Annotated in this window: 38 protein-coding genes (1 of these 38 running past the window's edge); 11 read left to right on the forward strand and 27 right to left on the reverse strand. The window is 51.7% G+C overall.

Annotation, left to right across the window (positions count from 1 at the left end):
• From ACTHPM_RS24195 to ACTHPM_RS24225, 7 genes are all read right to left on the reverse strand, one after another.
• Positions 1 to 436, reverse strand: partial view of a hypothetical protein gene (locus tag ACTHPM_RS24195; RefSeq protein ID WP_440397384.1) — the beginning only. It extends 1,655 nt beyond the left edge of the window; only the first 436 of its 2,091 coding nucleotides appear in the window; it begins with the start codon at positions 434 to 436; the stop codon falls past the left edge of the window.
• A 128-nt stretch (positions 437 to 564) separates the two neighbouring features.
• A complete protein-coding gene (locus ACTHPM_RS24200) occupies positions 565 to 1,668 on the reverse strand; it encodes a peptidylprolyl isomerase (RefSeq protein WP_440397383.1) in 1,104 nt (367 codons plus the stop codon).
• 201 nt (positions 1,669 to 1,869) lie between these two features.
• Positions 1,870 to 3,303, reverse strand: a complete 1,434-nt coding sequence (locus ACTHPM_RS24205; RefSeq protein ID WP_440397382.1) for a hypothetical protein — start codon at positions 3,301 to 3,303, stop codon at positions 1,870 to 1,872.
• A gap of 183 nt (positions 3,304 to 3,486) precedes the next feature.
• Positions 3,487 to 4,677 carry a DUF4317 domain-containing protein gene (locus ACTHPM_RS24210; protein WP_440397381.1) on the reverse strand — a complete coding sequence of 397 codons (1,191 nt, stop codon included), beginning with the start codon at positions 4,675 to 4,677 and terminating at the stop codon, positions 3,487 to 3,489.
• A 178-nt stretch (positions 4,678 to 4,855) separates the two neighbouring features.
• Complete coding sequence (locus tag ACTHPM_RS24215) at positions 4,856 to 5,425, reverse strand: SF0329 family protein (protein ID WP_440397380.1); 570 nt, start codon at positions 5,423 to 5,425, stop codon at positions 4,856 to 4,858.
• Between the two features lie 178 nt (positions 5,426 to 5,603).
• The gene (locus tag ACTHPM_RS24220) at positions 5,604 to 9,251 is read right to left on the reverse strand and encodes an invasin domain 3-containing protein (RefSeq protein ID WP_440397379.1); all 3,648 of its coding nucleotides are present in this window, start codon (positions 9,249 to 9,251) and stop codon (positions 5,604 to 5,606) included.
• Positions 9,252 to 9,339: 88 nt separating this feature from the next.
• The gene (locus tag ACTHPM_RS24225) at positions 9,340 to 9,510 is read right to left on the reverse strand and encodes a hypothetical protein (protein ID WP_440397378.1); all 171 of its coding nucleotides are present in this window, start codon (positions 9,508 to 9,510) and stop codon (positions 9,340 to 9,342) included.
• Between the two features lie 280 nt (positions 9,511 to 9,790).
• On the opposite strand from ACTHPM_RS24225, the gene ACTHPM_RS24230 reads away from it, so the two are divergent.
• Complete coding sequence (locus tag ACTHPM_RS24230) at positions 9,791 to 14,245, forward strand: AAA family ATPase (protein ID WP_440397377.1); 4,455 nt, start codon at positions 9,791 to 9,793, stop codon at positions 14,243 to 14,245.
• 150 nt (positions 14,246 to 14,395) lie between these two features.
• Positions 14,396 to 14,938, forward strand: coding sequence for a GNAT family N-acetyltransferase (locus tag ACTHPM_RS24235; protein ID WP_440397376.1), 543 nt, complete (start codon positions 14,396 to 14,398; stop codon positions 14,936 to 14,938).
• A 128-nt stretch (positions 14,939 to 15,066) separates the two neighbouring features.
• Here ACTHPM_RS24235 and ACTHPM_RS24240 read toward each other — a convergent pair whose 3' ends face one another.
• Both ACTHPM_RS24240 and ACTHPM_RS24245 read right to left on the reverse strand, forming a co-directional pair.
• Positions 15,067 to 17,364 (reverse strand): thiamine pyrophosphate-dependent enzyme, encoded by a 2,298-nt coding sequence (locus ACTHPM_RS24240; RefSeq protein WP_440397375.1) that lies wholly within the window; start codon positions 17,362 to 17,364, stop codon positions 15,067 to 15,069.
• Positions 17,361 to 18,383, reverse strand: coding sequence for a 2-oxoacid:acceptor oxidoreductase family protein (locus ACTHPM_RS24245; RefSeq protein ID WP_440397374.1), 1,023 nt, complete (start codon positions 18,381 to 18,383; stop codon positions 17,361 to 17,363). Before ACTHPM_RS24245 ends, ACTHPM_RS24240 begins: the two co-directional genes overlap by 4 nt.
• 446 nt (positions 18,384 to 18,829) lie before the next feature.
• Between ACTHPM_RS24245 and hcp the strand changes: the two genes are divergently transcribed.
• Complete coding sequence (gene hcp / locus ACTHPM_RS24250; protein WP_440397373.1) at positions 18,830 to 20,518, forward strand: hydroxylamine reductase; 1,689 nt, start codon at positions 18,830 to 18,832, stop codon at positions 20,516 to 20,518.
• Between the two features lie 180 nt (positions 20,519 to 20,698).
• Here hcp and ACTHPM_RS24255 read toward each other — a convergent pair whose 3' ends face one another.
• The 4 genes from ACTHPM_RS24255 to ACTHPM_RS24270 all read right to left on the reverse strand — a co-directional run bounded on the left by ACTHPM_RS24255 (position 20,699) and on the right by ACTHPM_RS24270 (position 25,355).
• Positions 20,699 to 21,721 (reverse strand): SGNH/GDSL hydrolase family protein, encoded by a 1,023-nt coding sequence (locus ACTHPM_RS24255; protein ID WP_440397372.1) that lies wholly within the window; start codon positions 21,719 to 21,721, stop codon positions 20,699 to 20,701.
• A 143-nt stretch (positions 21,722 to 21,864) separates the two neighbouring features.
• Positions 21,865 to 23,403 (reverse strand): extracellular solute-binding protein, encoded by a 1,539-nt coding sequence (locus ACTHPM_RS24260; RefSeq protein WP_440397371.1) that lies wholly within the window; start codon positions 23,401 to 23,403, stop codon positions 21,865 to 21,867.
• Between the two features lie 91 nt (positions 23,404 to 23,494).
• Positions 23,495 to 24,406 carry a carbohydrate ABC transporter permease gene (locus tag ACTHPM_RS24265; RefSeq protein ID WP_440397370.1) on the reverse strand — a complete coding sequence of 304 codons (912 nt, stop codon included), beginning with the start codon at positions 24,404 to 24,406 and terminating at the stop codon, positions 23,495 to 23,497.
• 43 nt (positions 24,407 to 24,449) lie between these two features.
• Positions 24,450 to 25,355 carry an ABC transporter permease gene (locus tag ACTHPM_RS24270; RefSeq protein ID WP_440397590.1) on the reverse strand — a complete coding sequence of 302 codons (906 nt, stop codon included), beginning with the start codon at positions 25,353 to 25,355 and terminating at the stop codon, positions 24,450 to 24,452.
• Between the two features lie 327 nt (positions 25,356 to 25,682).
• Between ACTHPM_RS24270 and ACTHPM_RS24275 the strand changes: the two genes are divergently transcribed.
• Complete coding sequence (locus ACTHPM_RS24275; RefSeq protein ID WP_440397369.1) at positions 25,683 to 27,932, forward strand: AraC family transcriptional regulator; 2,250 nt, start codon at positions 25,683 to 25,685, stop codon at positions 27,930 to 27,932.
• Positions 27,933 to 28,104: 172 nt separating this feature from the next.
• Here ACTHPM_RS24275 and ACTHPM_RS24280 read toward each other — a convergent pair whose 3' ends face one another.
• From ACTHPM_RS24280 to ACTHPM_RS24305, 6 genes are all read right to left on the reverse strand, one after another.
• Positions 28,105 to 29,733 carry a hypothetical protein gene (locus ACTHPM_RS24280; protein WP_440397368.1) on the reverse strand — a complete coding sequence of 543 codons (1,629 nt, stop codon included), beginning with the start codon at positions 29,731 to 29,733 and terminating at the stop codon, positions 28,105 to 28,107.
• Positions 29,734 to 30,156: 423 nt separating this feature from the next.
• Positions 30,157 to 33,198, reverse strand: a complete 3,042-nt coding sequence (locus ACTHPM_RS24285) for a glycoside hydrolase family 38 C-terminal domain-containing protein (RefSeq protein WP_440397367.1) — start codon at positions 33,196 to 33,198, stop codon at positions 30,157 to 30,159.
• A gap of 93 nt (positions 33,199 to 33,291) precedes the next feature.
• Complete coding sequence (locus ACTHPM_RS24290) at positions 33,292 to 34,917, reverse strand: ABC transporter substrate-binding protein (RefSeq protein ID WP_440397366.1); 1,626 nt, start codon at positions 34,915 to 34,917, stop codon at positions 33,292 to 33,294.
• Between the two features lie 100 nt (positions 34,918 to 35,017).
• Positions 35,018 to 35,914, reverse strand: coding sequence for a carbohydrate ABC transporter permease (locus ACTHPM_RS24295; protein ID WP_440397365.1), 897 nt, complete (start codon positions 35,912 to 35,914; stop codon positions 35,018 to 35,020).
• 11 nt (positions 35,915 to 35,925) lie between these two features.
• Complete coding sequence (locus ACTHPM_RS24300; RefSeq protein ID WP_440397364.1) at positions 35,926 to 36,840, reverse strand: ABC transporter permease; 915 nt, start codon at positions 36,838 to 36,840, stop codon at positions 35,926 to 35,928.
• A 257-nt stretch (positions 36,841 to 37,097) separates the two neighbouring features.
• Positions 37,098 to 37,967 carry an AraC family transcriptional regulator gene (locus tag ACTHPM_RS24305; RefSeq protein ID WP_440397363.1) on the reverse strand — a complete coding sequence of 290 codons (870 nt, stop codon included), beginning with the start codon at positions 37,965 to 37,967 and terminating at the stop codon, positions 37,098 to 37,100.
• Positions 37,968 to 38,107: 140 nt separating this feature from the next.
• On the opposite strand from ACTHPM_RS24305, the gene ACTHPM_RS24310 reads away from it, so the two are divergent.
• Together ACTHPM_RS24310 and ACTHPM_RS24315 are read left to right on the forward strand one after the other, a co-directional pair.
• The gene (locus ACTHPM_RS24310) at positions 38,108 to 39,049 is read left to right on the forward strand and encodes an MTP-1 family protein (RefSeq protein WP_440397362.1); all 942 of its coding nucleotides are present in this window, start codon (positions 38,108 to 38,110) and stop codon (positions 39,047 to 39,049) included.
• Between the two features lie 335 nt (positions 39,050 to 39,384).
• Positions 39,385 to 40,458 carry a GntR family transcriptional regulator gene (locus ACTHPM_RS24315; protein WP_440397361.1) on the forward strand — a complete coding sequence of 358 codons (1,074 nt, stop codon included), beginning with the start codon at positions 39,385 to 39,387 and terminating at the stop codon, positions 40,456 to 40,458.
• A 232-nt stretch (positions 40,459 to 40,690) separates the two neighbouring features.
• Here ACTHPM_RS24315 and ACTHPM_RS24320 read toward each other — a convergent pair whose 3' ends face one another.
• Positions 40,691 to 45,880 (reverse strand): fibronectin type III domain-containing protein, encoded by a 5,190-nt coding sequence (locus ACTHPM_RS24320; protein WP_440397360.1) that lies wholly within the window; start codon positions 45,878 to 45,880, stop codon positions 40,691 to 40,693.
• Positions 45,881 to 46,181: 301 nt separating this feature from the next.
• Between ACTHPM_RS24320 and ACTHPM_RS24325 the strand changes: the two genes are divergently transcribed.
• From ACTHPM_RS24325 to ACTHPM_RS24340, 4 genes are read left to right on the forward strand one after another with little or no spacing between them, the layout of a single operon-like run.
• Positions 46,182 to 46,664: a GNAT family N-acetyltransferase gene (locus tag ACTHPM_RS24325; protein ID WP_440397359.1), complete on the forward strand. Its 483-nt coding sequence runs from the start codon at positions 46,182 to 46,184 to the stop codon at positions 46,662 to 46,664.
• A 14-nt stretch (positions 46,665 to 46,678) separates the two neighbouring features.
• Positions 46,679 to 47,185, forward strand: coding sequence for a phage tail protein (locus ACTHPM_RS24330; protein WP_440397358.1), 507 nt, complete (start codon positions 46,679 to 46,681; stop codon positions 47,183 to 47,185).
• A gap of 21 nt (positions 47,186 to 47,206) precedes the next feature.
• Entirely contained in the window at positions 47,207 to 47,704 is a 498-nt protein-coding gene (locus ACTHPM_RS24335) for a phage tail protein (RefSeq protein WP_440397357.1), read from the forward strand.
• A gap of 13 nt (positions 47,705 to 47,717) precedes the next feature.
• Positions 47,718 to 48,254: a phage tail protein gene (locus ACTHPM_RS24340; protein WP_440397356.1), complete on the forward strand. Its 537-nt coding sequence runs from the start codon at positions 47,718 to 47,720 to the stop codon at positions 48,252 to 48,254.
• A gap of 166 nt (positions 48,255 to 48,420) precedes the next feature.
• On the opposite strand, the gene ACTHPM_RS24345 is transcribed toward ACTHPM_RS24340, so the two are convergent.
• The 3 genes from ACTHPM_RS24345 to ACTHPM_RS24355 form a co-directional block, all read right to left on the reverse strand.
• The gene (locus ACTHPM_RS24345) at positions 48,421 to 48,714 is read right to left on the reverse strand and encodes a hypothetical protein (RefSeq protein ID WP_440397355.1); all 294 of its coding nucleotides are present in this window, start codon (positions 48,712 to 48,714) and stop codon (positions 48,421 to 48,423) included.
• Between the two features lie 441 nt (positions 48,715 to 49,155).
• Positions 49,156 to 50,130 (reverse strand): tRNA dihydrouridine synthase, encoded by a 975-nt coding sequence (locus ACTHPM_RS24350; RefSeq protein WP_440397354.1) that lies wholly within the window; start codon positions 50,128 to 50,130, stop codon positions 49,156 to 49,158.
• Between the two features lie 268 nt (positions 50,131 to 50,398).
• Positions 50,399 to 51,280: a LysR family transcriptional regulator gene (locus ACTHPM_RS24355; RefSeq protein ID WP_440397353.1), complete on the reverse strand. Its 882-nt coding sequence runs from the start codon at positions 51,278 to 51,280 to the stop codon at positions 50,399 to 50,401.
• A gap of 123 nt (positions 51,281 to 51,403) precedes the next feature.
• On the opposite strand from ACTHPM_RS24355, the gene ACTHPM_RS24360 reads away from it, so the two are divergent.
• On the forward strand, positions 51,404 to 52,363 hold the full coding sequence (locus tag ACTHPM_RS24360; protein WP_440397352.1) for an NmrA family NAD(P)-binding protein: 960 nt from the start codon (positions 51,404 to 51,406) through the stop codon (positions 52,361 to 52,363).
• A 259-nt stretch (positions 52,364 to 52,622) separates the two neighbouring features.
• Here the strand turns inward: ACTHPM_RS24360 and rlmD are convergent, their stop codons facing one another.
• The 4 genes from rlmD to ACTHPM_RS24380 all read right to left on the reverse strand — a co-directional run bounded on the left by rlmD (position 52,623) and on the right by ACTHPM_RS24380 (position 57,037).
• Positions 52,623 to 54,143, reverse strand: coding sequence for a 23S rRNA (uracil(1939)-C(5))-methyltransferase RlmD (gene rlmD / locus ACTHPM_RS24365; RefSeq protein ID WP_440397589.1), 1,521 nt, complete (start codon positions 54,141 to 54,143; stop codon positions 52,623 to 52,625).
• 710 nt (positions 54,144 to 54,853) lie between these two features.
• Positions 54,854 to 55,735, reverse strand: a complete 882-nt coding sequence (locus tag ACTHPM_RS24370; RefSeq protein ID WP_440397351.1) for a diacylglycerol kinase — start codon at positions 55,733 to 55,735, stop codon at positions 54,854 to 54,856.
• Positions 55,736 to 55,980: 245 nt separating this feature from the next.
• On the reverse strand, positions 55,981 to 56,745 hold the full coding sequence (locus ACTHPM_RS24375; RefSeq protein ID WP_440397588.1) for a sirohydrochlorin chelatase: 765 nt from the start codon (positions 56,743 to 56,745) through the stop codon (positions 55,981 to 55,983).
• Position 56,746: 1 nt separating this feature from the next.
• Complete coding sequence (locus ACTHPM_RS24380) at positions 56,747 to 57,037, reverse strand: YerC/YecD family TrpR-related protein (protein ID WP_127605808.1); 291 nt, start codon at positions 57,035 to 57,037, stop codon at positions 56,747 to 56,749.
• Positions 57,038 to 57,671: the final 634 nt, after the last annotated feature.

A 57,671-nucleotide genomic window follows, 5' to 3' on the forward strand; every position in this document is an offset into this window, starting at 1 on the left:
ACGGCTCGGAAGATGGATTCGTTACCTCCAGGTTGCTGATCTCCCAGTACTGCTGGTTTTTCAGAAAGACCGTCTGCAGCTCGCTCGCCACGCCGGCGATCAGCGGCTTGCCGCCGGTGCCGTACTTGTCGATGACGATCGGACTGCCGTCCGCCCCGGAGCCCTTGGGCCACAGCTGTCCCTGCCAGGAGCCCCCTGCCTTGAACAGAATATGGTCCCCCGGCGCAAAGGTCGTTGCATTGATCTTCTCCAGGCTCTTCCACGCCTTGTCCGGATTTGTGCCTGCGTTGCCGTCATTGCCCCCGACGTTATCCACGTAGTAGGTCGTACCTGACGCCGCTTCGGCTTCGGCTGGTGAGTTGACGCCTGCCAAACCCGTTACCAGCAGCACGGCCGTCAGCATGCTGAATGCTTTTCTGGCTGTCCTTCTTAACATGAGCTCTTGTCCTCCCTCGATTATGATGTGGCGAAGCGAAGAACCTTCTAGGTCCCGCTGTCACCTTATGTAAGTGCCCACGGACAAGCCGTGAAGCGTTTACAACAATGTCGGGCACTGCTTCGTGTCTAGTTTTGGACGTTCCATTTCCCATAAAGCGATTCGTTGACCTTCATCTCGGCTGCATCCAGCTTCTGTTGGACCATTTCCTTATACTGCCAATCAATATAGTCCTGGACTACCTGATCCTTGATGTTCTCGTACTTGCTGAATACCGATCCGGGCTCCGTCTTCTCGGTGCATCGCAGCAGATAGAGGCTCCCGTTCTCTTCTACGATGCCGCTCGTCTCCCCGGCCTTCATCCGGGCAGCCGCCTGCGCCACCGGGCTTCGCGCGTTATGCCGGTCGTTCCCGAGGTTGAAGCTGAGCTCCTGCGCGGTTTGACCGTCCGAATACATGCGGGCAGCATCCGCCAAAGAAACACCCTGCTTCAGCTTCGCTTCCGCTTCCCGCAGCCGGGCAGCCGCCTGTTTCTTCCTGGCAGGGTCCGCTTCATGATCCTCATTTAAAAAAGACACGGAAAGACTGAGCACCCGCGCGGATCCCGGCGTCTGGTATAGCTCCTGCTTATATTGCTCATAAAAAGCCTTCAGCGGCTGATCGTCCTCATGGCTGCGCAGCTTGGCAAGCATGCCGCGCTTCACCGCCGCAGTCGCGTTCGTCATCACATATTCGAAATACGCATCCTCAGTGTATTGGACAGGCCCGTAGATGACCTCGCCGGCGGCAGCGGCCTTCTTCCGCCGCGTGTTCTCCTGCTCCAGCTGCCGCACAAAACCCGCATAGCTGACGTCGCCCAGCACGCCTTCGTCCGCCGCGATCCGCTGCCGGATTTTCGTGCGGACGGCATCGTCCAGCGCCTGCTGCTTCAGCATCCGAAGCGGCACCTCGCCCCCGAAGGAACTCGTCCAGAAGCTGGCTGTTTGCTCCGCGCCGTATTTCTCGCGAAAATAGCTCATCACGCCGGACTTCTGCCGCTGCGCCGCCTTCTCGAATTCCGGCAGGGCGATCGGCATGCCGTCCACCGTCGCGATGGCGTCGCTTCCGCCGGTGACGGCCTCCTTCGGCATCAGCTTCTCCTTGGCGAATGCCGCCGAGGCGCATACCGACAGCACCAGACAGCCGGCAATGGCCCATATGTATTTCATCCGCGAACGTCCCGACTTGATCATGCAGCGCATCGCCTCCTGGAGGGGATTTTCGAACGTACCTGCTTTGTTGTTCAAATTGTAGTTCCGCGCCGGAGGCGGCGCAATTTTGAATTGTTGACATGGGGTTTTGATATTTTTACTTGTTGGGGATCATCGCGGGGGCGATTAAGGCTTCTGCCTGCAAAATAAAAATCCCGCAATGTATGCGGGATTCGCTTCCTATTATTTTACTGCAACCCATATCTCATTCAGCAACCCGCAAAGCTGGCCTTTGGAATCATTCGAACTCAGGAGTGTCGCATCCACTTTGTAGTTGTTGATAAACAGCTCCTTGCTAAATGCGCCCCTCAGCTCGATCGTATGAATGTCTCCCCAGCGAAAGCGTACGCCCTGAGACATCGTGTTGCGGATATACAAAGCCTCCGAGGATGCGAGCAGTCCCTGCTTGGCGCTGCCGAAGGCCGTGTCGTCGTACAGGAACATCGGAATCTCGTCAGGCTGGAGCGCTGCATAAGCCGAAAAGGCATTCTGGAATTTCTTTTCGTTCTTCGCTCCTTTCTCGTACAGGAACAGTTTCCGTGACAAATCCGACCCGAGGATGCTTCGCTCCAACAGGCTTTTGGCTAATCTCGGGTAACTGAAACCGCCTCCTTCCGCAGCGGCTCCTTCTTCCCCGTGCACCTTCTCCTCCGCCAGATCATTTCTCATCCGGTTTAGCATCGCGCAAAACTTGATCTTGGCATCATCCGAGGTAAGCATTGTGACCGCCACTTCAAAGCCGTTGATAAAAAGGTCCTTGCCAATACCTCTCAGTTCAATGACGCTGACCGAATAATAGGAATAGCTTTGGGGCTTGGCAAACGGGTTCTTGATGCAAATCCGTTTATTCGTCAGCAGACAGCCATCCTTCCCGCTGCCGAAGGCCGTATTATCGTATACAATGAGGGGGATTTCCCCGGGCAGCAGCTGCGCATAGCTTTGAACAGCCTGTCCCATTTTCTTTATGACCTTCGGATCCGGGGAGAGCCCGAATACGTGGCGCGACCAGCCGCTGTCTGCAAAAGCAGCAAGTAATCGGCTGCTGTAATCGATGGCCTCTGCCTCAGTCTCGATGATGATTTTGCCTTCGGACATGAATTCCTCATAGCTATCGCTATCCGTGGTTTGCATCGCATACGCCATGAGGGCCATGCAGCAAAACTTCAGCAGCTGCTCGACCATTCGGATATCCTGCACGCTCAGCACCGACCATGTCAGCGGCATACGCTGCTTATTGATGGTGATATGATTGCTCCCGCACTCGATTTGTTGTACGTTTTTCCAGGCGATCGTCGAGCGGCCCTTCATGTAAAGATGCTTATCCGTGACAAGGAAGCCGTCTTTTCCCGAACTGAAAATCGTGTTGTCAAACAATAACAGCGGCCGTTCCTGATCCCTGTCGATGACGGCATAGGTACGAATGGCATTGTCGAATCTGCCAAGCTCATTTTCTTCCAATATGGACGGAAAATGCCTATGCAAATCGGGCCTGAGCAGCAGCTTGCAGTGATACAGCAAGCCTTCTACGCTGAGTTCATCCAGCTCATCCTCTTCCATCGTTTCCTCTAACATCTCATAAAAATAATTCCCGTTCTCCGATACTAGTTCCATAGACATATATTTCACACCCAATTAAAGTTTTTAGGAAAAATAAACTATAAAACTCCTAATCCGTCGAACGCTTCTACCGCCGATTCCGCAAATGAACAGACTCCAATAAAGCAAGCATACAAAATGCTCCCCTCACATTAGACAGTCAAAATCATAGCCCTGTCTTCGTAAGGGGAGCATGTTATCTTTTCATTCTACTTTTTCCAACAATGTCTCTGTGGTGAGGGTGAAGCCCTCAATGATGGCATCCTCGTCAACCTCGATCATAATGCATCGTTTGCCTTGGAAGCTCACCTGCTTAATATACCTTAAATCCTGTGGACTGATCGTAATCGTGGCGACCTTCGTATCGATCTTGATCGATTTGGACGTGAATTTCGGGATTACGCTGCTGGCCTTCATTTCATAATTCTTATCGTCCACGATGGTCTCAAACGCCCGTTCCACAGCTTCCTTGGTCACGTTATCCACGCCGCTTGCGGTCAGCACGCGTTCCACATCGGTGTAATCCAGCCTCGCGGGTTCTTCCTCATCCTGGTGGGATTCAATCACATGGTGAATCTCCTCGTATACATGTGCGATCGTGGCGGAGTCCAGCTGTTCGCCCGCGACTTCCTTCACGATGTCTTCAAAGATTCCTCTCTCTTCGAGTGCCGTCACGGACCGCTGCGCATTCAAGACCTCTTCGATGAAATACGGATTCGGATCATTCGATTTCCCCGTAGCATACAGAACCCGGTTCACGTCGGAATAATTGTCCGTCACGCTGGGATAAAAGAACCCTTGCTCCGGTGTGCTGAGCTTGATAATCGGATCGACGATAAGATTGTACTTATACTCTCTCTCCACATAGTCGAACAAAAGCGCCTTCCGCTGCTTCTCCGTGGAGTTCACGCTGCACAGAATGAACGGATGACCGAACACTTCATCATTCCCTGTCTCCTCGGCTTCATCATTTCTCGCCTTGGTCGGCCGGTAGTATTGTCCGCGGATGAACGTAATGACCGTATCCCGTTCATACCTTGTGCCCGCCATCATTTTCTCCACGAGCAGCAGCATCAGATCCTGCCACTCCTCCGGATCCCCCGTCTGCAGCGCTTGGTGGAGCAGCACCCGCGAAGGGTCTTTTTGATCCTCCGTTTCCTCCAGAAACTTCAGCTCGAACAGCTTATGATCCAAATCACCGGTCAGCAGCTTTTTGAAATTGCCCATGTACAGCTCCTGCTTCTCTCGGTCCACAAGCTCAAAGGGACTCCGCTCCCAGTGATAAATCTCGTTCGTTTCCTTCATAATGTACACGTTAAGAATATCGTAAATTTGCATCAAATGATTATCCAGCTTAAACTGCTTGCGTATGTGCGCGACTTCTTTCTTGTTCATAGTTTCTTAGACAGCTCCTAGAAAGTAAATTGGCTTTATAAGTATAAACGATATAAAAACCCTTCGCTATATAAATTGAACTAGAGAAAGGGAAGGAAATTCGCCTGTATCCCATAGGGAATACAGGCGAAGCGAGGTAAAACTCTAGTTTATTTTATAATAGAAGGGTTTCTTATTCTCAACATGTGCTGCGCCGCAGCTCATAAAAATACTGCACGGCGGGATGCTTCAGCTTCATCTTCCCTGCCATGTTTAATATACGTTTTTTGCCAACCCGTCTGTCCACGAGCGCCAGAATATTCAATATTATATCGCTACTCTCGATGCTGTCTTCTATAGGACTCGCTAAAAATTGATTCGCTGCAACGACGAAATTTGATTTGCTTAATGCAGCCTGTGCCGACAAAATCTCTTTTGCATATTCGGATATTTTCCGGTTTCGTGCAATGACTTTCAGGCGTTCCTCCGGGACGGCCCCCTTGGTATCCTGTCTGACGGCTTCCAATTCTTCCTCGCTGATCGGAATTTGGATACCTGAGTCATTCTTGATTTCCATCTCCGTCTGATACCATCTTATGGAACCCGCCTTGTCATTCATCCGGAGCACGTCCTTGTGATCTACCGAAATATAACAAAGCCCTGCTTTATCCGGTAAATAACGATAACCCGTTGCCCGGTATTCCACCCGTCCATCCAATGCAGGACAGAGAAAGCTCTCCAGCTGTTGCTTCAATTTACTCCAGGACATGGTTCCTCCTATATATCTCGTTTCATTGATGCCTCCAGTCCAGTATGAAGAAACACCTGCCGAAAAACAACCCGTAAACACGGCTTAGGGTAAGCCTACGCTCGTCACCGAAGATAATTCTGGGGTCGTTCATAAGCACGTCCGGTATTCATATGAACGATCATCTCTTGCTGCGTTTTCACTTCCCATCGATCAGCCCGGCCTGCTCCAGCATCCGGTACATCAACACGCTCATCTCAGCTCGCGTTAGCTGTTTCTGTGGATGCAGCTCGCTGCCGTACCCCTTCACGAGGCCTTGCTGGATCGCCATCGCTATTGCAGACTTGGCCCACTCGCCGATCTCGCCACCGTCCGAATAAGCAGATAGATTCACATCCTCCAAGTCATCGTTATCAGACGGAGCGGCTCCGGCCCGCTCAAGCGCCCGAATGACCGTCACGATCGCCTCCTGCCGCGATACCTTCTGGTCCGGAGCAAAGATCCCGTCGACGAGCCCGTCCATGATGTGGTATGCGTGTACCGCTTCAACCGCTCCGCTATACCAGCTCGATGAGCTTACATCCCGGAACTGTGATGGACCTCCGCCACCTTCCGGCAAGCCGAGCGCTCTGGATAACAGAGCGGCAAGCTCCGCACGGGTAATTGCGGCTTCCGGCGCGAACCGCGTTTCGTCGATCCCTTGAATGATCAGCCTGCTGTTCATATCGCGAATTTCCGCTGCGGCCCAATGTCCTTGGAGGTCTGTCAGCCCGGATGGCTTGGATGCCAGAACAAGCGGGTTATTCGTGAGCGTATGAACAACGGCAGCCGGCTTCCCGTCGATTGTGGTGAACTTCGTCGGGACGGGGCGTATGCCCAGCTTATCATCCCACGCCACGGCGGTCGAAGCCGTTCCGGCAGAAGCTTCCGGCAAATACATGATTCGCTCCACATACGGATGGAAGCGGGTTATCTCGTTCATACCGCCTTGATGTGCCTCATAGACTTGATTGAAGATCGGGTCCGACATCAATCGAATCCCGCTTTCACCCGCAGCATCCTGTATTCCGGTTAAGGACTTAAGCTCATCACGCTCCATCGTTAGCTGGAGTTCGGTATCTTTGGCCCAGGCCGAATCCGTCTTAACGATTTCAGCTAACGGCATCCGGTATTGACCCTGATAGGTTGCCAGGATCAAGGCAGCGGACTTTCCGTTCAGGAGTAAGGCAACCTCGCCGGGAACCCGCAGTACGGTCCGATCGGCTTTCGTCTCCACCGAAACCGTGAGAACTGCATTCGGGCCCGTCAGCGGATCCAGCACCTTTTTCAGCGCATCCATCTTCAATTCAATATCGATGTACTTCGCTCCATTCGCATCCTTCGCCATCTTGGCGATTCCCGGAATTTCAGTCCCGTTCACCCGTACCTTCAATGCGTCGCCATTTTCCGGCTTTGCCGGATTGGCAGCGCCCTGAGGACTTGCGGTTCCCGCTCCAGATGAACCTGAAGAACCACCTGAATCCGGAGTCGGGGTTGAATCGGAACGAACGATCTGAAGCTTATATGTCTTCACCGAACCATTTGGTGCTACGACACGGATTTCAAAAATGTTATTGCCCGTAGCCAGAGAATACATATCTGTCATCGTGCCGCTATGGATCTGTGACCCGTTGACGTAAATTTCGGCATCGCTGTCCGCGGGTATCAGCAGCATTCTCAGTCCATTCACGGCAGAGCTGGCGGATATGGAATAGCTCGTTTTCTCGGGATCAAAAGTAAAGCCGAGCGCCCCGCCCACGCCGGTAAGCTGCCATCCGCTTAAGCTGTTATTGCTGCTCTCAGGAACAATATTACGGATTTCGATGACCCGGACATTGGCGTTCCCCGCTGTATCTGCCACATAGACTGAATAGAATCCGTTCTCCCGCACGGTAAACCGGTCTGTAAATACCGTACCTTCCTTATCAAAATACGATACCTGCTGTTGCCCCGGCGCCCACTTCATCACAGCAACCTTGTTCCATTGTCCATAGACCGCGCTGGTTGCGGTGACGCTCACGCCTTCCACAGTTGGCGTATCCGGATCTTGCTTCAATTCAATCGTTGGCGGCTGATCGTAGGTAAACGTAATCTCCGCCGATTGATCCACCGGAATCCCGCTGGCCTCTTCCTTGGCCGTATAGGTAACGACTTCAGCGGCTGTATTGCTCACCGCAAACTTGGCGATCCCCTTCTCATCCGTAACAGCAGATAACGCTTCGATAACCGACTGTCCGCCGCTCGCTTCAAGCTTCACCAGCTTCCCTGCGAGAGGATGGTCATTATCATCCTTCAGCATGACGGTAATTTCGGCCTTGCTGCTTCCATCAGCCCGTACAACGAGATCACTCGCAGTAAGGCTCGAATGCGAGGCGCTAACGTGTCCGGGCAGGAATTCCACGGAAGCCGTGGCTGTCAGCGGTCTCTCATTGACAAATGCCTTCACGGTGGCTGTTCCCAGTTCCGTTGGCGCCGTCAGCCTCGCCGTATACGTGCCGTCCTCGTTATCCCTTACCTCCGTAACTTTCCCTGATGTGGAGCGGATGACTACAAAGGCTCCCCCCGTCGTCAGCGCCCGACCTTGCGCATCCTTCAGCCTGACGGTGATCTCGGTCTGGCTTGTTCCATCCGCAGGCAGCGCCGCGTCCGCCGCTTCGATCATGCTCGCCTCGGCCGATGGCGCTCCGGCCACAAACTGCACGGTGGTGCTGGAAGCTAGCGGTGTGCTGCTAATGCTTGCGCTCACCGTCGCTGTGCCTATATCTGTCGGTGCCGTCAGCTCAGCTGTATACGTTCCGTCACCCTTATCCGTTACAGGGCTCACCGTCCCTGACGTCGAGGTAATGGCTACCGCGGCTCCTCCGGTTTTCACCTCATTCTCGTACGCATCCTTCAGCTTGACCGTTACCAAGGTCTCACTCGTTCCATCCGCAGGCAGCACGGTTTCCGCCGTTTCAATGGTGCTTGTCCCTGTCGATGGTTCTCCGGCTACCCACTGCACTGCAGCTGTCTTCGTCAAGACCTTGCCACCAAAACTCGCGCTAAGCGTTGCGGTACCGGTAGTCACAGGCGCTGTCAGCGTGGCCATATACGTGCCGTCTCCATTGTCGGTTACAGGACCCACCGTCCCTGACGTCGAGGTAATCGCGACCGTCTCTCCCCCACTTGCGATCTCATTGCCCTGGGCATCCTTCAGCTTGACCGTAATCGGCGTCTGGCTTGAACCATCTGCCACAAGGCTGGAAGCTGCCGCCATGATCTCGCTCTCCGTCTCGGAAATGGAATGATCGGCGATCATGTACGTCCGGAAGGCAAAATCATAATTGGCTACGTCGCTATACCCTCTTGTATATACATTGCCGCTTTTCCAGTATGCATTCAGGCCGACAGGATCTCCGTTTTCTGTGGACATGACCATTCTATACATCGTATCCTTCTTCAGATATGGCCGTTCACCGGAGAAGTCGACCGCCACCCAGCTCGCATCAGAGTACTCCGAAACCGACTGCCCTTGTGCAAGAAGGGTTGAATCACCTTCCTTATACAGCTTTACCTGGATAGCCCCGGCAGCACCATAAACACCGGCTACATATAAATCAATTTTATCCAGAGTACCTGTAACGGCCGGCGTAAAGGTCTGAAAAAGCGGACGGTCTTTATTTAGCCAGATACTTCCGCTTCCCTGCGTCTGCTCCTGGTCCGGCAAGGCCGCATCTGCTGCAAGGGCAGGACTGTTCATCGTCCCGAATATAAGAGCCATTGCCAGAGCCATGGCCATCCACTGCTTGTTGTTTTGTAAACGTTTCATGTTCTTCATCCTCCATCCTTTGCTCCCATGCCATCTTGCTTGCCATAAATGCAGGTCCCCTTCTTCTGTTCTCCTTCCGGCCCAATCGTCAGGTTGCAGCATAGAAATACCCCCCGACAATTACCGCTCCGAACATAAACAGTCCAAAATACCATTTCGTAAACTGCCAGCTCATGCCGCTTCCTTCCCACCAAAGCTTGGCATAGATCACTATACCCAGCAAAAGAATGCTGACCAGCGCAATCAAACCATTTTCCATCTTTCTTCTAACCCTCTCTATCATCAGTAAATTACGAGCTCATACCATTTGAAAATAATCGAAAAGGTGTCTCTACCTCCATACCTACAATGGAGTATTTTTGGTGCTGATCCCCACATGCAGGTTGTAATTTCCGGTAACGCATTCCATGTAATTCCATTTTCTATCTGTATCAGGAACAGCCATTGCATTACAATAGGAGGTATGAAGGTTATGGAAGATCAGAGGTGTTCGGAAATTGGAAACCAACCAACCCAGCAAGAAATCCATAGGCAGTTCTATGAGCGAAACAGATTCTTCCGTTGGGCAAGTGCATGAGGCAGGTATGACTTTAAGGGCGTGTATGCAAAAACCTGGAGGGATGGAACCGGACAGATTTCTTCCCCTTGCGAGATCTTTGGCGGCCAGTGTCGGCAGGCTTCATCAGCAGCAGAGGATTCATTTGGACCTGAGACCGGAGCGGATAGGCGTTTCTTCCGCCGGAGATGAGGCTTATGTAATGGATTCGGGTTATGCCGTTCAGCGGTCAGCGGAAGGCTACCCCTATCTCACGGATGGCGTCCTGGAATCCGGCTTGCCGTATTGCTCTCCGGAAAACACGGGAAGAATGCACCAGCGCGTGGATGAGCGGAGTGATTTATATTCCTTAGGTATCATTTTCTATGAAATGCTGGCAGGCCGCCCTCCTTTTCGTTCGGATCAGCCGCTGGAGTGGGTATACATGCATCTGGCCCAAATTCCCCCGTCCCTGACGAGCCTTGTGCAGCAATTACCTGATGGCCTGGAATCGATCATCACGAAGCTATTGGAGAAAAATCCGGATAAGCGTTATTCCAGTGTGGGTGTTCTGCTGGCCGATTTGGACAAAATCGGAAGACCTCACGATATTCACCTGATGGAACAGACGCTTCACGGGCGGGAACATGAAATGGCGATGCTGACCCAAGCTTTCTATTCCGCGTGCCTGGGGTCGACAGAAATGGTTTATGTCTCAGGCGAAGCCGGTATCGGCAAAACAAGCCTGATTGAAGAGGTGCTTCGGAAGCAGCAGCATGACAGGGATTTCCACTATATCACCGGGAAATTCGAACAGCTCTCCAAAGAAAGCCCGTATCATCCCATTATTCAGGCATTCCGCGGATTGATGCGGCATTGGTTAGGACAGCGGAAGGATCAGTCCCTGCGGTGGAGACAGAAGCTTCAGGAGACGCTCGGGCCCAATGTTCAGGTCATCGCGGATATTATTCCTGAAGCCGGGCTCATTCTGGCCAGTGATCACGTGCCTGCGCTGGAGGAGCTGCAGGCGAATGAATCGAAGAAACGGTTCATTTATGCTTTTCGCAAATTTGTTCAGGCCCTCGCATCAAAGGAGCATCCGCTTGTGCTGTTCATCGATGATCTGCAGTGGGCCGATGCCTCCTCGCTTCAATTGATTCACGCGCTGTTATCTGATCCCGAATGCCAGTATGTAATGATTGTGTGTGCATACCGTCCTACGGAGACAGACCCGGCCAAGCTGCCGGGATACGAGCCGGACGGGAGCATGACCTCCCAGGCGCTGGTCCGTCACATTCATCTGAGTCAGCTTGGACTCGCGCAAATGAACCAAATTGTGATGGAGACGCTTCATAGTCCCGCCGATACGACGCGTTCACTTACAGAGCTCCTATATCATCAATCGAAGGGCAACCCATTTCATTTCAAGCAAATTTTGCTCCGCCTCCAGGATGAGCATATTCTGGGCTACGATCAGGAGGAACGCTGCTGGAAGTGGAATCTTGGGAAGATTCTTGAGCAGGTTCCCCGCTATGCCATCCATGAGCTGATGGAGCACAAATTACACCGTCTGCCCGCGGATGTCCGGGGACTGCTGCAAATTGCCGCTTGTGTAGGGAGCACCTTCCACCCTTCATTAATTGCCCTCGTCTTGGACCGTGAGATTACGGATATCCATTGGTCAGCCATTGAAGCGGAAGGGATGATCGCGCCGTCTGAAGTAGGGTTATACCGCTTTACTCATGATCATATCCAGAAGCTCATTTATAACGGGATCGATGATGAATCGAAGCAGGATATCCATATCCGAATCGGCCAGTGCCTGCAGGGCAAGGACAACATATATGGGGAGCATTCCCTCTTTGATGCAGTCAACCATTTGAACCGCGGATCGGCAAAAATGAAGCATCGGCAAGAAATCCTGCAGCTCGTCAGATTAAATCTGGATGCCGGACACCGGGCCAAAACGTCCACGGCTTACGACATTGCCCTGGGTTTTTTCGCGAAAGGCGTGGAGCTGCTGTCTCCGGAGGACTGGGACCGGGAGTTCGAGCTGATATTCGAGCTGCACGCCCAGAAAGCGGAATGTGAGTATTTGTGCGGCTATTCGGCCGATTCAGAGCGGGGCATTGACTTTCTGCTTGACAAGGCACGCAGTCCGGTTGAGCGGAGCCGTGTGCAGATGATCCGGATTATGCAGTACATTAATCAAGGCAAATATCATGAGAGTACGGCTCTCGGCCTTGCGAGTCTGAAGGAACATCGAATCGATATCTCGCCGCATCCGAGCAAATCCCTGTTGCTTATGGAAGGCAAGCGGATCGATGCTATTCTCGGCAACGAGTACGGCCGGCTTGCGTTTCTGGAGGAGATGACGGACCCCGAGCGGATCAGTGCGATGAATCTGATCTATGCAATCATTCCATCCACCTTCTTCACCAATAAAGAAGTGTTCTTCCTGCTGACATGCCGCGCCATACAGCTTACATTGGAGCACGGCAATACTCCCGCTTCCGCGGCAATTTATACGGCCATGGGCATGCTCCTTGGAACCGCATTGGGCAAATTCCAGAAGGGCTATGCCATTGCGAAGCTTGGCGTGGAGCTCTCCGAGCGCTACAATGCCGCGTCCATTAAAAGCAATACCTATACCATGTTCGGCAGCGTCCTCTGCCAATTTGCCGGAAATGCACGCGAAGGAGACGCTTATTTAATCAAGGCGCTTCGGTGCGGGATGGATTCGGGGGATTACGTGTTTGCGAGCTATGCTATGGGTGCTCATGTGAACTCCCTTTACACCAGAGCATCGTTAAGTGAATTGGCCAGAACCATTGCCGAGTACATGGATGTGCTCGATACGACCAAGGATGAGTTCGTGAGGAAGAACTTTTACCTGTACCAGCAGGTCATTCTGGCCCTCCAGGGAAGAATCCCCTCCCCCTTATCGTTCAGCAGCCCGGATTTCGACGAAGAACAATTTCTGGAACAGATTCGCCGGGAAGAGACTTCCGCTACCACTTTGTTTCAGTTCAGCACGTACAAGACTCAGATCAGCTATCTGACAGGCGAATATGGGGAGGCCGTCCATTGGGCCAAACAAGCGGCAAACGATGAGGCATACGCGACTCATTTGCCTCACCTGCCGGAATGCGTGTTCTATGCCTCGCTCGCCATCATGGCGGCCCCTGACCAGTCACAGGCAGATATCCAGCAGTTAAATCGTCACCTTCAACGCTTTAGAGAATGGACAAAGTGCAGCCCGGAAAATCATCAATCCCATTATGAGCTCCTTCAAGCGGAGTTCGCCCGAATTTCAGGAGAGCTTCACAAGGCTGAAGCGATGTACGATCAGGCCATCCGTACCGCAAGAGAGCTGGATGACTTCCATGTGACAGGGATTGCCGGCGAGACTGCGGCCAACTACTATTTGAGATGCGGCAAAAGCAAGACGGCGGGGTATTATCTTCAGTTGGCGGTTGAAGGGTACAAGCAGTGGGGGGTGCAGCTGAAGGTATCCCAGCTGGAGGAACGCATAGGGAGGATGCGAAGTCCGGAGGATCGTTATCCGGTAGGTGAGCGTACCTTGACGCTCGAGGACCAGAAGATTGCAATTGCGAATCAGACCGCAGGCCATATGCCAACCAAGCGAAGCGACCCCAATTTCGTGGACAGCATAGACCTTGCCGCGATTCTCAAGACAACGCAGGCCATCACCCATCAGATGACTTTGGACAACGTGCTGGCGGAAATCATGAATACCATCATGAGGCATGCGGGAGCCAGCAAAGGCGCGCTGCTTACCGGCACCGAGGATTCCCTTGTCATTCAGGTCTATGCGGATTCGGAAACCTCCACTTTTACTTCTCCTTCGGAATTGACCGACAGCGATCTGCTGCCGGAGGGAATCATCCGCTACGTGTTTCGAAGCCAGGAGGATATTTATTATAACGGAGGAGAGGTAAGCTGGCTGATTCATAACCCCTACATGGCTCAGCATCAGCCTCAGTCGGCGCTCTGTATCCCTGTAACCGTTCACGGCACGATGATGGGCGTCCTCTATCTGGAGAACAAGCTTGCCCAACATGTGTTCATGCCCGGCCGCACGGCTGTTCTTCAAACCATGGCGTCCCATGGAATTTTTATGTGCGTGCTTCAAAGTGCGCCTGAGCCTCCCTACCCGCTGCCTAGTCCCGGGGGTGCCGGGGAAGAAGAGCATGATGAGCCCGAAGCTATGGAAGAGGCGCTAACCGAACGTGAGTTGGAGGTGCTTGCCCTATTAGCGGCCGGGTTAACCAATAAGGAAATTGCCGAACGTCTGATTATCGCTATAGGTACGGTGAAGGTTCATGTAAAGAATATTTTTGCCAAGCTAAAGGTCAACCGGCGTATCAATGCCATTGCCCAAGCCAAGGAGCTCAGGCTGATCAGCGACAACAGGCGATCCGTTGAATCAGTTTAAGTGGGTAATCCCAAGTTGCCGTTACGAGTAATGAGCAAATATTCTCTATTCACACTACTGTGCCTCTTACCTCCTGAATGCTGTTTTTGCATTGGCATGTACCGATAGAATCGACATCTTGATATATAACATGATAAGGAGCCATAGCTTATGCAGCAAATTGAAACCAATCGACTGATATTAAGAAACTTCTCCAAGGCGGATGCTGAGGGCATGCTAGAGTATTTATCCAATCCAAGAGTAAACTGCTTCCTTAGCGAACAAATCTCAACACTTGAAGAAGCCATTGATATCGCGAATAAAAAGAGTCAAGATGACTCCTTTATTGCAGTCTGCCAAAAAGATAGCGGCGATCTGATCGGGGAGTTATTCTATATGAAAGAAGAACCCGATACCTATAGCGTTGGATGGAATTTCAACCATCAATACGAAGGCAAAGGGTATGCAACTGAAAGTGCGAAAGCCTTCCTACAGTATCTCTTTGAGCAAAAAGAAGCCAGAAGAGTATATGCGTATGTTGAGGAAGACAACGATAAGTCCCAGAAGCTATGTGAGAGATTAGGGATGCGGAAAGAGGGCTGTTTCTTGGAATTCATTTCGTTCACCAAAAACCAAGACGGAACACCCAAATACGAAAACACCTTCCAGTACGCTTTCCTTAAGAAGGAATGGTTACAATCACCGATGATCTAATCAAAGCGGTTCCGAATCATGTCCTGCTATAAAAACAGAGGAAAGGCTTGATGGATTCTGGGTTCGTCCCGGTATCCTTTCATCCTTTCCTCTATTTTGTATTTCATGTAGCGAATGTTCCCCCGTTACTACAGCAGCGGATGCTCATGCTTCGCTTTCAGAATCGACCAACGCCGCTCCACTTCGTTTTCAAACTCGCCAAGCAGTTCCTTATTTTCTTCCTTGAGCAGATGTCTTGATTTGCCCATATATTTCAGCCAGTCGCCGAGCGGTACCCGTTTGTTCTTCGCCTCCGGATCGAACGTGATGTTCGTTTGTCCCTGTTCCACTTCATACAGCGGGAAAAAGCATGAATTCACGGCCGCGCGGACGATGTTTTCCCCATCTTTGTCGTCGGACTTCCAGTTCAGCGGGCATGTGATCAGCAGCTTGCCGTAGACGGTACCGACATGTTGCGCGTACCACTGCGCCTTTGCCGCCTTTTTCACCAGGTCCTGCGGAAAGGCTTCCGTCCCCGTAAATACGTATGGGATATGTGCCGCCGCCATCATTTGCACCGTGTCCTTGTGATGGAACGTTTTGCCCTGCTGCTGTTTGCCGACGCCGGACGTGCTGGTCATGTGCCCTAGAGGCGTGGAATACGAAAGCTGCGCCCCGGTGTTCATGTAGCCTTCATTATCGTATTCCAGAATGATCAGGTTATGGCCCCGCAAAGCCGTCCCGATGGCCGAGCCCATCCCGATGTCCATGCCGCCGTCGCCGGTCACCATGACAAAAGTAAAGTCCTCGGGAACATCGATTTCGCCCCGGCGTTTCTTCTCCAGGAACGCCTCTACCGTGCCGGATAACGTCGCCGGCCCGTTCTGGAACAAGTTATGAATGAAGCTCTGCTTATGCGAGTTATACGGATAACCCGTTGTGGTGATATATGCGCAGCCGGTATGGAATAACGTGACGACATTGCCTTCGATCCCTTTGAAAAAGAGCTCCAGCGCCGGGAAAATGCCGCAGCCCGGGCAGGCTCCGTGACCGGAAGCAAACCGCTTCGGTTTGCCGGCAAGCGCCCGCATCGGCGGCGCCTTCACGGACAGCTTGTTCGTCGCCTCATCCATCTTCACCGTAATCAGGCCGGAATTAAAACTGTCGCCATTCATCGGCGCGATGACCGGCTGCAGCTTGTGAGCCTCATCACCCGGCGTTTGGCCGTAATAGTCAAACGGCACCTTGGCATAGCCCAGCTCCATGGCCTCGATCGTCAAGGCAAAAAAGGCTTCCGCATCATCCGCGTAATAATCTTTCCCGCCAAGGCCGAAGATGCGGGACAGCACAATCGGCTGCGGACCGCGGATATCCTGCAGGGCCGCTTTGACCTCATGCGTCAAATTGCCCCCTTGGGCGCCGTAAGAATCGGCGCGTTCGCCAACCAGCAGCGCTTTGACGCCCGTCAGCGCCTCACGGATTTCCTTGGCCGGGAACGGACGGATAATGTTCGGGCTGATCACGCCGGCTTTGATCCCTTGCGCCCGCAGCCGGTCCACGACATCTTTGGAGGATTCGGCCGCCGAATTGAGCAGGAACAGAGCCACCTCCGCGTCTTCCATGCGGTACAGATCAAGCGGCGAATAGGATCTTCCGGACAACGCCGCGTATTCCTCCGCCACTTCCTTGAATACCTCACCTGCACGGTACATGGCGTTCGACTGCTGGAAGTGGTTGTTCATCAAGTCGTCGCCGTTCATGTAAGCCCCGACGACGATCGGATTGTTCTCGTCCAGCACATGCGGAAATTCCGGCGGCTGCTCCCCTACGAATTGCCGGACGGTTTCCCGGTTCGTAAATATGTTCACCCGGCGTTTCTGATGCGACGTGAAAAAGCCGTCGTACGCCACGATGACCGGCAGGCGTACGTCTTCATGCTCGGCGATGCGCAGCGCCATGATATTCAGGTCATACACCGCCTGCGGCGAACGGGCAGTCAGGATCACCCAGCCCGTGTTCAGGCCGTAGTAAAGATCCGAATGGTCGCCGCGGATATCCAGCGGGCCGCTGACCGCCCGCGTCACCAGGTTCATGACCATTGGGAAACGGGTGCCCGCCTGCACGGGCAGCTGTTCGATCATATACAGGAACCCGTTGGCGCTGGTGGCGTTGAATACCCGCGCTCCGGCTGCTGCAGCGCCGTAGCAGATTCCCGCCGAGCCGTGCTCGCCGTCGGCCGGAATCAGCTTGATGTCGTGTTCGCCGCGCGTACGCATCATGTCAAGATATTGGGCGATTTCCGTAGACGGCGTAATTGGAAAATACCCCATAATGTGATAGTTAATCTGGGCAGCTGCCATAGCGGCCATCTCGTTGCCCGATTCGAAGACCGCCGTTTGGGCGGCCGGCATCTTGTGGTCTGTTGCTTCTTGGATTTGCATGTTCATGATCTAGCTCCCTCCGCGGTGATATAGGGGAAGACCTGCGGCACACGGTGCTGCTCCGCATAATGAGGTTCTTCCAACATGGCGGCCAAAGCGGTGGTCGGACAGGCTTCCACGCACTTCAGGCAGCCTTTGCAATACTGGTAATCGATGCCCTTCATAAACATCTGCAGGTTGCCGCGTTTATCCGGCTTCTGCTCCCAAACGATGCAGAAATCCGGGCATACCGTATCGCAGGCGGCGCAGTGAATGCAGTCCTCGATCTTGTATTCCGGCAAATATCCCTGCCGGGAGGCGCTTAGGTTCTTCAGGATGCTGTTGGCCGTCACGTTCAGAATCCCGCCCGGCTCCTGCGTTTCAAATCCGAGGACCGGCTGCGGCCTTGCGAAAGGCATCGAGTCTATAAGCGCTGCGCCATTTCCGAAGGAAAGGAACCTGACTTCGTGATATCCCCTGTCAAAGGTCCGCAAATTCGCCTCTACGAGATGGGGCAGCTTTTTCGCAAACGTGGTGCGGATCACCTGCCGCATATCGTCCGGATTCAGGAAGCTGCAAATCCGGAACAAGGCGCCCAGCATCGCCGTATTGACTTTCGTCTTTTCCTCAACGGCAATTTGCAGCGCATCGATCACGGCCAGCGTTCCCTGTGTCATCTTCAGATCTGCGGCCACTTCGGCAAGGTCCCGCGCCGTATTCACAAGCACCGTTCCATCAGGCTGTAAACCGCTGATGACATCAATTGTTTTATACAATGCTTCATGAAATACGCCGACGACATGCGGCTGCTCAATGGGGCTGTGATCGCGGATTTCCACCCCGGGATCGCAGAACCTTACGAAGCTCTTGACCGGCGACCCTTTTTTCTCCGAGCCATAGCTGGAAAAGTTGGAACCATTCAGTCCGGAGCCGGTCACCCCGGCTTCGGCCAGCATTTTCCCGGCCAGATTGGCGCCAAGGCCCCCGATGGATTCGAGACGGATCTCGAAAAATCCCAGTTTATTTTTGTGAGGCAATATCGACATGTTCTCTCCTCATTTCTTTTTCTATATAAAATGAACTTAACAAACACGTTTCATTGGCGCTACGATGACGAGTGTCCTTACTACCGCTGTTGTCTCCAAAATGCTTGAAATTGGTATCTTATGAGGCATTTCGGAGACAAACCTAGGGCTTACGATGCAGCTTTCCTTTGGAAAGCTTTTAGGCGGAAGCTCCGCTTCTTCAGAATCACTCGTCCTCTCCGCTAAGTAACGGTAAATTATAAAGTTCATCTTGTATAAGTCCATAAATCCAGTTTAAAAGAACAATTCGACAGGCTTTGTGATTTAACACACAAACTTTAAAAAAGAGGTGACTGGAATCACCTTTCCGGTTATCGCAGCAGGTTATACTGTGTCTGACAGTCCGATGACAATGACGACTATGTTTATCTTAACGACCAATAACTCACGAAATCGGGGGAGTAATGATGAATAACCAAGCGACAGAGAAGGCCCTAAATCATCAGCCGTCCATGTTCTGCTTCCAATGCCAGGAAGCATCCAAAGGAACCGGCTGTACCCTTGTCGGCGTATGCGGCAAACCGCATGACGTGGCGAACCTGCAGGATTTGCTGATCTATCTGCTGAAAGGCATCTCTTTTCTCAGTCTGGATGTCCGGCTGCCGGAAGTGCTTGAACAGCGCGTATCGCTGTTTATCATGGATTCCTTGTTTGCAACGATTACGAACGCCAACTTTGACCGCGAAATTTTTGTAGGGAAAATCCGGGAAGCGATAGCGCTCCGCGGCGAAGTGCGCGCCTATTATAACGAACAATTTCCGGAAGGAACGGCTCATCTCCCGGATGCTGCCGTCTGGGAAGCGGAACAGGAAGCCGCATTGGATGAAAAAGCACGTACTGTTGGCGTCCTCTCGACCCGCAATGAAGACATCCGCTCGCTGCGCGAATTGATTACGTACGGCTTGAAGGGAATGGCTGCTTATACGTATCACGCCCTTCATCTGGAAAGAGATGACCATGAATTGAACCGGTTCATGCGCCGCGCGCTTGCGGCCACGCTGGACGACAGCCTTGAAGTGCAGGATTTGATCGCTTTGACGATGGAAACCGGCAAATTTGGCGTGAATGCCATGGCGATGCTGGACGAAGCGAATACTTCCGTTTACGGAAATCCGGAAATTACAAAGGTGAATATCGGGGTTAGAAACCGGCCCGGCATTCTCATCAGCGGCCACGACCTGAAGGATTTGGAAGAGCTGCTGAAGCAGACGGAAGGAACCGGCGTGGACGTGTACACGCACAGTGAAATGCTGCCTGCCCACTATTATCCGGCATTCAAGAAATATGAGCATTTCGTAGGCAATTACGGCAATGCCTGGTGGAAGCAGAACACTGAGTTTGCATCCTTTAACGGTCCGATTCTGATGACGACCAACTGTATCGTTCCGCCGAAGGACAGTTACAAGGACCGCATTTATACGACGGGCAACACCGGCTTCCCGGGCGTCCGTCATATCCCGGAAGGCAAGGACGGCGCTGCCAAGGACTTCTCCGCCCTGATCGAGCAGGCGAAAGGGTGCCCGGCCCCAACGGAGCTTGAAACCGGCGAGATCATCGGCGGCTTCGCCCATGCCGCGGTCATGAACGTGGCTGATCAAGTCGTTGATGCCGTGAAATCCGGCGCGATTCGCAGATTCTTCGTCATGGCCGGCTGCGACGGACGGATGAAATCCCGCAATTATTACACCGATTTTGCGGCAGAGCTTCCGAAAGACACGGTCATCCTGACCGCAGGCTGTGCCAAATACAAATACAATAAGCTGGACTTAGGCGAAATCGGCGGCATTCCGCGGGTTCTCGATGCCGGGCAATGCAATGATTCCTACTCCCTGGTCGTCATTGCACTCAAGCTGAAGGAAGTATTCGGCCTGGAGGATATCAACGATCTGCCGATTTCCTATAACATTGCCTGGTATGAGCAAAAAGCGGTGATCGTGCTGCTGGCCCTGCTGTATCTTGGCGTCAAAAATATCCATCTGGGCCCTACGCTTCCCGCATTCCTGTCGCCTAACGTGGTCAAAGTCCTCGTGGATAACTTCGGAATCGGCGGCATTACCAATGTGGAAGATGACATGAAAATGTTCCTTGGTGCGTGATCTAATAAAAACGAATGCCCCCCGTCAGGGGGTATTTCTTTTTTAATACAAAGCTTGATTGAGCTCCATGTTTCGCCCCTGCTTGTTGTATGCTTCCATATCCATACACAAAAAGAAGACCCACAGGACCTGTGGGTCTTCTTTCATTTAGGCTTACATTGGATGGATTTTAAACCAAAGTCAGAATACGCATTCCGTGGCGATCAACGGTCGTTGAAGCAGCTCCCAACCGGTTTTGGCAGATATGAACGAGGCCAGCTCCAAGCCCATGCGGTAATGCGTCTGATAGCCGGGATGGTAACGGCCGCCCCAGCCTTCCACCTCCGGATGAATCAACCCCAAATCAACCACGAATACCTTGTCGTTTCCGTTTTGATTAAAATGCGACACGACCTGTTTCACGCTTTCAAGATAGTTGTTATTCATGGTCCCGACACAGCAAAAGATATACGGGTCCTGATAAGTGTCCAGAATTACCCGAATAAATTCCATATAAGCTGCAATATACTCCTCATCATGAATCGGCGTAGAATAATCGTTCTGGCCCAGATTAATCACGACTCCATGTGGGGTGTACCGGGAAAAGTCCCATGGCGCCGTCCCTTTGCCGAGCGTCCCGGAAAAATGCTCCGGCAGTCCCTGCCTGTTCCCTATCGCATCCTGCCAAATGCCGATTCCGCAGATGGCCATCGTATGATAATCCGCGTTCAACATTCTGGCGCTGATTCCGACATAGGACATATAGCCGTCATCCAGATCCGGAGCTTCTGCCAGCTCATGCGGATGGCCGATCCCTGCTCCATCCGTGATGGAATCGCCGAAGTATTCCAGCCGCAGGGGCTTTGCCGCAGGCGGGGCAAGGAAACTACCCCCGTCAGGCAGGGAGAATTGATGAAACACAATACTGCCGGTCAGAATTCCCGTACGCTTGTGGATCTCCAGCGTGTGCTCACCATCCGGCAACCCCTGTTCGATGACATATTCATGGACTCCCTTCTTCAGGTTGATCCAGTTCCGGGCGACGCCGTCCAATACGATTTCCACATAATCCTGGCCTTCGGAGTCTTCCGCCGTCATCGAGATGGCCGTCCCGCGAAAGGCAACAAATATGGCGCTGTTTACCCATCCGCATTTCGGCCTTTCATCCTCCGCGAGATCGAATCTACCCATCAGCCTGGCATATACACTAAAGCTAAATTCCAAAGCTGTTCCTCCCCTCAACGTCTGTATCGACTTTCTAAACCATGTTCACGTAAAGCCTGCTGAAGTTATTCAACAGGCTGCTCGCTTCCTATAGGAAGCTTCTTTTTTGCGGGTCGCGTTCTCAATGAACGACCCTATCGATTTTATTTTGCCAAGTAGGCGTCGACCTGTTTCTGCAGCTCGGCCTGGATCTTCCCAAGCACCGCTTCGCCTTCCGTTTTGAACTTGGCGAAGTACGTATCCGGATCAAGCGCCCCGTTAAATAATCCGCTGTAATATTTGGCCTGAATCGTCGAGAACTGGGCCACCTCATTCTTCACCGGCGTCGGGTCGAAAGTGAACCCGGTGAGGATGTCCTTCGTGAAATTGTCGGCTTGCGTAATGAATTGGCTGTACTTCCGAGTCTCTTCGTCGATACCGGCCCACTCCCGCTCTAACACTGGATTGAGCATGAGCTGGAACGAGACGATTCCCCCATCGTTGTTCAGCGTTTCGTATTGATGCTCGCCGGCCGGTTTCCAGTTCACGCCTTCGATGCCGTGCTCCAGCAAATCATAATTCTCCTGCTTGTTCGCCCAATCGAGGAACATCATCGCCCGGTCTTTATGCTTGCTCGTCTTGACGATGCAGATGAAGTTGTCCATCTTGAAATTGGAAAGGTTCTTTCCAGGGGTCAGGTCAAACAGGCGCACGGCTTCCAGCTCGCCGCCGGACACCACCTGATTCAACTGGTCGTTAAATGGTTTGGGAACACCAAACGCCATTTGGGGCGTCGCCGATACCTTGTTCTGAAGCTGCATCTCAGCCGGACTGCTCTTATTCGTCAAGACATCCTGCGACATGACTTTGTCCACGAACAGCTTGCGGACATCCTGGATACCGGCCCAGATCTTGGGCTCCTTGGTTTCGAAGAAATTGTAGACCTTTCCGTCGTTGCCCTTGTAATACAGCATCAGGCTGGCGCCTGCAAAATTCGTCGGACGAATACTGACGCTTGTATCGTCACGGATCAACCAGTTGACCCAACTATAAGTGACGTCATCCGCGCCTGCGAGGAGCGGCGTAATCCCCGAATGACTGTCGCGGACGGCGTAGAGATAAGCCTTCAAATCCTCATACGTCTTTACGGGCGGCAGGTTCAGCTTCTCCCTCAGGTCCTTTCGGATGAAGACCGATCTTTGCTGGGTATAGGCGCTTCCCAGGGGAACGCCGTAGATGCTGCCGTTAATTTTGTTCGCATCCCACATTTCCTGCGGCCGCGTCTTTGTCACGTTGGGGCCGTATTGATCCAGCAGATCGCTTAATTCCTCGTAGTAGCCCTGGGAAGCCATCGTGTCCAGATGCAGCCACGGGGCATCGAACATCATATCCACGCTCTCTCCCGAAGCCAGCATGACGTTGGTTTTCTGATTCAGGTCGGCAAAGTCGACGAATGTGAATTTAACCTGCGTATTCATTTCGGCTTTTAATCTCTTGTTGACTTCTGCCAGCACCTCGTCATAGTTGGCGCCTTTCGCCCCCGGAATGACAACCTCCAATGTGACCGGATCAAGGGATGAAGCGCCGGCTTCCCCGGAATCGGCAGGCGCGGCGGCTTCCCCGCCGGAGCCGGAGCATCCGGATAAAGCGATAGCCAGTCCGAGCAGCACCGGCATGAAGAACTTGCGTTTTGATTTGGCCATGCAAAATGACTCCCTTCAAAATGATGTTCTTATATAGAAAGCGGTAAGGCCAGTCCAGAACGACAAGCTCCGCCGTCCACCACAAGTCCCCTCAGCCTTTCACCGAGCCGAGGGTCAGTCCTTTGACAAAATATTTCTGTACCATCGGATAGACGAGTATGATCGGACCGATCGTCAGGCATACCGTCGCCAGCTTAACCCCTTCCGCCGGCGGCAGCGTCAGTACGTTGCCATGATTGAGCGACGTAAGCTGCATCTGCGACATGAGCTGCCGGAGAAGCAGCTGGAGCGGGTACAAATCGCTGTTGTCGATAAACAGAAGCGACAGCCACCAATCGTTCCAGTATTGCAGGGCATAGAACAAGCTGATTGTCGCAATCACCGGCGTCGAGATCGGCCGGATAATGGTGAAGAAGATCCTCCATTCCCCGGCGCCGTCCATGTTAGCCGATTCGTTCAACTCGTATGGCAGCGAGCGATAGAAAGAGACCAGGATAAAGGCAAAGAACGGATTCATGACATAAGGGAGCACAAGCGCCCACAGCGTATCTTTCAGATGCAGCCACTGAACCACCAGAAGATAGAAACCGACGAGCCCCGAGCCGAAGACCATCGGCACGTAGGTCATAAACGAGAGGACGCCGCCGTATCGGTTCTTCGGATGAGCCAGCACGTATGCAAACAGCATCGTAACGACGAGGCCGAGCACGGTGCCGATGGCCGTTACCGCAATGGTAATGCCATAGCTGGTAAACATTTGCTTGCCCTGAAGGAGGAAACGATACGAATCCAGCGTAAACTCATCCGGCCATATGGAGTACCCGTTCACCGCCAAGCTTCGGGTGCCGGAGAACGAATTGATGACCATCAGCCAGAAGGGAAACAAACAAACGAGCGCAAATACAATCAAGAACAGTCCGAACAACCAGACCACCATTTTATCGGATAACCCGCCCTCCCGCCGGACACGTACGGGCGAGGTCAGCGCAACCGGACGATTCATAGGAATTCACCTCCCTTTGCAGTTCGTGAAATTTAAATCCCTCTTAAAATAATCTGGAGTCTTTATCGATCTTCCGAACCAAGGCATTAAACGAAATGACGGCGATAAGCCCCATGATAGACTGATAGAACACGATAGCCGATGACATGCTAAAATTGCCAAGCTGCCTTAACGCCCGATAGGAATATGTATCGATGACATCGGTCGTCGGGAATAGAATCCCGTTGTCCCCGATAATTCCGTAGATCATGCCGAAATCCCCATAGAAGATCCGCCCGACGCCCAAGAGCACGAGAATGATGATTTGCGGCTTCAGCAAAGGCAGCGTGATGTATTTCATCTGCTGCAGCCGCGTGGCCCCGTCCAGGCGGGCGCTCTCATAATAATCGGAGGAGAAGCCTGTAATGGCAGCGAGCAGAATAATCGAGTAGTAACCGGCGCTCTTCCAGATTCGCGTTAAAGTGAGAATGATCGGCCACACCCATGGAGTCTGGTACCAATCGACGGCTTGAAGCCCGGTCATGCTCAGCACGCGGTTAATCAGGCCGTCCGTATTGTTGAATAGAATGAATGTCATATACCCGACGACGACCCAGGAAATGAAATAAGGAAGGAAGACGACGGATTGGATCGTGCGTTTAAACCATTTCAGGCGAATCTCATTCAAGAAAAGAGCAAGGAGAAGTGCAAAGACCATCTCGAAAATAATGAACAGCGCATTTAAATAAACCGTATTGACCGTCACTTGAATCCAATCCCGATTGGAGAAAAAGAAGCGAAAGTTATCCAGCCCCACCCAATCACTGCCCCATATGCCTTTGCTGATCTGAAAATCCTTGAACGCTAGCAGATGTCCGGACAGAGGAATGTAGGAGAAGACAACGAGAAAGACGATTCCCGGTATCGCCATTGAATACAAGCCCCGGTTTCTTACAAGATCCCTTAACACTCTCAATGTATGGTATCCCTCCATTCGTTACTGGTCTGTCCGATGTGGCCATATCCTGACAGTGTTCATTATGTACGGTACAGCAGGTTTGGAATAGTCCTCATTGTGTCACAAGAAGTACTGGAACTTAAGAATGATGAGCCCGCCGGGCCTCCGGCGCCGTCTTGATTTCTACTTTGTCAAAATGAGGACTTCACACGAAAGCCAGGATATGATTGAGTAAGGAGGTGCCGGTCATTTCTCCTGCCTGGAAATTTCGGATACATACCCAGTTTCAGATACATACCTTTATGCCGCCAATCCATCAGCAAGGGGTGCTGGAATGATATGAGGATCAAGCCTATTTTGCAGAAGACCTATGTTCGTACCTTTCTATTACTGACAACCGTTCTGATCTGTTCCATCCTTCCTTTCGTCTATTTACTGTCTGCGGAATTCTCAAAGTACACCATGCTGGAGGTGCGCAGCAATTCACAGAACGAAGTCAATAACCTGGCATCGAAGACCGAAATGATTCTCGGTAAATTGAAGGCGTACGGACTCAGCATGTATGCCGATCAGAATATTCAGAACTGGTTCTTCGATATCAATAGAGATCCGCTCATCGATCATGCCGCACTCGTCGCCCAGTCCAATTTCATGTCGACCGAACCGCTCATCCAGCGATCCTATCTGATCAATTTGAAGCACGGCCTTATCATTGATTCCAAAGCCGGCATCGTCCAGTTCGAATCCTTTGCCGACCAGAGCATGCTGGAGCGGGTAAAATCATTCCACCCGGAGTACTTGCGCTTCTTTAACCATTCGCTGGATGGTTCGGGCTGTCTGGCCCTCATCCTGCCCGCAACTCCAGAGAAGCCGTCTGATTTCTATCTCGTGCTGCTCGTCGATAAACCGCTGCTGTCGAAGCTTCTGTTAGGCCAAACGGCCTCTTCGGAGCGGGATATCCGGATTCTCGATGAGGAGGGTCAGCTTCTATTAGGCATGTCCGATCCCGCGCTGAGCGAACAGCTTTATCAAACGGGCCGGGAACAGCAGCGCAGCGTTTTTCAGGTCAAGCTTCCGCATCAGAGCTGGTTCGTGAATACAGCCAAGTTAAGTACTGAAAATTGGACGGTATATTACTCGAACGAGTACCATACCTTGACTCGCCATATAACTGCATTTCAGCATAAATTGATAACGTATACATTACTCTTGCTGGGCATCGTCTCGGCGTTGTTCTTCTGGAGTTCGCGCCGTTCCTTGCGTTCCATTACCTTTTTGTCGGACAAGCTGAAAGGGAGGATTGGATTCGCTAACTCCGCGTCCGACGCCATACCGGACATCCAATGGATCAACGACGGCATCGATCTGCTGCTGAATAACGTGGAGCAGCTTCACGCTTCCATGCGCAACCAATCCGAGCTCGTCCGTACGGAATTTCTCGCCCAGTGGATGCTGCACGGGACGCCGGGCACCAAGAGCTACGAATTTATCCGGAGCCAGACCAAGCTGGCTTCCTCCGACGTTCTGTTTCTGGCCGTCCTTCGCATCGAAGCGTATACGGCTTTTTGCGAACGCTACGACTTTCCCTCCCGGAAATTGATCAAATATGCCATACGCAATATTGGCGAAGAAGTGATTGGGGCAGGCTCTTATGCGGCTGAAGGCTTGGATATGGGGGGCGACCATCTGATCCTGATCATCGGAAGCCATGAATCGGGAGCGCTTCAGCTGCGACGTCTTCTGGAGGATATGCACCACCAAGTGGCACGCCTCCTGAACGTCGAGACAACCGTGGCCGTCAGCAATGCCTTTGACTTCGGCACCAATATCCGGAACGTATATGATCATATCTACGAATTGACGATGCTCCGTTTCCTGAAGGGAGAAAAGCAAATTTTCCTGGAGAGCGATTACGAAGAGTTTATGGCAGGATATCCTTCCGCCTCCGAAGCGCTGGAGACGACCGAGATCATTAAGGCTATCCGCCGCGGCCGCCCCGAGACCGCCGTCCATTTGCTGCGCCAGCAGATGAAGCATGTCCATGAGCTGCCATATCGCAGCTATAAGCTGAACCTGACCTATTTTACCTACGATCTGCTTAAGCACTTCAACAAATCCAGCGTCCTGCACGAGATCAGCAGCATTCATCAACTGCTCGAGCGGTACGGCACACTGTCCGAGTTTCAAGCGTGGCTCGAAGGCATCGTCACGACGCTCGCGTCCGAGACCGAGGCTCCGAAATCCCCGAACCGCAAAGAAGAGATCGTGCTGGAGATCAAAGAATTCGTAGACAGCCATTTGCAGGATTCGCAATTATCGATCGAGCAGGTAGCCGACAATTTCTCCTTCTCCGTGAGCTATATCCGGCAGCTATTCAAGGAAATCATGAACATGTCGTTGTCCGAGTACATCCTTCAGGAACGAATCGAGAAAGTGAAGGAGAAACTGGTATCCAGCCAGCTCTCGGTGCTTGAGATCGCGGATCAATGCGGCTTCCTGTCCAAAGGCCATTTCTTCTCCGCATTCAAGAAATTCACGGATCTGACTCCGAAGCAGTACCGCGAAAGCCACGGGGACTTCTCCAGGTGAGAAACATCGCTATTCCTGCTTCATATGGAGAAGCAGAAGGACATGCTGTACGTTGCAAGGCTGTACAGGAACAGGAACAAGCACAAGAACGGACAAGGACCTATCCGGCAAAGCCCCGCAGCGCTTTCGGAAAGGTCCTTATTTCGGGAGAACTTCAAAGGGCCCGGCGGCCTTATTGTCCTGCCGTTCCTTGAACCGGCTCAAGCCCCAGCTTAGGGTTCGCCAAGTCGAGCTTGTACATGATTTGATTGTAGTTATACCGCGGCGTCGGGACATGATTCGTGAACGTATTCGTATACGTTCCTTCGAAGTAGATGACCCGGCCGCCATCCTTGTTGAAGATTTTGTGCTGCGCTACGTTGTAAAACGTATAGTTGTTATGCGTCACGATCTTTTTGGCGCGGGTCCAAGGACCTTGAGGCGCAGGAGCTTCCGCGTACCAAATTTCCCCGAGTACCGACGTCTTGCCTTGCGTCTGCTGAGCGATCATGACGTAACGCTGCCGATATTCATTCCATTCAATGGAGCTTTGAGCGATTTGAACGTCTTCTTCACCTGTATCGATATCCTTCAACTGATAATAACGCAGGTCGTCAGCTTTGATCAGGCCTAACTGAATCAGCTCTTTCTCTTGTCCTTGGTTAAGCGGCTGAGTGTCCTTCTTCCAGCCCCATACGAGCTTGCCGTCCGCGTCCCGCTCCAGCGACGTTTGAGCCCCGCTATATGTCGTTCCCGGCGTCAGACAAGTAAACGATTCGTATTGGGTATAGTCGATGATGGCGTCATAGCTGGCAGCAACGCGCAGATTCGGAATCCGGTGTTCGGTAAAGAGCCAATAGCCTTTGCCTCCCTCCTCGTAATAGGTCGCCTGGCCGCCCGGATGGCGCCAGTCGTCTTTGGAAGGGAACTGCACGACTTGCTCGAACTCCTTCGTGTCGTCGTTAAAGGCAAGAATGCCGAAGGCGGTGAGGTCGGGATTATGCGTGCTGTACCCGGCGAGCAGGCGCTCCTGGCCGGTGCCGTCCCTCGCGGTCATCAAACCGAATACCCAGGCGATTCCCGCGCCGTCGGGCAGCGGCGGCACCAAGCTTTTGACGAACCCGTCCTCTTTCGTTATATAGCTGAGGTTGACGCCGACGTCCGGATCCAAGCCGCCTTGTTGCGGCAGCTTAGAGGTCGCTCCCGTGACACGGAAGTTCCCCAGCGGGTAGGCTGGTCTGTCGGTATCGCCCCAGAACCAGTACAGCTTATTCTTGTACTCGATCGTCTGCACGGAATCCTGTCCCATGACCAGACCGTTGATCAGCGGTTCCTGAATCGGCGCATTCAAACCAAGCAGCACGCTGTCGCGGTAAATGCCTTGGCCCGTTATCCGATACAGCCGTTCGGCAATGTTGACCCGGTTCATCTCGATCGTGATCGTGCCCCCGGGCGAAATCGGTACGGCCTGCCCACGGTTGCCGAACATGTCGGCCGGAATTTCATACCCGTCGCTCGCCAGATGGAAGAAGACCGTCTGATCCATCAGGCCGGGCTCGTTGAACGCTACGACGCCGGCACTGTCTGTGTAATACAGGATATTATTCGTCGTCTTCAGCTCGACATGAGGGATGCCCCGGCCCGTCTCGGCATCCACGATTTTGATCATAAACGGCTCCTGTACCTTCTTCTTCGCGCTGTTCAGATTCTGCTCAGCGACGCTTTCCTCTGCCTGTGCTGCCAGCGCGGCACCCGGTGCCGTCATGACCATAAGCAGCGCGCAAGTCCAGATTCCCGCTCTTTTCCACGGCTTCATTTTCATTCCCTTACCTCCCGGTCTTATGATTCGTTTTCATAGAACACCTGATCCTCGAGCTGTCTCATACACCTCCAGTTCACATCCTGTTTCCCGCTTGAGACGACTCTCGGCTTCGTAACAAGGAACTATAGCCACGGCCGATTGCGTCGCCGTTGACGGAATTCCCTAACCACCTCCTTTCAATGCATAGAGTGATATGAAAATGTACGGATGGGGAAGCACATTCAAATGTAAGCGGATACAGTTATTGCTGTGCATAACAGCAGCTTAAACGCTGCACAGCTACCTTTGCATACATCGTCAAATGCCTTGCGAACCGGGTACATCCGCACATCATTATCGCATGCCGCTCAGGCGAATAAGGCAGGTCCGCTTCAGCGCGAACTTCGCAAGAAATCCGCGCCGGTCTCGGCCTGCATTCATCCTTTATTGCCCCCGTTCCACTTGGAGGCGCACCGTCTTCACCTCAAACGGACGGAACTGGAGCAATACATCTCCACCCTCGTGCGGCAATTCCTCCATATTCTTCTCCAGCATATCGGTCTCATGAACCGCCGCAACAGGCAGCCCTGCGCGAAGCCCGCACGCGACGGATGCTCCCTTGCTCTCGTACAAACGCACGATCCAATCGCCCGATCCGTCTTCAGCCAGCTTGACGGTCTCCACGATCACATTGGCTTGATCGACGGACAGCAGCGATTGCGTCTCACGGCTACCTCCGGACATGAGACTAACGGGATAGTTCAGCTCATAGGCTTCCTGCACAACCGGACTGTCCAGGAAAGCGCCATTCCAGAACGTAAATCCGTATGTAAAATGGTGCACCCCTTGGTCGGACGTTTCATCCGGCCACGTCGGAGCCCGGAGCAGCGTTAAGCTCATCGTGTTATCGTTGACGGAAATGCCGTATTTGCAGTCATTCAGCAGCGCGAAGCCGCGGTTCGCCTCCGCAAGCGCAGACCACTTATGATGAACCACTTCGTAACGGTCCGCATCATGCGGACGTGAAGCATGGTTCGGCCTCTTCACGTAACCGAACTGAATTTCCTGCAGCGATTCGTTCGTATGAACGCGGACCGGGAAATCGACTTTCAGCAGCTTGTTCTTCTCGCGCCAGTGAATCGTCGTGTGGAATTCCACCCGGCGGCTGCCGGCACGCAGCCGGATATCCTGAACCATGGTCGATCGATTCAACTCTCGCTCGACCCGAATATTCGCAAAGAGCGGACCGTTTGCAGTGACGGATACCTTGGCGCCTGCATTTAGCTCGACAGGTGCCAAGCGGTAGCGCCGGTCGATCTCCCATGCATCAAAATCCGAATTTTGATCCCGGTACATCCGCATGACGTTGCATCGGTCCGCCGCCCATTCCATACCAGTCTCTTTGTCGAATATACGGGCAATCTCGCCCTGTTCGTTCATTTCGAGCGCGATCCATTCGTTCTCCATATGCAATTTCGTTGCCATCACGGCGGGCACGGCAAGGCTATCCGCTGCTTCCGGTACCGTCTTATACGTCGACCAGCCCATGGAAGGCGTCTCCACCTCGGCATAGCGGACACCTTCGTGCAGCTGCACCGGCATGGCTGTGCCATTCTCGCCTGCAATCCCATAGACGCCAGCAGGCAATGCGACCAGTTCCTTTCTTGGCCAGGACAGCGAGTTAAAGACGGTAACACGGGAGACGTCACCGTCCGTCAGCGCATTTCTTGCGTCCGAGGCCATGTCGTACACGCTCTCATTTAATTCCTTCAGCTCAACCTGTGCCTCTTCATGAACGCGGTGGATGGATGAGCCCGGCAGGATATCATGGAATTGGTGCAGCAGCAGAACCTTCCATAGACGGTCCAGCTCCTCGTGAGGATAGGTCCGGTTATGCAGCAGCTCCGCCACCGCTCCCCAAAGCTCTGCTTCGCGGAAGCCGATCTCCGCCTTCCGGTTCAGCTTTTTAATGATGGCTTGCGTCGTATAGGTCCCGCGATGAGCGGGATAATAGAGCTCTCCCACGTATTTGGCATCCGGGATGCCTTTCTCTAGCTGATCCTCGAAAAATTCGATCGGCGAGCCATGCTTCGTCTTGGGAACGCCCTCCAAATTACCGAGCCTGCGCAAGAACTCGAGATCGTCCCGATTGGAGCCGCCGCCGCCGTCTCCGTGTCCGAACTGGGTGAGCCGCGTAGAGATTCCTTCCAGCTGAACGCGGTCGTTCCACTGATGGATTAAGAACGACGGATTGATCCGAATCGGATAGTAATCGCCGTAGTTCATCAGATGCGTCAAAATTTGCGAGCCGTCGATCCCTTCCCACATGAACGTATTATGCGGGAAAGGATCGGCGACATTGTCGTAAGTACCGAACAATTTTGTAGACGCGAAATACTTGATCCCGCAGCCCTTCATGATTTGCGGCAGGTTGCCGGAATAACCGAATACGTCAGGCAGCCACAGCATTTCGTTGTCCACGCCGAATTCTTCCTTGAAGAAACGCTTGCCGTGCAGCGCCTGACGAATCAGGCTCTCGCCGCCGGGCAGATTCGTATCGGGCTCCACCCACATGGAGCCTTCGGGAATGATTCTGCCTTCCTTCACGGCCTGCTTAATGCGCCCGTACAGCTCCGGATACAGCCTCTTGACCAGCTGGAACAAATACGGCTGGCTCTGGGTGTACGTGTATTCCGGATATTCGTCCATGAGCGCCAGCTGGTTGGACATGGTCCGCGCAATCTTCCGCTTCGTCTCCGCGATCGGCCACAGCCAGGCAACATCCAGATGGGACTGTCCCATCAGGTACAGGGTAGGCGCCGTCGAACCGTTCACGCAGGAAAGGAGCGGCTCCATGATCTTTCGACACTGCTTTACGTTCTCTCCCAACTCTTCCTGGCGCAAGGTCAGGTCGACCGTTGCAAATACTTGGGTCAGGCAGCGGTCAATCTCCGCCGCGCGGAGGGATTTGGCATCGAGGCTGCCGCGAAGATCGTACAAGCATTCCAAATCGATGAAAAATTGGTACACGTCCTCTTCAAAAATGCAGAGCTGCGACGCTCCGAACATCGGCCGGGAATCAGCATGGCCCACATAAGCTTCTGCCACAATGTCGAATTGCTCGCCGGTTTTCGCTGAACGGGATAAAGTCATGTAATGGTGGTTGAGATCCTTTGCGCCGCTCACGATCCCGTTAATATACACAGTCGCTTCAGATCCAAAATCGAGCATGGCCACAATCCGTTTGCCTTCGGCCTCTTTGGGGACGACGACAGTCCCGCGGAACCAGCCGTATCCCCATTTTTCTCCCCAACGCTGGCCCGGAGCGATGCTCTGGAACGGCCGCCCTTCCATGTCATGGATAAACAGCTGTTCCTTTGTCGTAAATCCGGAAAAATCGATTGGAGAAACCTTCGTTATCATGTATTGTTCTCTTTTATTCAGCAGTTTCTCGGTATGGAATAGAATCTCTTTTTTTTCACTCATGGTTTTTCTCACATCCTATGGTTGCGTAATCTACGATCCTATCGCTCTTGATATACCGCCCCCTGCTGCGGTCGGCAGCGGGAGAACTTACCTCTATTCAGTTGCCGCAGCTCTTTGCGCGGCATCATTATAAATTTTCAGCACCTCATCGATGTCGCCCATTTTTCGAACCTTATCGATGAAGGCCTGCCAGTTGTCGAAGCTGTTCTTGCCCGCCACGAATTTGGCCTGTTCTTCCGTCACGAACGTCTTCACCGGGTTCATGATCTCCGAGATCCGCTGGCTCTCGTTACCCGTGAGCTGAATCGACGGCTCGCTAAGCCAGGATGGGACATAGTCATTCTTCGGCATGGGCAGACTCGTCAGGAATGGCGACTTCTCGATCGGCACTTCTTCGTATTTGCCGTTAAATACCGTATAGTCTGTCGCGGCAAAATCCACGAACGCTCTTGCGTCGCTTACCATCTGCAGGCCAGGGTTGTAGTTGCGGCTAGCGCGCATGCCGTATTTGTCGCCCTCAAGCCATGGATCCTTGGCCGTTTTGAGCGAGTCGACAAAGGTCGGAACACCATCTTTTCCAACCGTATAGGTCGTACCCTCGATTCCCCAGGTGATGAGCCGGATCATGTCATCCGAATATTGATAATCGATGAATTTGATCAATTCTTCAGGGTTTTTTACCTTCGAGCTTACGCCGTAGACTGCCCAGCCCAAGTCAGGGGTATTGCCGTTCACAACCTCCTGCCAGGCCTTACCGTACTTCGGATTGTCGGGATACAGCGAAACCGCGAAAATCTTGCCATCGTTGGCCGTTCTCGTGTACTCCGCCGGCGTCGTGAACCACTGAGTCAGCCACATGAGGTTGTCGCCGTTTAACGCCTTTCTTTTCACCGTATCGTCCGTGTCAATCGTATACTCCGGATCTAACAGCTTCTCCGCATACAGCTTATTCGCGAATTGGAGCGCGTCTTTGTACCCTTCTTCTAGGATTCCGTAGACGTATTTCTCTCCGTCCCAGAAGATATCGTCCCGAATGTGGCTCGCGGAGAACAGCGATCTCAGGCTGTTAAATTTGGTTCCAACAGGGTATTTGTCAGGATAAAGCTCTTTAAGCTTCTTGGCGGCTTCATAAAATTCATCGAGCGTTTCCGGAATTTTGATGTTATTGGCCTTGAACACGTCATAGCGGTAAGACGACGTATTCTGGATGAGCATGCCGCGATCCTCCGGGAACCGGGGCGTGGAGGTTTCTCTGAAGGTGTACATCTTGCCGTCGGCATCCGTTACCCGCTTCATTCCGTTCTTGACCTTGCTGATGTAGTTCATATAGTTCGGCATTAAATCTTTATATTGGGTTAACTCGAGAAGCTGGCCTTGCGCGGCCATTTCGCTCGTATCATAGAATAATGGCGTCACGAAGAAGTCCGTCAGGTCGTCGCTTGCGATCGTGAGCTTAACCTTCTCGTCATACTCGGAGGACGGAATATAGTTGTATTTGATTTCTACTTTCTTGCCCATATAAGCTTCCATGCGTTTGTGCCATTCCTTGCCTACCAGACTATTCGGATTATCCACGCCGCTCGCGGGCAGCGTCACCGAGAAGCGCATGACGTCCTGCGTATTTTCCTTGGCATCGGAATTTTCGGACTTATTCGAACATGCGGACAAAACCATCAGCACGGCCAGCCCAAGGACCCACATTTTGGCCAGTTTGTTCATTCGATTTCCCCCTAATTTGCACCATAATTTTCGAAAACGCTATTCATGATTGGTCACGGACGGTACGCCCCACATCACCTGACTCCGCCGCATACGCTTCTTAGCCTTTAATGGAACCGACGAATATCCCTTTGGTAAAATGCTTTTGGAAGATCGGATAGATGCACATGATCGGGAACATGGTAATAATGATGACGCTCATGCGTACCGCCTTCGGATCAAGCGTTTCGCCCGGGGCATTAATAGCAACCGCGCCTCCTCCCACACGCCCTTGAATCGCCGTCGTATCCAAGGTGAACAGGTAGTTTCGGAGCACCATCTGCAAAGGATACATATCCTGGTTTCGCAAATAAATCAAAGCTTCAAACCAGCTGTTCCAGCTTCCGACCAGACCGAACAGGGCAAAGGTGGCAAAAAGCGCCTTCGACAACGGTAGGATAATTCTGAATAGAACCACCAAATCATTCGCGCCGTCGATATAGGCAGAGTCCTTCAGTTCTGAAGGAATATTCAGAAAGAAGGTTCGAAACAGGAACACATTATAAGCACTGATCGCGCCGGGGAGAATCATGACCCATACCGTATCGAGCAGATGCAAACTGCGCATTAGCAGATAGGTCGGGATGAGGCCTCCGCCGAAGAACATCGTAATCATGAGGAAAATGGTAAGAAACTTCTTGCCCGCAAATCCCGGAATCGTGAGCGGATACGCCATCAGCGCCGTAAACAGCAGCATGATGACCGTCGAGCCGGTCGCATAGATGATGGAGTTCAGATACCCTTTGAAAATGTAAGGATCACGGAACACCGTCGTATACGCCTCCAGATTAAACCCCTTAGGCCAAATCGTGACGCTTCCTGAGGAAATGTAACGCGCGCCGCTGAGCGACGTCGCGATAATGTTTAGAATCGGGTACAGCACGACAATCAGGATGAATAGCATGATAACAATATTGATCACATCGAAAGCTCTGGAACCGATGCTAGCCTTTTTCAACACCCCACCACCTAGAACAAACTCGTTTCTGAAACTTTCCGGCTAACCCAATTGGTCACGAAAAGAATAATAAAGGATATGGCTGACATGAATAATCCAATCGCCGTCGTGTACTCGTATTGCGCACCTAGTATACCTTGACGATACACATAGGAACCGATGACATCCGCTACTTCGTAAGTCTCAGGCGAATAAAGGAGGATGATCTTCTGGAAATCGCTTCCGAGGATGCCCCCTACGGCAAAAATCAGCAAAATGATGGTGGTCGGCTTGAGCGACGGCCATGTGATATGCACAACCTTCTTCCACCGGCTGGCACCGTCCACCTCGGCTACGTCATACAGCGTCGGATCGATTCCGCTTAGTGCGGCAAGGTAGATGATGGTGCCGAACCCGACGCCCTGCCATATGCCGGAAGAGATGAATATCGTCCGGAAATAGTCCGGCTCAAGAAGAAACATGACCGGGTCTCCGCCAAAGAAGGCGACAATATGGTTGAACAAACCGTCTCTAGCCGTAAATTCCTTCAGCAAGCCCGCAACGATCACAACGGAAATAAAATGCGGGAAATACGAAACGGTCTGGACAAGCTTCTTGAAGCCTCTGTTCTTTAGCTCATTAAACAGCAGAGCCAATATAATCGGCGCCGGGAAGGACCACAGCAACGTATACAAACCCAGAAGCAATGTGTTCTTCAAAACCCTGAAGGCCATGGGATCGTTGAAAAAGGAAGTGAAGTACTTAAACCCCACCCAGTCGCTCCCCCAAATCCCCTTGGAAGCATTAAAATCTTTGAAGGCGATTAAAATTCCGTACATCGGAAAATAGTGAAAGACTAACAGCGTCAAAAAGCCGGGAAGCACCATGAGGTATAAATAACGGTGCCTGACAATTCTGGCGACGAGCCTGTTATTGGTTGTTTTCAAGGAAACACCTCCTGACGGTTAACATGTCGCGTTCGGATGCGGCTGACACGATTACTTGCAGACACATGAACTTGGCCGCTTGGCCCGCCTTTTATGTAAACGCATTCAATTTCACCTCCAGACTTGCATCGAAAACGGACAGCTTCCAGCTGCCGTCCCAAACCGATCGTTCTCTCACGTTGTATGAAAAGTTATTATGTTAGGTTAAAAAATAACACATACTATTTACTCCGTCAATATATAAAAACACCTTAAAATTATTTATTTATTTGTATACTATCTACTCGTTTTATCCCGAATTGGCGGTACCGATGAGGCGTCAGTTTATGCTTCCGCTTGAATAGGTCATAGAAGTAGCTGACGTTATCGAGTCCGATCTCCAGGCTGATATCCACGATTTCCATATCGGTATTTAGCAGCAAATTTTCGGCGTATGACATCCTCAATTCGTTAATGTACTGCGTCGGGGACATGCCGAGATGCTCTTTGAACATTCTGCATACGTAGGCATGGGATTTCCCGGACAACCCGACAAGGGCAGCCGTGCCCTGCGTGAAATGCTCCTTCCTTTGGGCTTCCCTGCATAGGGCTCTGAACCATTCCGGCTGTCCGGTTCGTTCAATCGGATCCGCTTCGGCCTTAATGTACCGGGAGAACAGGTCGGTGAGGATCGCTCTGACCTCCGCTTTGACGGCCAGCTTCTTCTCCTGAGGAATCAGACTCAGCTGATCCAGCCGATAACGAACGTACTCTTTCTCCGTTTTGGACAGCAAGGTCGACGGCGGCATGGCCGGCTCCAGCAGCTTCTCGCTCGGGAATCCTTCTCCCAAAAAAGAAATCAGATCGTTCAGGACGTCCCGGTTGAAAGACAAATTGATGAACTGGCAATCGCCGTCCGTCGTCTGTTCATAGCAGTGAACGTCCCGGTCGCGGATGAACACGAGCGCGTTCTCTTCCAGCAGCTGGCGGCTGCCGTTAATAACATGCACGACGCTTCCCTTCAGAATGATAAACAATTCAAAAAAGTCATGCGTATGCATGCCGATCGTATCGCGCACCGAAGAGATCAGGCGATAGTGGGCCTGAATGTCTGAATCAATGCCGTCTGCTGCAAGAAGCTTCATCATCACGATCCCCTCCTTGTTTGTATGAAGGCAAGCTCCTCCAAGGTCAAAACACCATAATGCATTCCAAAATGGAGCAAGATTAACAGCAAAATGTTCGGTTAGTATGTTGGTATTGATGCCTGAAAGGAGATTTGTCACGAATGAACTTACTCAAGCTGCGTCAGCAATTCGAAGAAAACAAACGCATTTATGAAAGCGCCAAGCTGATCTTCCGGGGAGTCGAAGGCTTCGATGTTTACAATCCCTCGATTCCGTTCGAATGGAACGGCAAACGCTACATGTATGGACGCGTGGAGAAACGGCATGAATGGGCTAGATCTTGGGTTCGCCTGTTCGAGCAGAGCGGTCCGGACGAGTGGACGGTCGTGCCGGATACGATGATTTACCAGCTGGAAGACCCGTATATCAGCGTGATCAACCAACAGCTCGTACTCGGCGGCACGCATGTCCGCTATAACCAGGAACGGCTCGATACCTTCTACGGTTATTTCTATAAAGGCCGTGACCTTCATGATCTCTTCTACTTCACGACCGGTCCGGACACGATGAAGGACATTCGGCTCGTCGAGCTCCAGGACGGTAAGATCGGCGTATTCTCCCGTCCGCGCAGCGAAGAAGTCCGCAAGGAATTCGGGAGCGAATCCTTAGTCGGATTCACCGTTATCGACAGTCTGGGCGACCTGTCCCGGGAAGTCATCGAGAACGCTCCGTATATCCGCGGACTGTTCGGCAAGGATGAGTGGGGCGGCTGCAATCAGGCATACTTGCTCGAAAGCGGCAAGATCGGCGTCATCGGCCATATCTGCTACGCTCAAGAAGACCGGTCGACCTATATGAATATGGCCTTCGTATTGGACCCTTTGACGAATCAATTCTCCGATTTGAAAATCATCGGCACCCGTCCTTGTTATCCGGACGGCCCCGCCAAGAAGGCGCATCTGACCGACTGCGCGTTCACCGCCGGCATCGAAATGCGCCCCGACGGCAAGGTGAATCTGTACAGCGGGATCGGCGATACCGAAGCGGCGCGCATCGTTATCGACTACCCGTTCGATAAGGAAGGCGCTATTGTCACCTTCTAAAAATAACTTTAAGCACCCGAGCCGCCGGATTCCCCGGCGGCTTTTTTTCATAGCCGATCACGGGCAAGGTACCGCACTATTCATTTTGCAAAGCGTCATCTTTTAATGTTATTATAATAAGCGTCAACATAACACATACCTTATTTGACCTCATCGTAATACAGACCTTGCTGAAATTCAAATATGATCTATAATTAAGCTCTATCTTCGCTTCAATTCTGAACAAAACTCGGTTATTCGACAGGACCTATATCCGAGATAAACTCCAATTACGTATACTTTCTCGAGAAATATGCGTTATACTTGAGGAAATGTTGATATGAGGTGAACTTATTTTGAGCAATAAGGACTTGGCTCAGCCAAAGTACCAGATGGTCAAAGACTATGTCTTGTCCCAGATTGAGAATCAGGAATTTACGAAGGATGATCGGATTCCAAGCGAATCCGAATTTTCCAAGCTGCTTGATGTCAGCTCCATCACCGTGCGTAAAGCGCTGTCGGAACTGGTAAACGAAGGCGTGATCTACCGCGTGAGGGGAAAGGGAAGCTTTGTCGCCAGCCAACCTGCCAACCCGGACAAAACCTCGAATCTGGTCGCCTTCGTCATCTCCGGGGTCGACCTGTACGATAGTTCGTATATGCAGATTATGAGAGGCATCCAATCCTTTCTGGGCAAGCATGGCTGCAAGCTGATCATCGAATTCGTGGAGAACGACTTTGAACAGGAACACGAGCTCGTGCTGGGGCTGATTCAAACGGAACTGCGGGGATTACTTATCTATTCTTCGGATCCGGAAGCGGCAAAGGGTTATCTCGGGGAGGTTCGCAAGAAATCGATTCCGTTCGTAATGCTGGATCGTTCTCCTTCCGGCTATCCGGTCAACGTCGTCACCTGTAATAACCATGACGGTGCTTATGAAGCCGTAGAATACTTGATACAGCAAGGTCATCGGCGGATCGGATTTGCGGCTTACGACTATCATCTAAGCCCGGAGGTCGAGAGATATAACGGTTACTGCAATGCCATGTCGAATGCAGCCATTCCGGTCCCCGATTCGCTCTTGTTCCTTGACAAGGAACTGGACTACGCCGAGCTTGCGCGCCTGATCCAAAGCGGAGAACTCACCGCTCTGTTCTGCGCGAACGACAAGCGGGCCCTGGAGGTCGTCGAACAGCTCACCGCGCTGGATATTCGGATCCCCGAACAAGTTTCCCTGATGGGTTTTGACGATTTCGAGAGCTCCAAATTCGCCAAGGTCGCCTTGAGCACCGTGAAGCAATATTTCGACGTCCTCGGCTATGAGAGTGCGAAGCTGCTGCTCGAGCTTACTGAAGGCACGTCTTACGGCAGCAAGAAGGTCATGCTGCCTACAAGCTTGGTCTTACGCGACACGATCAAGCCGGTTTAAGGGTAACGCAGCTGGAAAAGCTACTTCCATGAAACAGGGAGCATCCGCTACGGCGGCATGCTCCCTGTTCTATTTTTTAGCTAGGAGAAAAAAACGAGGAAAAACAGGAGTTACTCCCTGATTATCGGCTTTTCTGCTATTTATGCTTTAGGCAGAGGGAGTCTTCAACTTTCTTCCTCCCTCCCCTGAGCAAGATCCCTAAGACCACGAATCTTTCGACTTACACTTTTGATTAAATCAAATCCGATTTTTGAAGCAGTCTCTGTACGATAGCAGCAACTTCGGCTCTGGTGATAAAGGCTTTAGGAGCAAGCTGCGCACCGTTCCGCCCAGATACGATTCCAGCTTGTACGCTGTCCGCCATGCTATCTATCGCCCATTCCGAAGTCGATGCTGCGTCAGCAAACGAAGCAAGTCGCTCATCTGCCGGAAGTTGCGGCAGCTTGGCTTTTAAACCTGTGATCACCATCGCCTTGGACAGGATTGTCATAGCCTGCTCACGGGTAATCTTATCCCCTGGTCTGAATGTCCCGTCCTCGTATCCGTTGATTAATCCTTGTCTGGAAGCCGTATACACCGTGTCATAATACCAATCGGAGCTGTTCAGGTCTGTAAAAGGCGCTTTACCCTGTTCCAGTTTGATTCCCAAGCCTCTGATTATGATAGCTGCAAACTCGGCGCGTGTGATGTCACGATCCGGGAGGAACATCTCCTCGCTCACCCCATTAATGACCATGCGCGAGCCCATTTCGTTTACGGATGGCTTCGACCAATGATTCGCGACATCCTTGTATTCCACCGGATGCCACACGACCGAATAAGTACTGTTGGTCAGGCTATGAATTTGGGCATAATATTTGCCGCTCTCCAAAGTGACTTTAGTCGGCACGTGACGGACCGTTCCGTCCGGCTCCACCACGACACCGGTTGTGATACGATTCGGATCCATACCGTCCGGCAGAATCACATGACGTTCCACATAATTCGTATACTGCGTTACTTCCACCGTTCTACCGTTAAATTCTGCCTGCACCGTGAAATTGAGAGGCGGTGTTACCGTTTCAAAACCGCCCTGTACGGCCGCTTCATTCACTGTGCGAATCATATCGGCTGTCGGTTCAGAAATTTCGAGATGAATCTTTATGTCTCCCAATTGAACCTTCTGACCCAGCTTGCCGGCTAGGGCATCAATGTTGATTTGATGGACAGGCAGGGTATAGGAAGCATGATTTGTTCGCAGAACAAGTGTAACCTGCTGCAATTCCATGTTCTTAACCATCTGGCCGTTCAGTTCGGCAACGTATATATCCGATTCCGTCGTAACTGGAACGATGACGACTGCGCCCTTTCCTTCAGCTTTCAGGTACTGCTGCAGTAGCTTTTCTTCTACGCTGAGGGTGACTTGTTTCTGGCTGCCTCGATTGCCCGTCGTAATTTTGCCTGCGTTAACCGGCTTGCCATTCACGATAACTTCTACACCGTTCGGCTGCAGGTGGGCCGGGCTGCCGCCGCTTCCGCTTCCATTTCCGTTGCTATTGCCACTACCGCTACCGCTTCCGTTGCCGCTGCCGTTACCTCCGGTGTCGCCGCCGTTTGCCGGGGCTGCCGGTGTTACCGCATTAGACACTGCTCCGGCGCCGCTGCCTGCAGCGTTAATTGCTTTTACCGTAAAGATATAGCTGGTACCATTCGTTAAGCCTTTGATCGTAATGGGACTGGACACTCCGGTGACGATCTTATTCCCCGGAGACACCGTCACTTCGTATCCGGTAATCGGGAGACCTCCGTCATTTGCAGGTGGCATGAAAGTAATGGTCGCCTGTCCGTCCCCGGCCACCGCAATCACATTTTGCGGTGCGTCAGGAGTGATACCTGGTGTGGCGCTTGCTTCATTGGAAGCCGCACTGATGCCGCCTGGATTTCCGGCTTTGACGATGAAATAATATGGGGTGCCGTTCGTCAAATTATCGATACTGTAAGTCGCGCTTGTAGCTGTTGCCACCGGCTGGCTGCCAAACACTCCCGGCTCAGTGCTCATGTAAATATCGTAATAAGTTGCATCGGTTACCGTGCTCCAATTCAGAAGTACCTGACGGTCACCGCCAACTGCCGCAAGATCCTGCGGATTCGCCGGAGCGTTCGGCAGGTTCACGACCTGCGTCACTTTAAAAGTAACAGCTGTCATGTTCTCTGCAGTTATGGTTATATCTGCCGTATAAGTCCCGGCCGTAAGATGATCATTGGCCCGAACGGTAAAAGTCGTCTCAGGCATGTTTTCGTTTAATTCCGTATCGGACGGCTGGGTGATTTCGAACGCATCCGCGTTCGTTCCGCTGATTGCCGCACTCAAATTAATCAGTTTGCCGCTGCCTGTACGCATTACCGGTACACTAAGCGTTTCTTGAGAGCCCGGTGCATAACCAAGTACCAGATCGGCCAGTTTCTTGTCTGAAATCGGATTGATTGAGTAAGTGTAGGTCGTTACCTCTACGGTATTGGATACACCATCGTTCGCTCCACCGCTTACATTCAGACGGAATTCGTATTCTGTTTGCGGGGACAATCCGGTTACCGTTGCTGTCGTATCCGTCAAGGCAATCGGTCCGGTCTGAGCGTCGTTCCACGTGTCGGTTCCTTTAGGCGACTGCTCGATTTTAAGAGATACCGCTCCAGACACCGCAGGCCACTCGAAGCTTGCCGTCGTATCGGTTACCGAAGACACGCTGAACGCATTGACCGGCGCAGAAGATGTTCGGACGGAGACCTCGTTTGAAGTGCCTTCATTTGTCCCGCCTGCAACGACTAGGCGGAAGTCGTACTCCGTGTTCGGCGTCAAGCCAGTCACCGTCGCGTTCGACGCACCTGCATCAATCGCCCCGGTAACAGACGCTGTCCAACTGCCGCCGCTCTTCAGCATTTGCTCAATTCTCACCGAGCTAGCCCCCATGGCCGGGTTCCACGTGAAATCGGCCGTTGTACCGGTTACCGTACCCTTTGCGAAATTCATGATCGGTTCGGCGCTTGTCTTCGCCTCGGCTACGTTTGACGTACCCTCGTTCGGTCCGCCCGTTACAACCAGGCGGAACTCATACTCCGTATTCGGCGTCAAGCCGCTCACGGTCGCGCTTGTCGTGCTTGCGTTGATGGTTCCGGCAGATGCTGCCGTCCAGCTGTCGCCGCTCTTCGGCTTCTGCTCGATCATCACCGAACTCGCTCCGGTAGCCGCAGGCCAGTTCAACTGCACCGTCGTGGACGTTACTGTGCCAGCAACCAATGTTCCGATCGGAGCAGCCTTCGTCTTTGCTGTCACTACATTGGACGTACCCGCTTTCTCACCGCCCGTTACAACTAAGCGGAACTCATACTCCGTGTTGGGCGTCAGACCGGTCACGGTTGCACTCGCCGATGCCGGGTTAAGAGCTGCAGAGGTGGTAGCTACCGTCCAGTTGCCTTCACTCTCAGTCTTCTGCTCGATCCTCACCGAGCTTGCTCCTACGGCCGGGGTCCACGTGAATTGGGCTGTCGTGGCCGCAACTTCTCCATTCATAAAATCATTAACCGGTAAAGTTGTCTTCGCCGTGACAACATTCGAGTTGCCCGCATTGTCTCCACCCGTTACTACAAGACGGAAATCATATTCCTGACCTGGTGTCAAGCCGGTAACAATAGCGCTTGTAGCCGTTACCGGTATCGGTCCCGCATTGGTTGAGACTGTTACCCAATTGCCCGAATTTTTCAACGAGGCCTCAATCTTGATCCCGGTCGCTCCGGTTACAGTCGGCCAAGCAAAGCTTGCGGTCGTATTCGTGACCCCTGTATTCTCAAAAGTGTTTACAGGCTGGGGAGTTTTTAAGGAAATTACATTTGAAATTCCATCATTTTCTCCGCCCGTCACGACTAGTCGGAACTCATACTCCGTATGCGGTGTCAAGCCAGTCACAGTTGCGCTTGACGCGCCTGCATCAAGCACCCCGGTAGTCGATGCTGTCCAGCTGCCGCCGCTCTTCGGCTTCTGCTCAATCTTTACCGAGTTTGCGCCCACTGCCGCCGTCCAGGTGAATCCCGCCGTCGTATCCGTCACCGCACTTTGGGCAAATGAAGTTATGAGCTCCACATCGGTCTTAACCGTAATTTCGTTCGAGCTGCCTGCATTCACGCCGCCGTCAACGACTAGGCGGAACTCATACTCCGTATTCGGCGTCAGACCCGTTACAGTGGCACTCGTCGCATTCGCGTCTATATTCCCGGCGAATGCTTCCCCCCATGTACCAGCTCCCTTCAGCTTCTGTTCGATCTTCATGGCGTTCGAACCGCTGGCTGCCGTCCATTCGAAGCTGACCGTACGACTTGTCCTTGCCTTGTCGGTGAAGGTGCTCACAGGTCCGCCAATTACAGGAGGGCTGACTGTGGCCGATTTCACTGACCCCTGAGCGGCAACCATTGCCCGTCCACCCGCGACTTCAATAGAGGTGAAAGTATTGCTTCCCGGGTTTGTTGTTTCCACTTCCCAGTTGTCCCCATCAGTAGAGGAAATGACGGTCTGTACTCCTCCCGACGCGTAAAACTTGCCATTACCGAAAACAACCGCCGGATAATGAATGCCGCTAACGTTATTTGGCAAGGTTGCTGCTTTCCAACTTGTAGCGTTATCCGAAATGTACACATATCCCGAATTTCCCACAGCAACAAGTGTACCGTTGCCGTAAGCAAGGTTTCTGAAAGGCCCGTTTGGAAGCTCAGCTACCACTTCCCATGTAATTCCATCCTCCGAGGAGTATATCTTGTTATGATTGCTTTCGTATTCCCCCACCAGGTAGAATTTTTCCTTGGTACCGCCAACGCCTCCATAAGCTACGCCGTACACTTTTTTGATTTCAGGTATAGGTTTGTTTACCCAGCCGTTCGTAGAAGTAAGAATCGAACCGTCCTGCCCCGTGACGACTGTCGTACCCTTTCCATCCGTTGCTATTCCGGTCAGAGCGGGAGTCGGGGAACTCGAAGTATTGTTTACTCTTCTCTCTTCCCAGTTGCTTGGATCCGAGGGACTTTTGCCGTCAAGCAAAGCTACTAGATCACCATTATCGCAACCGGCGAGTGTCTCGGTGCCTGTGTGAGCTAATTTTCTGACCTTACAAATTCTATCCTGACTTCCAAAAATCCTCAGCAAATTATCTGACATGTTACCAATCCAGGTAACCCCATTATCCTCTGAATACGAATAAACTCCGTTTAGTGTATCGAATACATACCAAATCCCGTTACTGTACCCGACCGAATAACTGGAGGAACTGTTACCGACATTAGGTGTTACTGGTTCCCAGACTGTAGCAGCTTGAGCCTGCCGGATAAACGGAGCGATGCCCGCTGATGATACGACCAGCAATACAGCCAGGAGGAACTTCCAGATTTGATGAAACCTCATATAAACCCTCTCTTTCATCCTATGATTTTTATCAAATTTGCATCTCGTGTTGTCGATTTCTGGAGTTTAATGTGGAAGATTGAATGATTTCTCTCCCGATTCTTCCTTATAACGATCTAAATTTAAAATCTCATCAACGTGAGCAAATTAATCATAATTCAAATCCAAAACATGGTAAATGAGTTTTCTAAAATTTTAATGAATTTTGTCGGATCTTGGAAAAAATTATTATTTATTTTCCGAAACAATGCGATATAATCTTACTATCCTGGGTCAGGCGGCCTGCAAGCAAGGAGGTAACATGTTCGTTAAAAAGCCTGTCAGCGGAACCGATGACACCTTTCTCTTTCAGTTGTACGCAAGTACCCGCCAAGAGGAATTAGAGTCCTGGGGATGGGACGAACAAATGCGGGAGCAGTTTCTCAGCATGCAGTGGAGAGCGCAGCAGAGCAGCTATGCTGCCACATATCCCGATGCTTCAAATTTACTGATTACAGTTGACGAGAAGCAGGCCGGGAGAATGATGACCCACCGCTCGGATGGGATCCTTACACTGATCGATCTGGCGCTGCTGCCCACTTACCGGAATCAAGGACTCGGAACCCAGCTAATTCAAGAACTTCAGGCCGAAGCTGCAACCACTTCATTGAAGCTTGTGCTTCACGTTCTTCCCCACAATCCCGCTCTGAGGCTGTATGAGCGGCTTAGCTTTCGGAAGACCGGAAACTCGGGACTACATATTCGTATGGAATGGGGCCCGCAGTCCGCTTCCCATTTTAATTAAAGAGGTGACGATTTATGAGCGAATCCTATCTGGGCGAAATTCGCATGTTTGCAGGCAATTTCGCTCCCCAAGGCTGGGCACTCTGCAACGGCCAGATACTGTCGATCGCCGAGAATGAGGCTCTGTTTGCTCTACTGGGCACAACATACGGCGGAGATGGACAAACCACATTTGCACTCCCGGATCTTCAAGGAAGAGTCGCAGTCCATCCAAGCTCCACCTACCAGAGAGGTTCCAAAGGAGGGACCGAAACGGTAACCTTGACCCAGAGCCAATTAGCTTCCCATACCCACATTGCCCACGCGAACACCTCCTACGCAAACGCAGCTGTTCCCCAGAATAATGTCTGGGCCAAAACTCCTGTCACCTATTTCGCAGACGGTTCCAGCGCGAACCGCGTGAACATGAACGCTCAAACGATTGCTCCTGTAGGAAATGGCCAACCGCATGACAACATGATGCCTACCGTAACGATTTCATTCATTATTTCGCTGTATGGGGTTTTCCCACCCCAACCTTAACTGAGCAAAGGAGGTCATAACATGTCCGAGCCATTTGTTGGAGAAATACGTTTATTCGCTAATAATTATGCACCACGTGGTTGGATGTTTTGTGAAGGACAGATTCTACAAATTAACCAAAACCAAGCTCTGTATTCCTTGTTAGGAAACGTGTACGGGGGAGACGGAGTAACCACGTTCGCGCTCCCGGATTACCGCGGTCGGGTTCCCCTTCACGTCAGTCCGAACATTCCTCTGGGAACCTCGAACGGTGAAGCGGCACACACGCTGACCGTTAATGAAATTCCTCAGCATACACATCAGGTTAACGCCTCGTCCAACTCGGCAGGTTCAAACTCCCCGCTTAACGGCGTATGGGCTGCTGACTCTGTCCTGTATGAATCAGCAGCTACGATGACCTCCATGAGCAGCAATGCGATCAGCAGCACGGGAGGCAGCCAGCCCCACAACAACATGCAGCCCTATCTGGTTGCGAATTATGCCATCGCAATTCAGGGGATTTTCCCCAGCAGAAATTAAAGGAGGGATTCATATGGCTGATGCTTATATCGGTGAAATCCGAATCTTCGCGGGTAATTTTGCTCCCAAGGGATGGGCCTTGTGCAACGGTCAATTAATGTCAATCACCCAAAATACAGCCCTCTTTTCCATACTGGGCGTTCAATATGGTGGTGATGGGAAAACGACATTTGCACTGCCGAACTTGATGGGAACAGCGGTAATGAATCAGGGCACCGGACAAGGGCTGACCCCGCGCACTATGGGACAGAAGGTCGGCAGTCAGACCGTCACGCTTTTGACCAATGAGATCCCTGCGCACACTCACATTCCGCAGTCTGTTGCCGAAGAGGGGACATCGGAAGAGCCTGCCCAGAATATTTGGGCTCAGGCGAAGCCGATCGACGAATATACAGCCCCGGCAAATCTATATAATCCGACTCCGAACGTACAAATGTCGCCGGTTGCCCTGAATGTGGCGGGCGGCTCGCAGCCCCACAACAATATGCAGCCGTTTATCGCGCAAACTTTTATCATCTGTTTGCAGGGTGAGTTTCCTTCGCGCGGCTGACAGGGCTACCAATACTACCTCAAGTCGGTTTACAAACAAAAGCTTCCCTGTCTCAACAGACAGGGAAGCCCTTATGTTTCGTTGAAGCAGTTGACCCGATGGTTTTAAATGTCCACTATTTAATGGTGTTTCATATGATGTTACATTCATTGTTTATTCAGAAAGCCTACCGCGGCATGCGCAGGATCGCTGCTTTTAATGCTTTTATCCCATCTTCGTCACGCAGGAGGTCTGCAGGCTTGGCATGATCCAGCGCAGGCACGCTTGCTCCCAGCCACTTGAACAGGTACTCTCCCATTTCGGTCAACAGCACGGTGCCGATGTCCTCCGGAATGCCTTGCTGTCTCGCCTTCTCCTTCAGATGCGGGTTCACCCTGCCGTATTCTTCCCGAAATAATGCGACGAAAGCGGTCCATGACGACTCCTTGTACTCCCGCAGATAGATATCTCTTACCGACATGCCATGCCTCCTCTTCCTGCCCTTTTGTTATAAACCGTAACGTACTCCTGGCTCCAACTTTCAAACGATTCGCATCTTCCGTGGAAATCTGACGGTACCCGGATTGTCGGCAAACCCCGTCATGAATTCATACGCGTAGGTATCGTCACCAAACTCCCAAACTTCTAAACTTCCCTTTCCATTAAAATCTACCTGTTTTCAGGCGGACGTATCCGGTGCATCTATTATAATTATGATAATCTGCTCTTCAGTACAACACAACAGCAGCCAATAACGCTTAATCCTCCATCGTAGGACGTAAAAACACTCCATCCCTTAAGGGACGGAGTGCTTCGCGTTACCACCCGGATTACGTGTAACAAAAGGAAGCTGTTACAATGAATCCAGGAATCATGTGAGTGAGTTAATTCAAGCTCTTCAGAGCTTCCTTGATCGATGAACTCAAGTCTCATCCATATTCCGCTCAAATTCGTCCAGAAGCGCACGCACTTCGTCAGTCGACGCCGTGCTCATCAATTGATTCCGTAGTTCGCTTGCTCCTCTGAACCCTTTGACGTAAATTTTGAAAAAGCGATGCAAAGCTTTGAATGGACGGACCTCCAGTTCCTGGGAATACCGATCATACAGATCCAACTGCAATCTGAGAAGATCAAGGTGCTCGGCACTGCTGTGTTCCCTCGGCTCTTTTTCGAAAGCAAATGGATTCTTAAAAATACCGCGCCCGATCATAATTCCATCCACACCATATTGTTCAGCCAGCTTGAGGCCGGTTTGACGGTCAGCAATATCTCCATTAATCGTAAGAAGCGTATGTGGCGCCACACGATCGCGAAGCTCCTTAATTTCAGGAATCAGCTCCCAGTGGGCATCGACCTGGCTCATTTCCTCCCGGGTACGCAGATGGATCGAGAGATTCGCAATATCCTGCTTCAATATATGGGTCAGCCATTCCTGCCATTCATCCACTTCTGTGAAACCAAGTCTCGTCTTCACGCTGACCGGCAGTCCTCCCGCCTTAGCGGCTTGTATGATCTCAGCGGCAACCTCCGGGCGGAGTATCAGGCCGCTTCCCTTCCCGTTGGATGCCACATTATGAACAGGACAGCCCATATTGATGTCAATCCCTTTGTATCCCAGCTCCGCCATACCGATACTCATTTGCCTGAAATACTCCGGCTTATCGCCCCATATATGAGCAACCATCGGTTGTTCGTCCTCGGTAAAAAGTAACCGTCCGCGCACGCTATGATTTCCTTCCGGGTGACAATAGCTTTCCGTATTCGCAAACTCCGTAAAAAACACATCCGGTCTTCCCGCTTTACTCACGACATGACGAAAAACAACGTGTGTCACCTCTTCCATGGGTGCAAGTATGAAAAAAGGCCGGGGTAAATCAAGCCAAAAATTATTTTCCATATCGTTAACCTCTCTAGCATCAGGACAAATCTTTATCCGGATTAATTAAATAAACCTGCTCATTCTTACTGCTTCTTCACTTATAACATGTTTGAATAGCTTGAATCAAACGACAAGTTCTGTCAATGGTATTCATTCTAATGCTCTAGCAAGCTCCACATAGACCTTAGCGCCGATGGACTGTATAGCACTATCGTTACAGGATCCACGAGCTATAAAAACCTGAAGTCAAAGCAAAGATTTCTCATTGCCCGGTTCAGGTTTCGGTTTAAGAAAGTAACTCTTTTATAGTTGAAATCCAGCGTTTTACTTCTAAGCGCTCTTCGCTTCTATGGCAAGCAAGACCGTAGTCCACCTTTTCAGTATAGCTTAAAGGAACAACGGCGATCTCGCTATCCTCTCCAATCACAAAGTTCGGCAGAACCGAAACGCCAAGATCACTTTTTATCATGGTATGTACTGTATTTATGGTATCTCCATAGGTATACATGGAATCAGGACAATTCTCCGTAATTTTCTTGTTCATCCTTTTTAGAGTTGGGGGGGATTGGTGTTCGTCAAATAAAATGATCGATTGATGATTTAATTGTTCGATGTCCAGCATACTTTCATTCGCGAAAGGATGATTGTGCGGCAATACACAAACATAGTATCCCTGAAGTACCGGATAAAAACAAAAATCATTGTCCTTTCCTAAATTGTCATCTGAAGTAAATATGACATCAAACTTTTGGTTTAATAAGTCTTCTTTCTCTCTAGTCAGATTAGACTTTTTCAACTGAATTTGAATCTGAGGGTATTTTTCCTTATATCGCCTAATCATGTCCGGCAAAACTTTCTTCTCAAAAACAGTCTCCGTGTATCCGATAACCAAAGTACTTTCATATTTCTCCGTGAGTCGCTTTGCTTTCTTCACGGATTGGTCTAATCTAAACAGAAGTCCTTCTATATCTTCGTAAAGGCTTTTGCCGGCTAACGTCAAATTCACAGACCTTTTGTTTCGGACAAATAAAATGATTCCCAGCTCATTCTCTAAACTTTTAATGTTGTGGCTTACCGCAGGTTGTGTCAGATTTAATTTCTCAGCTGTTGTTGAAAAATTCAGGGTCTCGGCCAGAGACACAAAGCATTTTAATTGCTGAATATTCATTGTGATACATCCTTTTAGTAATAAATCTTTTTTATAAATCATAACATAGGGTAATTTCACTCTAGTGTCAACCTATGCTATTCTTAGTTTGTGAAATAAATCACTAGGGAAGAAGGAATACACATGCGTTATATTATCACAGGTGTAGATGGTCAACTGGCAAGCCGTGTAGCAGAAACAGTTCTCACAGAAGTAGATGGCTCCAACTTAACTTTTACATGCATGAAGAAAGACAGAATTCCCCAAGACACCGTTCAACGTTGGGAGAATGCGGGAGTCCAAATCTTTGAAATAAATTACGACGATATTCCATCCATGGAACGGGCTTTCAAAGATGGTGACCGTATCTATATTGTCTCTGGCCTTGAAGTAGGCAGAAGAGTCCAACAACATAAAAATGCGATTGACACGGCAATTAAAGCAGGAGTCTCTCACATTACGTATAGCTCATTTATAGGTGCAACAGATCCTAATTACGCTCATGTTTTTGTAACTCCAGACCATACAGCAACTGAAAACTACTTAAAGTCAACAGGTATTGCTTACAATGCCATGCGGAATAACTTATATTTAGAAAACTATCTGACCATGTATACCATGATCGCACTCATGTCCGACAACAAATGGCTAAGCACTGCCGGTGAAGAACGTGCAACCTTAGTTCACAAAGATGACTGCGCAAGAGCAGCCGCCGCAGCCCTACTCGGAAAAGGTAAAGACAACGAGGCTTATAATATCGTAGGATCAGAATCTGTTTCCGTAAGAGATCTGTGCGACCTCGTGAAAGAAATTTCCGGTAGAGACCTGGAATATATTCCAGTAGAAGCAGAGCAATATTATCAACACCTGGAAAAAATGTACATCCCTCGGGAAATCACCGGGGATTTCTCCCGCTCGCCTGTTCCATTCTGCGGCGATGATCTCGTGACAACCGATGCCAGCATCAGTGAAGGGCTCTTAAATGTTCACTCCGATGCTATTGAGACTTTAACTGGACAAAAGCCAAAAACAGCAAGAGATATCATTGGAAAATATAAATATATTTGGGAGAACAATATCCAAAACTGGCGGGATATGAAATAACATTGTTCATGCAGACCCTATTAAAGTAAAGAGAAATCGATATGATTTATAATTATGAAATTGGCTGGGAATACGAAGTCCTTGAACTTTATACCAAATGAAAAACGGGATGACGGACGGCTTCCGTACAGAATAATTAAAAAAAATAAATCTAAAAACGAATGACCGAAATGATTCGGTCAAATGGAAGAAGAACAAAAATCGGCCTCTTCGCATGCAACGCGAACAAGGCCGATTCTTCATATGGCAATCCTACTCCCTAAACCCGCACCAACACCGCCACCGACTCCACATGCACCGTATGCGGGAACATATCCACCGGCGTCACTTCCACCGTCCGGTATCCGCCATCCTCCAGCACCCGCAAGTCCCGCGCCAGCGTGGACGGATTACAGCTCACATACACGACCCGCTCCGGCTTCATCTCCAGAATCGTCTCCAGCAGCCTCGGATCGCAGCCCTTGCGCGGCGGGTCGACGACGATGACGTCGGCTAGGATGCCCTGCTCTTTCCAGGCAGGAATCACGTCTTCAGACGCTCCCACCTCGAACGTCACGTTATGCATTCCGTTCAGTTCGGCGTTACGCCGCGCGTCCTCGATCGCTTCCGGCACGATTTCGACGCCATACACCTTGCCCGCATGCTGCGCCAGGAACAGCGAAATCGTTCCGATGCCGCAGTAGGCATCGATCACATTCTCTTTGCCTGTCAGCTGCGCGTACTCCACCGTCTTCCCGTACAGTACCTCGGTCTGCGCCGGGTTCACTTGATAGAAGGAACGCGCGGAAATCGCGAATTTCACGTCCCCGATATAGTCGTAGATCACTTCGCGTCCCCACAGGACGCGCGTCGTATCGCCGAAGATCACGTTCGTCTGCTTCGTATTCACGTTCTGGCAGATGCTGACGACGGACGGCAGCTGCGCCTGGATCTCCTGCACCCATTCATCCGCATGCGGAATCTTGTCGCCATTGGTGACCAGCACGATCATCATCTCGCCGGTACGGAAGGCGACCTTCACGACAACGTGGCGCAGCAATCCCTTGCCGCTCTCCTCATCGTAGGCGGATATGCCGAACCTGCGGCCGATTGCCTTCACGCGGGCCACGACCTCGTCGTTGCTCTCGTGCTGGATGAGGCAGGCCTCCATGTCGATGATGCGGTGACTGCCGCGGGCGTAGAAGCCGCCGACCAGGCCGCCCTCGGTGACGCCCATCGGCACCTGCGCCTTGTTGCGGTAACGCCACGGCTCGTCCATGCCCGCTGTGGCATGAACCTGGATGCCCTGCGCGGCGCGGCCTGCTGCGGCAGCAGGCGTCTTGCCAGCAGCGCCTTCCGCCTCATCTGCAGCCTGCGGCTCGCGCAGTACAGGCTCGCCCGCGACCTGCAGCTTGCCGATCCGCGTCAGGTTGTCCACGACAAGCTGGCGCTTCCAGGCGAGCTGCGCGGCATAGTCCATATGCTGCAGCTGGCAGCCGCCGCACTGATCGTAGATCGGGCAGGGTGCCGCGATGCGGTCGGGGCTGGCTTCGACCAGATCGAGCAGCTTGGCGTAGCCATACTGCTTCTTGGTCTTCAGCACCTTCACGCGGACCTTCTCGCCGGGAAGGGCACCGGCCACGAACAGGGTGTACCCGTCGGCCCGTCCGACCCCTTCTCCGTCATGATTCATCCCGATAATATCAATCACGGCCACGTCATTTTTCTCCACCGGCAGTCCGGCGATCAGCGCAGGCGTGCTGCGGCGGCCGGTGTTCCGGCGGCTTTGTCGCTTGTTCATGCTGCTCATGTCACTTCTTTCTTCTTTATATTTCAATTTTATATATATCAAATGAACTGCAGTCTGCATTCCATCGCCAATTTATTTATATAAAATGAGCTTTATTCAACCTTGGAGATAAACATACATCCACGAATAGTCACAACGAAGGTAACCTGGGTATTGCTGCGCTTATCTTCCGCAATGTAGAAATGTTTCTACTCCACCTCTATCGCCCGCATTCCTTCGTCTATCCCCGAAACACGTTACTTCTTGCCAATTAACGTAGTTTCATAACGGAACACGCCGCCCGGGCAAACACACCCTATGGCTCCTTAACTCCTAAATCATCTTCATCATACAGCAGAAAATGACGCTTTCGACCCCGTTTTACGCTGGAACCATCCCTGCATCCATCCTATTATACCAGACATCGCCCCAACGCAAAAAAAGATCAAGATGTCCCGCTCCCACCCTTGATTCCGATGAACAGCGCCTGGACATCTTAACCTGCCGTGAACTGCTGATATGTACCGGTGAACGGCCGTTTAAGGCCATCGTTCAACCGCAACTGCTGTCTTGCTTCATGTTACTAAACGTCAATCCCAAAATCCGACTTATTTCCTACGGACAGACCATAGAAATGCCCTCGGCGGATAGCACCAAAAGCGGAGGCATGGTGAAATTTAAAAGACGCTGGGTCTTACCCCGCTCCCCTGCTCTCACTCACCCTATGCAAAAATCCGCAAATGCTGATGCAGCACCGAAAAATGCCCGGGCAGCGTTCCGCCCAGCTCGCCGTCAAGGTTCAGGAGCACCTTGCCCGGAGAAGTTACCTCCATCGAAGGGGTACGGAAGTACACGACCTTCTTGTCGTTCAGGTGTTCGCCGCGCAGCGCGAGGGTGACGACCCGCACGAACTCTGCAAGGTTGCATTTCTTGAGGGCGATCACGTCGAGCAGGCCGTCGTCGATCCGCGCGCCGGGGGCAAGCTTCTCGAAGCCGCCGACCGAGTTGGTGTTCGTGATCAGGAAGAGCATGAACTCGTCATGAATCGTTTCCTGTCCCTCGGCGTTGATGATCAGCTCCTGCGGCGACAGGCTGACCATTTTCTCCACGCCTTTGATGTAATAAGCCAATTGGCCGATCATTGTCTTCAGGCGGCTTGGCACGTCATAGGTAAGCTCCGTTAACGTTCCTCCGCCTGCAATGTTGATGAAATAGCGGTCATTCGCCTTGCCCACGTCGATCGGACGGGTCTGCTGCCGGATGACCAGGTCGCAGTAGTCCTCCCATGTGCGCGGAATGCCAAGTCCGCGCGCAAAGTCGTTCGTGGTTCCCAGCGGGAACACGCCGAGCGGAGGCAAGTTCTCCTTGCCTGCCATCCCGTTCACGACTTCATACAGCGTACCATCGCCGCCGGCGGCGATGATCATATCGTATCCGCGTTCCACTGCATCCTCTGCAGCCGCGGTTGCGTCTCCTTCGCCTGTTGTCGCGTGACAGGAGGCTTCAATGCCGCCCTGGTCGAGCCGCTGGAGAATGTCGGGCAGACGCCGTCTCATTTCCTCTCGGCCTGAGCTGGGATTATAAATCAATCTTGCTCTTTTCATGTACCTAACGCCACCTATTATAGGATTATGCACTTGCAGGCTGAATGAGTTCATACCTTCTTCCATCCAGTCTGCCCAAACATGGTACTCGTCAAAGCCGTGCCGGAGCAAAGCCCGAATCACTCCATGTTCAGCGTTTCATTGCTTCAACCGGCACCGAGCCGGCAGGAAAGCCATCAAATGATTTTACACAAAATCCGGTTCCCGTGAATCAAGAAAGCACCCGTAAAGAAAAATATAGCTCATTATTCCACATTTAACCAGCCTTGAATCTGCTCGCCGATCCACACGCTCAGCAGAGGGTGCGGCAGCAGCGACTTACCTGAATACGCATACTCCAAGCCCTCGAGACGCTTCGGAATCACTTCACGGATAAAATATCCCTCACTCAAAAAGAGCGGAGCTGCAATGACCCGCATCCCGCGCTCCTTCTGCCAATACTCCACTTTGGACCGGACGCTCTCCGGCCGCAGCAGCGCGAAATCCGCGGCAGCCAGCCCGCCGATTTCCTGCACCTGCGCCGCCAGCCCAGCCAAGCCCTGCTCCCAGCGCTGCCGGAAGCCATCATGACTGCTGCCATGTCCGATCAGGACAAGCGCCTCCTGTTTAGGATCAAGAGAAACGGCCTTCGCTTTGTCCCAGATCATCTGCGCGACGTATTGGCCGTGCTCGATTGGCGAGCCGTACGTAATGGCGGCATGGACGCGAAATGGCGCCAAATCGCTCTCGAAGGATGGAGCATCAATGACGCCTAGCGCATATGCGATTTCATTCACATGTGTGCTCCCGGAGGAGACGAACAACGGAATGACCAGAATATCGGTGACACCCTGGCTCTCTAACTGGTCGATGCCATCCTGAATCAGCCGTCCTTCAACAATTTCCAAGAACGAAGCCGCCACAGGGAGATTTCCCCGCAGCGGCAGCTGATGAATGGCGTTATCGACCAGATCGACCCAAGCTTGCTCCCTTGAGCCATGACTGATGACTAGCACGCCCCGTTTGCGCATCTTAACGTCCAAGACGGTCTAAAGTCATTTTATACCCTTCGTTACCATAATTCAAACAGCGCTTCACACGGGAAATCGTTGCCGTGCTGGCGCCCGTTTCAGCCTCGATCTGGTTGTACGTGTTGCCTTTGCCCAGCATGCGCGCAACCTCGAGACGCTGCGACAGGGACTGAATTTCGTTTACAGTACAGAGATCATCAAAAAATACGTAGCATTCTTCAATGCTTTTGAGCGTTAAAATCGCTTCGAATAATTGGTCAATACTTTTATCATTAAGTTTCTTCAGTTGCACTGAATCATCATCCCCTACTATTACTATGTAATTTCATTGTACCCGAGCGAGTATGGACTTTTCAAGCATTAACGAATTCACGCACTACAGAGTTACACGGTCGAAAGGCCTGAAAGCCTCTGCCACCGCCCTTTTAAGCGCTGCCTGATGCTCGCATTCAGAACCAAAATCGGCGCTCCCAAGCAGCCCGGAAGCCGTTGTCTGCACGCTCGCAGGTGACGAAGAGACAGATATGCCAACAAATTGTCCTCTGTATGTAAACGAGGCTGGAAAATGCTGAAAATTCCTTCAACTCTCTATTTATCCGTGAAAACGCTTTAATTATACCTCAGTGCAGCAGTAATGTATAGATTCGGTACAGAATTTCACATTCCTGCCCGGGAACCTATGTCCACCTGTAACGGACCCCTGAATTTTCCGTATTCGCAATCCGCACCGCTCCCGTATGGGCCTTTTCTGCAACCTGCTTCCGGATCATGCCTCCCTGTCTTTGGGGAGCCCTTGTCTACCGCAGCAGCTGCCCTCTCCTTATAGGAACGTAAGCCGGCGCTGCCTTCTCATCCTAGAGAGCACCTCTCCGCTTCTGGGTCCATATCCTGTATGGAACGTCACCAGAGCGTCCCTTTCACGCATC

Origin of the sequence: Paenibacillus sp. SAFN-054 (genome assembly GCF_051966755.1) — a bacterium.
GTDB lineage: Bacteria > Bacillota > Bacilli > Paenibacillales > Paenibacillaceae > Paenibacillus_AQ.

Coding starts and splice junctions, on each gene's coding strand:
- rlmD (WP_440397589.1), bottom strand. CDS start 54,143: ATGAACAAGCGACAAAGCCGCCGGAACACCGGCCGCCGCAGCACGCCT.
- ACTHPM_RS24355 (WP_440397353.1), bottom strand. CDS start 51,280: ATGAATATTCAGCAATTAAAATGCTTTGTGTCTCTGGCCGAGACCCTG.
- ACTHPM_RS24375 (WP_440397588.1), bottom strand. CDS start 56,745: ATGCGCAAACGGGGCGTGCTAGTCATCAGTCATGGCTCAAGGGAGCAA.
- ACTHPM_RS24220 (WP_440397379.1), bottom strand. CDS start 9,251: ATGAAACGTTTACAAAACAACAAGCAGTGGATGGCCATGGCTCTGGCA.
- ACTHPM_RS24335 (WP_440397357.1), top strand. CDS start 47,207: ATGTCCGAGCCATTTGTTGGAGAAATACGTTTATTCGCTAATAATTAT.
- ACTHPM_RS24215 (WP_440397380.1), bottom strand. CDS start 5,425: ATGTCCTGGAGTAAATTGAAGCAACAGCTGGAGAGCTTTCTCTGTCCT.
- ACTHPM_RS24350 (WP_440397354.1), bottom strand. CDS start 50,130: ATGGAAAATAATTTTTGGCTTGATTTACCCCGGCCTTTTTTCATACTT.
- hcp (WP_440397373.1), top strand. CDS start 18,830: ATGAATAACCAAGCGACAGAGAAGGCCCTAAATCATCAGCCGTCCATG.
- ACTHPM_RS24310 (WP_440397362.1), top strand. CDS start 38,108: ATGAACTTACTCAAGCTGCGTCAGCAATTCGAAGAAAACAAACGCATT.
- ACTHPM_RS24325 (WP_440397359.1), top strand. CDS start 46,182: ATGTTCGTTAAAAAGCCTGTCAGCGGAACCGATGACACCTTTCTCTTT.
- ACTHPM_RS24235 (WP_440397376.1), top strand. CDS start 14,396: ATGCAGCAAATTGAAACCAATCGACTGATATTAAGAAACTTCTCCAAG.
- ACTHPM_RS24320 (WP_440397360.1), bottom strand. CDS start 45,880: ATGAGGTTTCATCAAATCTGGAAGTTCCTCCTGGCTGTATTGCTGGTC.
- ACTHPM_RS24345 (WP_440397355.1), bottom strand. CDS start 48,714: ATGTCGGTAAGAGATATCTATCTGCGGGAGTACAAGGAGTCGTCATGG.
- ACTHPM_RS24210 (WP_440397381.1), bottom strand. CDS start 4,677: ATGAACAAGAAAGAAGTCGCGCACATACGCAAGCAGTTTAAGCTGGAT.
- ACTHPM_RS24260 (WP_440397371.1), bottom strand. CDS start 23,403: ATGGCCAAATCAAAACGCAAGTTCTTCATGCCGGTGCTGCTCGGACTG.
- ACTHPM_RS24340 (WP_440397356.1), top strand. CDS start 47,718: ATGGCTGATGCTTATATCGGTGAAATCCGAATCTTCGCGGGTAATTTT.
- ACTHPM_RS24305 (WP_440397363.1), bottom strand. CDS start 37,967: ATGATGAAGCTTCTTGCAGCAGACGGCATTGATTCAGACATTCAGGCC.
- ACTHPM_RS24240 (WP_440397375.1), bottom strand. CDS start 17,364: ATGAACATGCAAATCCAAGAAGCAACAGACCACAAGATGCCGGCCGCC.
- ACTHPM_RS24200 (WP_440397383.1), bottom strand. CDS start 1,668: ATGATCAAGTCGGGACGTTCGCGGATGAAATACATATGGGCCATTGCC.
- ACTHPM_RS24290 (WP_440397366.1), bottom strand. CDS start 34,917: ATGAACAAACTGGCCAAAATGTGGGTCCTTGGGCTGGCCGTGCTGATG.
- ACTHPM_RS24330 (WP_440397358.1), top strand. CDS start 46,679: ATGAGCGAATCCTATCTGGGCGAAATTCGCATGTTTGCAGGCAATTTC.
- ACTHPM_RS24280 (WP_440397368.1), bottom strand. CDS start 29,733: ATGAAAATGAAGCCGTGGAAAAGAGCGGGAATCTGGACTTGCGCGCTG.
- ACTHPM_RS24205 (WP_440397382.1), bottom strand. CDS start 3,303: ATGTCTATGGAACTAGTATCGGAGAACGGGAATTATTTTTATGAGATG.
- ACTHPM_RS24265 (WP_440397370.1), bottom strand. CDS start 24,406: ATGAATCGTCCGGTTGCGCTGACCTCGCCCGTACGTGTCCGGCGGGAG.
- ACTHPM_RS24230 (WP_440397377.1), top strand. CDS start 9,791: ATGAGCGAAACAGATTCTTCCGTTGGGCAAGTGCATGAGGCAGGTATG.
- ACTHPM_RS24285 (WP_440397367.1), bottom strand. CDS start 33,198: ATGAGTGAAAAAAAAGAGATTCTATTCCATACCGAGAAACTGCTGAAT.
- ACTHPM_RS24275 (WP_440397369.1), top strand. CDS start 25,683: ATGAGGATCAAGCCTATTTTGCAGAAGACCTATGTTCGTACCTTTCTA.
- ACTHPM_RS24370 (WP_440397351.1), bottom strand. CDS start 55,735: ATGAAAAGAGCAAGATTGATTTATAATCCCAGCTCAGGCCGAGAGGAA.
- ACTHPM_RS24245 (WP_440397374.1), bottom strand. CDS start 18,383: ATGTCGATATTGCCTCACAAAAATAAACTGGGATTTTTCGAGATCCGT.
- ACTHPM_RS24225 (WP_440397378.1), bottom strand. CDS start 9,510: ATGGAAAATGGTTTGATTGCGCTGGTCAGCATTCTTTTGCTGGGTATA.
- ACTHPM_RS24360 (WP_440397352.1), top strand. CDS start 51,404: ATGCGTTATATTATCACAGGTGTAGATGGTCAACTGGCAAGCCGTGTA.